At 69.5% G+C, this 55,791-nt stretch carries 54 protein-coding genes, 1 tRNA gene and 1 pseudogene (2 of these 56 cut by a window edge); 27 read left to right on the forward strand and 29 right to left on the reverse strand.

Annotated elements, in window-relative coordinates:
* On the reverse strand, positions 1 to 668 hold the 5' portion of the coding sequence (locus tag QFZ21_RS07465) for a TVP38/TMEM64 family protein (RefSeq protein ID WP_307376159.1). Its footprint begins 52 nt before the window's first position; only the first 668 of its 720 coding nucleotides appear in the window; it begins with the start codon at positions 666 to 668; its stop codon lies off the left edge, out of view.
* A gap of 74 nt (positions 669 to 742) precedes the next feature.
* Here QFZ21_RS07465 and QFZ21_RS07470 point away from each other — a divergent pair, with 74 nt between their 5' ends.
* From QFZ21_RS07470 to QFZ21_RS07485, 4 genes are read left to right on the forward strand one after another with little or no spacing between them, the layout of a single operon-like run.
* Positions 743 to 1,981: an ABC transporter substrate-binding protein gene (locus tag QFZ21_RS07470; protein WP_307376162.1), complete on the forward strand. Its 1,239-nt coding sequence runs from the start codon at positions 743 to 745 to the stop codon at positions 1,979 to 1,981.
* Positions 1,978 to 2,853: an ABC transporter permease gene (locus QFZ21_RS07475; protein ID WP_307376165.1), complete on the forward strand. Its 876-nt coding sequence runs from the start codon at positions 1,978 to 1,980 to the stop codon at positions 2,851 to 2,853. Before QFZ21_RS07470 ends, QFZ21_RS07475 begins: the two co-directional genes overlap by 4 nt.
* A gap of 4 nt (positions 2,854 to 2,857) precedes the next feature.
* Entirely contained in the window at positions 2,858 to 3,736 is an 879-nt protein-coding gene (locus QFZ21_RS07480; RefSeq protein ID WP_307376167.1) for an ABC transporter permease, read from the forward strand.
* Positions 3,733 to 4,782: an ABC transporter ATP-binding protein gene (locus QFZ21_RS07485; protein ID WP_307376170.1), complete on the forward strand. Its 1,050-nt coding sequence runs from the start codon at positions 3,733 to 3,735 to the stop codon at positions 4,780 to 4,782. Before QFZ21_RS07480 ends, QFZ21_RS07485 begins: the two co-directional genes overlap by 4 nt.
* Positions 4,783 to 4,806: 24 nt before the next feature.
* On the opposite strand, the gene QFZ21_RS07490 is transcribed toward QFZ21_RS07485, so the two are convergent.
* Positions 4,807 to 6,291: a hypothetical protein gene (locus QFZ21_RS07490; RefSeq protein WP_307376173.1), complete on the reverse strand. Its 1,485-nt coding sequence runs from the start codon at positions 6,289 to 6,291 to the stop codon at positions 4,807 to 4,809.
* Positions 6,292 to 6,401: 110 nt separating this feature from the next.
* Here QFZ21_RS07490 and QFZ21_RS07495 point away from each other — a divergent pair, with 110 nt between their 5' ends.
* Complete coding sequence (locus QFZ21_RS07495; RefSeq protein WP_307376176.1) at positions 6,402 to 7,187, forward strand: DNA/RNA non-specific endonuclease; 786 nt, start codon at positions 6,402 to 6,404, stop codon at positions 7,185 to 7,187.
* Here QFZ21_RS07495 and QFZ21_RS07500 read toward each other — a convergent pair.
* Positions 7,160 to 8,073: pseudogene (locus QFZ21_RS07500) on the reverse strand (helix-turn-helix transcriptional regulator). The gene QFZ21_RS07495 and the pseudogene QFZ21_RS07500 sit on opposite strands and share 28 nt — an antisense overlap.
* 114 nt (positions 8,074 to 8,187) lie before the next feature.
* On the opposite strand from QFZ21_RS07500, the gene QFZ21_RS07505 reads away from it, so the two are divergent.
* Positions 8,188 to 9,207, forward strand: a complete 1,020-nt coding sequence (locus QFZ21_RS07505) for a zinc-dependent alcohol dehydrogenase family protein (RefSeq protein ID WP_307376179.1) — start codon at positions 8,188 to 8,190, stop codon at positions 9,205 to 9,207.
* 99 nt (positions 9,208 to 9,306) lie between these two features.
* On the opposite strand, the gene QFZ21_RS07510 is transcribed toward QFZ21_RS07505, so the two are convergent.
* Positions 9,307 to 9,795, reverse strand: a complete 489-nt coding sequence (locus QFZ21_RS07510) for an HIT family protein (protein ID WP_307376181.1) — start codon at positions 9,793 to 9,795, stop codon at positions 9,307 to 9,309.
* A complete protein-coding gene (locus QFZ21_RS07515; protein WP_307376184.1) occupies positions 9,792 to 10,937 on the reverse strand; it encodes a Gfo/Idh/MocA family protein in 1,146 nt (381 codons plus the stop codon). Before QFZ21_RS07515 ends, QFZ21_RS07510 begins: the two co-directional genes overlap by 4 nt.
* Before the next feature lie 59 nt (positions 10,938 to 10,996).
* Between QFZ21_RS07515 and arr the strand changes: the two genes are divergently transcribed.
* Positions 10,997 to 11,401 carry an NAD(+)--rifampin ADP-ribosyltransferase gene (gene arr / locus QFZ21_RS07520; RefSeq protein WP_307376187.1) on the forward strand — a complete coding sequence of 135 codons (405 nt, stop codon included), beginning with the start codon at positions 10,997 to 10,999 and terminating at the stop codon, positions 11,399 to 11,401.
* Between the two features lie 37 nt (positions 11,402 to 11,438).
* Here arr and QFZ21_RS07525 read toward each other — a convergent pair whose 3' ends face one another.
* Positions 11,439 to 12,323 (reverse strand): alpha/beta fold hydrolase, encoded by an 885-nt coding sequence (locus QFZ21_RS07525; RefSeq protein ID WP_307376189.1) that lies wholly within the window; start codon positions 12,321 to 12,323, stop codon positions 11,439 to 11,441.
* Positions 12,324 to 12,415: 92 nt separating this feature from the next.
* Here QFZ21_RS07525 and QFZ21_RS07530 point away from each other — a divergent pair, with 92 nt between their 5' ends.
* A complete protein-coding gene (locus QFZ21_RS07530; RefSeq protein ID WP_307376192.1) occupies positions 12,416 to 12,856 on the forward strand; it encodes a MarR family winged helix-turn-helix transcriptional regulator in 441 nt (146 codons plus the stop codon).
* 23 nt (positions 12,857 to 12,879) lie between these two features.
* Here the strand turns inward: QFZ21_RS07530 and QFZ21_RS07535 are convergent, their stop codons facing one another.
* From QFZ21_RS07535 to QFZ21_RS07580, 10 genes are all read right to left on the reverse strand, one after another.
* Entirely contained in the window at positions 12,880 to 13,722 is an 843-nt protein-coding gene (locus tag QFZ21_RS07535) for a CoA ester lyase (RefSeq protein ID WP_307376196.1), read from the reverse strand.
* Entirely contained in the window at positions 13,719 to 14,906 is a 1,188-nt protein-coding gene (locus QFZ21_RS07540) for a CaiB/BaiF CoA-transferase family protein (protein WP_307376199.1), read from the reverse strand. The genes QFZ21_RS07535 and QFZ21_RS07540 overlap by 4 nt, the downstream gene beginning before the upstream one ends.
* Complete coding sequence (locus QFZ21_RS07545; RefSeq protein ID WP_307376201.1) at positions 14,903 to 16,837, reverse strand: SUMF1/EgtB/PvdO family nonheme iron enzyme; 1,935 nt, start codon at positions 16,835 to 16,837, stop codon at positions 14,903 to 14,905. Before QFZ21_RS07545 ends, QFZ21_RS07540 begins: the two co-directional genes overlap by 4 nt.
* The gene (locus QFZ21_RS07550) at positions 16,834 to 17,781 is read right to left on the reverse strand and encodes a ribokinase (protein ID WP_307376204.1); all 948 of its coding nucleotides are present in this window, start codon (positions 17,779 to 17,781) and stop codon (positions 16,834 to 16,836) included. Before QFZ21_RS07550 ends, QFZ21_RS07545 begins: the two co-directional genes overlap by 4 nt.
* Entirely contained in the window at positions 17,778 to 19,142 is a 1,365-nt protein-coding gene (locus QFZ21_RS07555; RefSeq protein WP_307376206.1) for an ADP-ribosylglycohydrolase family protein, read from the reverse strand. Before QFZ21_RS07555 ends, QFZ21_RS07550 begins: the two co-directional genes overlap by 4 nt.
* A complete protein-coding gene (locus QFZ21_RS07560) occupies positions 19,139 to 20,308 on the reverse strand; it encodes an ADP-ribosylglycohydrolase family protein (RefSeq protein WP_307376209.1) in 1,170 nt (389 codons plus the stop codon). The genes QFZ21_RS07555 and QFZ21_RS07560 overlap by 4 nt, the downstream gene beginning before the upstream one ends.
* Before the next feature lie 93 nt (positions 20,309 to 20,401).
* Entirely contained in the window at positions 20,402 to 21,694 is a 1,293-nt protein-coding gene (locus tag QFZ21_RS07565) for an ABC transporter substrate-binding protein (protein ID WP_307376212.1), read from the reverse strand.
* A 70-nt stretch (positions 21,695 to 21,764) separates the two neighbouring features.
* Positions 21,765 to 22,604 carry a carbohydrate ABC transporter permease gene (locus QFZ21_RS07570; RefSeq protein ID WP_307376214.1) on the reverse strand — a complete coding sequence of 280 codons (840 nt, stop codon included), beginning with the start codon at positions 22,602 to 22,604 and terminating at the stop codon, positions 21,765 to 21,767.
* Positions 22,601 to 23,548, reverse strand: a complete 948-nt coding sequence (locus QFZ21_RS07575) for a carbohydrate ABC transporter permease (protein ID WP_307376216.1) — start codon at positions 23,546 to 23,548, stop codon at positions 22,601 to 22,603. Before QFZ21_RS07575 ends, QFZ21_RS07570 begins: the two co-directional genes overlap by 4 nt.
* A complete protein-coding gene (locus QFZ21_RS07580) occupies positions 23,545 to 24,615 on the reverse strand; it encodes a LacI family DNA-binding transcriptional regulator (RefSeq protein ID WP_307376218.1) in 1,071 nt (356 codons plus the stop codon). The genes QFZ21_RS07575 and QFZ21_RS07580 overlap by 4 nt, the downstream gene beginning before the upstream one ends.
* A 226-nt stretch (positions 24,616 to 24,841) precedes the next feature.
* Between QFZ21_RS07580 and QFZ21_RS07585 the strand changes: the two genes are divergently transcribed.
* The gene (locus QFZ21_RS07585) at positions 24,842 to 25,945 is read left to right on the forward strand and encodes a GNAT family N-acetyltransferase (protein WP_307376221.1); all 1,104 of its coding nucleotides are present in this window, start codon (positions 24,842 to 24,844) and stop codon (positions 25,943 to 25,945) included.
* 54 nt (positions 25,946 to 25,999) lie between these two features.
* Complete coding sequence (locus QFZ21_RS07590) at positions 26,000 to 26,395, forward strand: hypothetical protein (protein WP_307376224.1); 396 nt, start codon at positions 26,000 to 26,002, stop codon at positions 26,393 to 26,395.
* Between the two features lie 43 nt (positions 26,396 to 26,438).
* Here the strand turns inward: QFZ21_RS07590 and QFZ21_RS07595 are convergent, their stop codons facing one another.
* Both QFZ21_RS07595 and QFZ21_RS07600 read right to left on the reverse strand, forming a co-directional pair.
* Positions 26,439 to 27,809, reverse strand: a complete 1,371-nt coding sequence (locus QFZ21_RS07595) for an APC family permease (RefSeq protein ID WP_307376227.1) — start codon at positions 27,807 to 27,809, stop codon at positions 26,439 to 26,441.
* 63 nt (positions 27,810 to 27,872) lie between these two features.
* Positions 27,873 to 28,745, reverse strand: coding sequence for a carbon-nitrogen hydrolase family protein (locus tag QFZ21_RS07600; RefSeq protein ID WP_307376229.1), 873 nt, complete (start codon positions 28,743 to 28,745; stop codon positions 27,873 to 27,875).
* Positions 28,746 to 28,838: 93 nt separating this feature from the next.
* Here QFZ21_RS07600 and QFZ21_RS07605 point away from each other — a divergent pair, with 93 nt between their 5' ends.
* The 4 genes from QFZ21_RS07605 to QFZ21_RS07620 all read left to right on the forward strand — a co-directional run bounded on the left by QFZ21_RS07605 (position 28,839) and on the right by QFZ21_RS07620 (position 31,921).
* Positions 28,839 to 29,591, forward strand: a complete 753-nt coding sequence (locus QFZ21_RS07605) for a FadR/GntR family transcriptional regulator (protein WP_307376233.1) — start codon at positions 28,839 to 28,841, stop codon at positions 29,589 to 29,591.
* Positions 29,592 to 29,636: 45 nt separating this feature from the next.
* A complete protein-coding gene (locus QFZ21_RS07610) occupies positions 29,637 to 30,149 on the forward strand; it encodes a CGNR zinc finger domain-containing protein (protein WP_307376235.1) in 513 nt (170 codons plus the stop codon).
* Positions 30,150 to 30,227: 78 nt separating this feature from the next.
* Positions 30,228 to 31,286, forward strand: coding sequence for a transporter (locus tag QFZ21_RS07615; RefSeq protein ID WP_307376238.1), 1,059 nt, complete (start codon positions 30,228 to 30,230; stop codon positions 31,284 to 31,286).
* A complete protein-coding gene (locus QFZ21_RS07620) occupies positions 31,283 to 31,921 on the forward strand; it encodes a pyridoxamine 5'-phosphate oxidase family protein (protein ID WP_307376240.1) in 639 nt (212 codons plus the stop codon). Before QFZ21_RS07615 ends, QFZ21_RS07620 begins: the two co-directional genes overlap by 4 nt.
* Positions 31,922 to 31,995: 74 nt before the next feature.
* On the opposite strand, the gene QFZ21_RS07625 is transcribed toward QFZ21_RS07620, so the two are convergent.
* Positions 31,996 to 32,646 carry an ATP-binding cassette domain-containing protein gene (locus QFZ21_RS07625; RefSeq protein WP_307376244.1) on the reverse strand — a complete coding sequence of 217 codons (651 nt, stop codon included), beginning with the start codon at positions 32,644 to 32,646 and terminating at the stop codon, positions 31,996 to 31,998.
* A 56-nt stretch (positions 32,647 to 32,702) separates the two neighbouring features.
* Here QFZ21_RS07625 and aztB point away from each other — a divergent pair, with 56 nt between their 5' ends.
* From aztB to aztD, 4 genes are read left to right on the forward strand one after another with little or no spacing between them, the layout of a single operon-like run.
* On the forward strand, positions 32,703 to 33,554 hold the full coding sequence (aztB, locus tag QFZ21_RS07630; RefSeq protein ID WP_307376248.1) for a zinc ABC transporter permease AztB: 852 nt from the start codon (positions 32,703 to 32,705) through the stop codon (positions 33,552 to 33,554).
* Positions 33,555 to 33,609: 55 nt separating this feature from the next.
* A complete protein-coding gene (locus tag QFZ21_RS07635; RefSeq protein ID WP_307376250.1) occupies positions 33,610 to 34,833 on the forward strand; it encodes an ABC transporter in 1,224 nt (407 codons plus the stop codon).
* Position 34,834: 1 nt separating this feature from the next.
* Entirely contained in the window at positions 34,835 to 35,752 is a 918-nt protein-coding gene (gene aztC, locus QFZ21_RS07640) for a zinc ABC transporter substrate-binding protein AztC (protein ID WP_307376253.1), read from the forward strand.
* 29 nt (positions 35,753 to 35,781) lie between these two features.
* Positions 35,782 to 36,993: a zinc metallochaperone AztD gene (gene aztD / locus QFZ21_RS07645; RefSeq protein ID WP_307376256.1), complete on the forward strand. Its 1,212-nt coding sequence runs from the start codon at positions 35,782 to 35,784 to the stop codon at positions 36,991 to 36,993.
* Positions 36,994 to 37,084: 91 nt separating this feature from the next.
* Here aztD and QFZ21_RS07650 read toward each other — a convergent pair whose 3' ends face one another.
* The 3 genes from QFZ21_RS07650 to QFZ21_RS07660 are packed head-to-tail and all read right to left on the reverse strand — an operon-like array spanning position 37,085 to position 39,580.
* On the reverse strand, positions 37,085 to 37,765 hold the full coding sequence (locus QFZ21_RS07650; protein ID WP_307381254.1) for a response regulator transcription factor: 681 nt from the start codon (positions 37,763 to 37,765) through the stop codon (positions 37,085 to 37,087).
* On the reverse strand, positions 37,762 to 38,877 hold the full coding sequence (locus tag QFZ21_RS07655) for a sensor histidine kinase (protein WP_307376257.1): 1,116 nt from the start codon (positions 38,875 to 38,877) through the stop codon (positions 37,762 to 37,764). Before QFZ21_RS07655 ends, QFZ21_RS07650 begins: the two co-directional genes overlap by 4 nt.
* Before the next feature lie 4 nt (positions 38,878 to 38,881).
* Positions 38,882 to 39,580 (reverse strand): DUF2306 domain-containing protein, encoded by a 699-nt coding sequence (locus QFZ21_RS07660; protein WP_307376260.1) that lies wholly within the window; start codon positions 39,578 to 39,580, stop codon positions 38,882 to 38,884.
* 132 nt (positions 39,581 to 39,712) lie between these two features.
* Between QFZ21_RS07660 and QFZ21_RS07665 the strand changes: the two genes are divergently transcribed.
* The 6 genes from QFZ21_RS07665 to hrpB all read left to right on the forward strand — a co-directional run bounded on the left by QFZ21_RS07665 (position 39,713) and on the right by hrpB (position 46,760).
* Complete coding sequence (locus tag QFZ21_RS07665; protein ID WP_307376263.1) at positions 39,713 to 40,732, forward strand: NAD(P)-dependent alcohol dehydrogenase; 1,020 nt, start codon at positions 39,713 to 39,715, stop codon at positions 40,730 to 40,732.
* Positions 40,729 to 41,181 (forward strand): DUF6326 family protein, encoded by a 453-nt coding sequence (locus QFZ21_RS07670; protein WP_307376266.1) that lies wholly within the window; start codon positions 40,729 to 40,731, stop codon positions 41,179 to 41,181. Before QFZ21_RS07665 ends, QFZ21_RS07670 begins: the two co-directional genes overlap by 4 nt.
* 181 nt (positions 41,182 to 41,362) lie before the next feature.
* On the forward strand, positions 41,363 to 41,791 hold the full coding sequence (locus QFZ21_RS07675; RefSeq protein WP_307376268.1) for a MarR family winged helix-turn-helix transcriptional regulator: 429 nt from the start codon (positions 41,363 to 41,365) through the stop codon (positions 41,789 to 41,791).
* Between the two features lie 180 nt (positions 41,792 to 41,971).
* Positions 41,972 to 43,564 carry an SPFH domain-containing protein gene (locus QFZ21_RS07680; RefSeq protein ID WP_307376271.1) on the forward strand — a complete coding sequence of 531 codons (1,593 nt, stop codon included), beginning with the start codon at positions 41,972 to 41,974 and terminating at the stop codon, positions 43,562 to 43,564.
* A gap of 79 nt (positions 43,565 to 43,643) precedes the next feature.
* Positions 43,644 to 44,174 (forward strand): hypothetical protein, encoded by a 531-nt coding sequence (locus QFZ21_RS07685; protein ID WP_307376274.1) that lies wholly within the window; start codon positions 43,644 to 43,646, stop codon positions 44,172 to 44,174.
* Between the two features lie 36 nt (positions 44,175 to 44,210).
* Entirely contained in the window at positions 44,211 to 46,760 is a 2,550-nt protein-coding gene (gene hrpB / locus QFZ21_RS07690; protein WP_307376276.1) for an ATP-dependent helicase HrpB, read from the forward strand.
* Positions 46,761 to 46,900: 140 nt separating this feature from the next.
* On the opposite strand, the gene QFZ21_RS07695 is transcribed toward hrpB, so the two are convergent.
* The 4 genes from QFZ21_RS07695 to QFZ21_RS07710 form a co-directional block, all read right to left on the reverse strand.
* A complete protein-coding gene (locus QFZ21_RS07695; protein WP_307376278.1) occupies positions 46,901 to 47,635 on the reverse strand; it encodes an ABC transporter permease in 735 nt (244 codons plus the stop codon).
* Entirely contained in the window at positions 47,632 to 48,426 is a 795-nt protein-coding gene (locus QFZ21_RS07700; protein ID WP_307376282.1) for an ABC transporter ATP-binding protein, read from the reverse strand. Before QFZ21_RS07700 ends, QFZ21_RS07695 begins: the two co-directional genes overlap by 4 nt.
* A 46-nt stretch (positions 48,427 to 48,472) precedes the next feature.
* A complete protein-coding gene (locus tag QFZ21_RS07705; RefSeq protein WP_307376284.1) occupies positions 48,473 to 49,231 on the reverse strand; it encodes an AAA family ATPase in 759 nt (252 codons plus the stop codon).
* Between the two features lie 165 nt (positions 49,232 to 49,396).
* Complete coding sequence (locus tag QFZ21_RS07710; protein ID WP_307376286.1) at positions 49,397 to 50,902, reverse strand: L-serine ammonia-lyase, iron-sulfur-dependent, subunit alpha; 1,506 nt, start codon at positions 50,900 to 50,902, stop codon at positions 49,397 to 49,399.
* A gap of 148 nt (positions 50,903 to 51,050) precedes the next feature.
* Here QFZ21_RS07710 and QFZ21_RS07715 point away from each other — a divergent pair, with 148 nt between their 5' ends.
* Positions 51,051 to 51,467 carry a hypothetical protein gene (locus QFZ21_RS07715; protein WP_307376289.1) on the forward strand — a complete coding sequence of 139 codons (417 nt, stop codon included), beginning with the start codon at positions 51,051 to 51,053 and terminating at the stop codon, positions 51,465 to 51,467.
* A 67-nt stretch (positions 51,468 to 51,534) separates the two neighbouring features.
* Here the strand turns inward: QFZ21_RS07715 and QFZ21_RS07720 are convergent, their stop codons facing one another.
* Positions 51,535 to 53,265 (reverse strand): L-aspartate oxidase, encoded by a 1,731-nt coding sequence (locus QFZ21_RS07720; RefSeq protein ID WP_307376291.1) that lies wholly within the window; start codon positions 53,263 to 53,265, stop codon positions 51,535 to 51,537.
* 77 nt (positions 53,266 to 53,342) lie between these two features.
* Here QFZ21_RS07720 and QFZ21_RS07725 point away from each other — a divergent pair, with 77 nt between their 5' ends.
* The gene (locus QFZ21_RS07725) at positions 53,343 to 54,272 is read left to right on the forward strand and encodes a LysR family transcriptional regulator (protein WP_307376293.1); all 930 of its coding nucleotides are present in this window, start codon (positions 53,343 to 53,345) and stop codon (positions 54,270 to 54,272) included.
* Between the two features lie 96 nt (positions 54,273 to 54,368).
* Here the strand turns inward: QFZ21_RS07725 and QFZ21_RS07730 are convergent.
* Together QFZ21_RS07730 and QFZ21_RS07735 are read right to left on the reverse strand one after the other, a co-directional pair.
* A tRNA-Arg gene (locus QFZ21_RS07730) sits at positions 54,369 to 54,441 on the reverse strand.
* 78 nt (positions 54,442 to 54,519) lie between these two features.
* Positions 54,520 to 55,104: an asparagine synthase gene (locus QFZ21_RS07735; RefSeq protein WP_307376295.1), complete on the reverse strand. Its 585-nt coding sequence runs from the start codon at positions 55,102 to 55,104 to the stop codon at positions 54,520 to 54,522.
* 134 nt (positions 55,105 to 55,238) lie between these two features.
* Here QFZ21_RS07735 and QFZ21_RS07740 point away from each other — a divergent pair, with 134 nt between their 5' ends.
* Positions 55,239 to 55,791, forward strand: the 5' portion of a protein-coding gene (locus tag QFZ21_RS07740) for an SDR family oxidoreductase (protein ID WP_307376298.1). The gene runs 287 nt beyond the window's last position; 553 of the gene's 840 nt are visible here — the first part of the coding sequence; the start codon lies at positions 55,239 to 55,241; its stop codon lies beyond the right edge, outside the window.

Genomic DNA, 55,791 nt, shown 5'->3' on the forward strand with positions numbered 1-55,791 from the left:
CTCCGGCGCCGAAGGACGGTCGCCGCCACGACACCGCCGAGGATGAGGACACCGAGCACCGCGACCGCCACCCAGAACGGCGGCCCCAGCTCCAGACCGAAGGCGCCGAGCGCGACATACGCCGCAGAGCCGGGCAGGATGCCGAGGGCCGTACCGAGCGCGTAGGCGCGCGGCCTGACCGCCGTCAGACCGGATCCGTAGTTGATCAGCGTGAATGGGATGATCGGGACGAGCCGGGCGCCGAGCACCGCGAGGAATCCGCGGTGGGCGAGCGCGGCATCGAGGCGGGCGACCCGCGCCCCCGTAAGACGTTCGACGGCCTCCCGGCCCAGCATCCGTCCGATCACGAACGACGCCGCCGCTCCGAGAAGCGCACCCACGTAGACGAGTGCCAACGCGAGCCAGAAGCCCCAGACGAGCCCGGCCGCGATGGTGAGGAGGTTTTTGGGCACGGGAGTCAGAGTGAGAGCGGCATACCCCAGCACGAAGACGACTGCGCCCGCGGGTCCGAACCCGGCCGCCCACTCTCGCACGGCCTGCAGATCGGTCGGTGCGAGGAAAAATCCAACCGTTCCGACGAGGGCGACGAACAGAAGGAGAAGCAGCAGTCGGACGACGGCCCGCCGCTTCGAGGAGGTGGCGCTGACACGCGAATCGCCTGCATCCACAGCATCCCCTCCGACTTCCAATACCCTAGCCCGGAGCGACGCAGCCCGGTCGACGATTCCGAAACGAGGAACACATGAACAGCACCGGACGCCGCCGCCGGCTCGCCGCTCTTGCACTGACCGTGCCGCTGATCGCCCTCGCCGCGTGTGCAGCGCCCGACGCGGGTGAGGAGACCACCTACGACGACTGGGACAGCGTCCTCGCCGATGCCGAGGGCCAGACCGTGCAGCTCTGGATGTACGGCGGCGACGATCAGGGCAACGCCTACGTCGACGACGTCCTCGCTCCCGCCGTCGCGGAGTACGGCGTGACGCTCGAGCGCGTGCCCGTGACCGACACCGGCGATGCGCTGAACCGCATCTTCACCGAGATCCAGGCCGGCCGGTCCGACGGCACCGTCGACCTGATCTGGGTCAACGGCGACAACTTCCGCACCGGCAAGGAAGCCGATGCATGGCTATGCGGCTGGACCGACCTGCTGCCGTCCATGGACGCCACCGACCCCGACGACCCGCTGCTGCAGTCCGACTTCGGCACGCCCGTCGACGGGTGCGAGGCGCCCTGGCACAAGGCGCAGTTCACGCTCGCCTACAACGCCGAGGCGATCCCCGACCCGCCCACGACACTCGCCGGCGTGCTCGACTGGGCCGAGGCCAACCCCGGCCGCTTCACCTACCCCGCTCCGCCGGACTTCACCGGATCGGTGTTCGTGCGCGAGGTGCTGGCGAGCGTCTCCGGCGGTGCGGACGACGTGCCGGCGCAATACTCGGACGACGCGTTCGACGAACTCAGCCCGGCGCTCTACGACCGGCTGAACGAGCTCGCGCCCAGCCTGTGGCGCGGCGGCGACACCTACCCGGCGAACGAGGCCGAGCTCGGTCAGCTCTTCGCCGACCGGCAGATCGACATCACCATGACCTACGGTCCCGCGACCCTGACGGATCTCGTCGCCGACGGCACCTACCCGCCCGGCACCACCGTGCTCTCCCTCGAGGACGGTACGGTCGGCAACGCGAGCTTCCTCGGCCTGCCGGCCAACTCCGACTCGATCGCCGGGGCCATGGTGGTCGCGAACGTCGCGCTCTCCGTCGAGCAGCAGGTGGCGAAGGCGGAGCCCGACGTGTGGGGCCAGTTCACCGTGCTCGACATCGAGGGACTGTCGGATGCCGATCGCGCACTGTTCGATGCCCTTCCGGAGTCGCCGGTCGTGCCCGGATACGAAGTGCTGTCGGAGAACGCGCACGGAGAGCTCGCAGCCGAGTGGGTTCCCGCCCTCGACGACGGCTGGCGCACGGGCGTGCTCGACCGATGAGCTTCGCGCCGGTCGCGCGCCGTCGAGGGAGCGCTCGCGAGCGCTTCCGCGGCGCGCTGCTGGTGCTGCCGGCCGTGGTGGTGACGCTGTTCGTCGTGGGTGGCGGCATCGGGGCGACTCTGCTGCAGGCGTTCGGCCTCATGCCGATCGCCGGCCCCGCGACCCCCGGCGTCGACGCGTTCCTCGCCCACCCCGACGATCTTGCCGCCGCCACCGGAGTGTCGCTCGGCGTCGCGGCGGTGTCGACCCTGATCGCGGTGGTGGTCGGGACGGCAGCTGCGGTGGTCATTGTCTCCGGGCGGGCAGGCAGCCGCCTGATCGCGGCCCTCGGCGCGACGACCGTGACCGTGCCGCACCTTGTGGGCGCGGCGACCATCGGACTGCTGCTGTCCGACGCCGGTGTGCTCCCCCGGCTGCTCGGCATCCCGCCCGAGTCATGGGCGCCGTGGGTGGGCGGTCCGCTGTGGGGTGCGGCGATCGCGGAGTTCGCCTGGAAGGAGTCGGCGTTCGTCGCGCTGGTCGTGACCGGCACGCTCGCCACCCGGATCGCCACCTACGACGAGACGGCCGCGCTGCTCGGCGCCGGCCGGTGGAGCCGGTTCCGTCACGTGCTGCTGCCGCTGACCGCGCCGACCATCGTCGTCTGCGCCGCGATCAGCTTCGTCTACGCCCTCGGTTCCTACGAGGTCTCCTGGCTGCTCGGTCGTACCTACCCCGAGCCGCTGCCGGTGCTCGCCGTGCGGCTGTTCCAGGGCGTCTCGCTCGCCTCGCGTCCCGAAGCGGCCGCGGTCGCCCTCGTCACCTGCGCGATCGCTCTCGCTGTCGTGGCCGGCGCGTTCGCGGCGCTGCGGCGCACCGCGGTGTGGAGGTGACGCGGTGAGCCCGAGTACCCTGACGACGCCGCGCGGCCCCGGTCGCGTCATCCGCCTCGCCCTCACCGCCCTCCTGGTGGTGTGGTTCGCCCTCCCGTTCCTGCCTCTGGTGCTGTGGTCTTTCGCGGACGGATGGTCGTACCCGTCGCCCCTGCCCACCGACTGGGGATTCGAGGGCGTCGAGGATGCCGTGGGCTTCGGACTCCTTCCCGGGTTCGGTCGATCCGTGCTGCTGGGACTCGTCGTCGCCGCCATCGCCACGCCGCTCGGAGCGCTCGCCGCTCGCGCGCTGACGTTCGGCGCCGTCCCCTTCCCCCGCACGGTCTCGGCGCTGCTGCTCGCCCCCATAGCCCTGCCCCCGTTCGCCGCGGTGCTCGGCGTCAACGTGCTCCTGCTGCGCGCGTACATCCCTCCTGTCGTCGGAGTCGTCGTCGTGCTGGTGGTGATGGCGCTCCCGTACACGGCCTTCGTGATGCGCGCGGCGTATGGCGCCTATGACCTGTCGTACGAGGAGGAGGCGCGACTGCTCGGTGCAGGCTCGGCGCAGGTGCTTCGTCGAGTGCACCTGCCGATGATCGCGCCTGCACTCGCGCGAGCGGCGTTCCTGGCCTTCCTCGTCGCCTGGAGCGACTACATCGTGACCGTGATCGTCGGCGGCGGCGAACTCGTCACTCTTCCCCTCATCGTCGCGGGAGCCGCCGCCGGACTCGGCAACGACGCTGCGGTCGCCGTCATGTCGCTCGGCGCGGTCATCCCGCCGGTGCTGCTGCTCGTCGCGGTGCTGGCGCTGCGCGGGCCCGGCCGCTCCCCCTCTGGACGGCTTAGCCCTGCTGCGCCTCCATCGCCCGCCAGCCTCTCCCCGACCTCAGGAGCATCCGCGTGAGCGCCGACCTCGTCCTCGACGGACTCGACAAGAGATTCCCCGGCTCGCCGACGCCGGCGCTGCACAGGTTCTCGCTCACGGTGGCCGCCGGCACCTGCACCGCAGTGCTCGGTCCCAGCGGTTCGGGCAAGAGCACCCTGCTGCGGATCATCGCCGGCTTGGAAAAGCCGGATGCCGGCGCAGTGCGCATCGGCGGGACCGATGTCGCGGGCGTCGCAGCGGAACGCCGCGGGGTGGGGATGGTCTTCCAGCGCTCCCTGCTGTTCCCCCATCTCTCGGTGCTCGACAACGTCGCATTCTCCGACCGCGTCTCGGGCATGAGTCGTGGAGCAGCCCGGACCAGGGCGGGTGAGTACCTCGACATGGTGCAGCTGCAGGGGTTCGGTGATCGTCGCGTCGGAGAGCTGTCCGGCGGGCAGGAGCAGCGGGTGGCGATCGCCCGTGCCCTCGCCGCGGAACCGGCGGTGCTGCTGCTCGACGAGCCGTTCAGCGCCCTCGACCCCGCGCTCCGCAGCGACATGCACGATCTGCTCGAAGCGGTGCGTGCGACGGTCTCCCCCACGATCGTGCTGGTCACGCACGACCGCGACGAAGCGGCACGGGCGTCCGATCGCATCGCACTCCTCGAGCACGGTGTGCTGCTGCACGAGGGCACCGTGCTCGACGCGTACCGCCGTCCGCAGAATCTCCGCGCCGCGCAGCTGATGGGTGGCCGCAACGAGATTCCGGGCGAGGTGCGCGGCGGCAGCCATCACAGTGCGCTCGGCGCCGTGGCCGTACCGTCCGAGACGCCTGAGGGGCGCGGCATCCTGGTCATCCGTCAGGAGGACGTCGCCGTGCTCGACGACGGCAACGGCGCGGCGCCGGCATCCGCGATCTCAGGTGTCGTGGAATCGGTGAAGGTGGCCGGCGCCCGCTCTGAGATCGTCGTCCGCTGCGGAGATGCCCTCGTGCACGCCGAGGCTCCTCCGACGCAGCGACGCCGGGTCGGTGACCGCGTGGAGCTCGTCCTGCCGGTGCAGGCCGTGCAGGTCGTCACGCGCTGAGCGGCCCGCGACGACCGACGCGGATCAGCGGGTCCCGGTGCGGGCCGACCCGGTCTCGCGCACGGCGGTGAGGCCGGACGGACGAGAGACCACCTGCGGCTGAGCCCCGTCGCGGACGGACGGGAGCGGGAGCAGCCGGCGCAGCTCGATGTTCTCGATCGGATCGAGCACCGAGTGCTGCACGCACGCGGGCACCAGACGGTCGTCGTCCGGGTGCGCCATCGCATACATGCAGGATCCGAGCCTCTCCTGCGTCTCCTTGAGGAGCGGATCGTCGGCGACGATGCCCTGCTCCATCAGCTTCCAGGCCGGATCGACCTGCGCGGCATCCATGAAGTTGTGCACGACGAAGGTCTTGAACGACAGCTTGCCGCGCCGTGCCTCCCGCACGACGCGGCGCAGGCCGCCCGCTCGCCGCAGCACGCGACGAGCCAGTCCGATCAGCGGCGCGATGTCGCCGGGGTGGGCGGCGATCGCTCGCACGACCTTCACCACCAGGGTCCGCTTCGGGATGCCGCCGAAGATCATGCCGCCGAAGTGGTCGAGGAAGCGGTCGCGGGCGGCGATGTCCTTCGGATCGTCGGGGTCGAGCAGAGCCGCGAAGCCTGCTCCGACGCGCACGCCGACCGTGGAGCGGTTGCAGCGAGGATCGCCGAACTGCGTGGCCTGCCAGGGGAGCTTGTGCCCCGCGCCCTTCTCGATGCGCTCCCACACCGCGTCGATCGTGACCTCCCCGAAGTCCTCGCGCCAGCGGCGGTCATCTCCGATGAACGCGGCAGGCTGGAACGACATCATGTCGAAGGGCATCTCGAGCACGTCTCGCGCGACCTGTTCGACCTCGTCGACGTTCGACGGTGTGACCGTCATGTTGTGTGCGAGGTAGCTACTCACACCGTGGTCGCGCTTGAGGTCGACGAACATCTGCGTGAACTTCTCGCGGAAGGGATTGAGCTCGGCTTCGCTGTGTGGGCGCACGGCACCGCGGCGGCCCCGCATGAGCGAGTCGAAGTGCGCGGCGAACGAGACCTTGTCGAACCGGGGCTTGCCGTTCTCGTCGAGCACCAGATCGAGGAGATAGTCATAGCCGAAGTCGCCATGGGTCATCGACATCGGTTCCCGGCCGACAGCCCGCATGGCGAGCAGGGATTGGGCGTGATCCTCCGCTGACAGCAGGCTCACCTCACCGCCGATCAGCTGCGCGTGGGCCCGCGGACCACGAACCTTCTGCAGGAACGACATCTGACGCGCGACGTTCTCGACGGTGTGATCACCGTCGATTCGCACCTTGTTCGCGTCCGCCGAGTGATAGCAGGGCGAGCACGTGAGATCGCACTTGGGGAACACGCCGTGCGTGCCCTCGCATCCCACGGCGCAGCGGCCGAGCAGCTGGTTCGGCGTCTTCGCGTGCTCGGGCAGCTCCGCCCAGCGCAGGTCGAGCGCGCGCCGCGTCTCAGGGTGGATCGGGCGCGTCTCGAGTTCGATCCGCTTGAGCGTCGTTGCGAGTCCCATGACTTCCTTCCGCCGCGTGGCGTCCGCCGTCCAGCGACGCAGAAGTTGTTCGGCGCGGAGAGCGACTCGGATTGCCTCCGATTGTCGCACCTCTCGGGCACGATGGGGGCATGACCGATGGCTACGATTCCGAGTTCCTCAGCACGGCGGTGGCGATGCCCGAGCCGGTGTTCGATGCCGTGCGGCTCGACTATCCGCGGTTCTCCGTGCTGCTCGACCGGGAGCGGCGGCTGGCGCGGGTCACGGCGGTCAACATCGACGGTGCACTGGTCCGCGACCTCGCGCGAGAGGGCGAATGGCGCCTCGACCCGCGGATCGACGCCGACGAGCAGACCGGCCCAGCGGTCTACGCGCGAAACGACCTCGATCGCGGGCACCTGGTGCGCCGGCGCGACCCGGGCTGGGGCGATGCCGACGACGCGCGCGCGGCCATGGAGGCGACGTTCTTCTACCCGAACGCCGCCCCTCAGGCCGCCGGCTTCAATCAGTCCAAGGAGCTCTGGCTCGGGCTCGAAGACCATGTGCTGGCCTACGCCGAGACCACCGACCAGCGCCTGAGCGTCTTCACCGCGCCGGTACTGGACGACGACGATCCGCCGTACCGCGGCATCCGCATCCCCTTGCGATTCTGGAAGGTCGCGGCCTGGCAGGGGCCGAACGGACTCGCGTCCGCTGGCTTCCTGCTGGACCAGACCGAGCTCGTGCACACCCGCGACGGACTGCTCGCGAGCCCGCCGCTCGGCGCCTTCCGCACGTTCCAGGTGCCGATCGCCGACATCGCCGCGATCACCGGCGTCGGTCTCGGTCCGTTGACGGGAGCCGATGTGCTGCGCGACGAGAAGGTGCGGGCCGAGGGCTGGCGCGCGCTTCAGTTGCCGTCCGACGTGGTGCTCTGAGCGGAGCGTTCCCGGGCTTCGGCTGACGTCGGCTTCACGGAGTCCTCCGTCGCGACCCAGCTGGCGAGCATCTTCAGCTTGTCCTCGGAGGGCGTGCCGGGCTCGGCCGTGTACGTCGACATCTGCAGCCCGGCATCGGCCGGCAGCTCGAACGACTCGTACACCAGTTCGATCTCTCCGACGATCGGATGCCGCAGCCTCTTCACTCCGCTGCGGTGATACCGCACATCGTGCGCGGCCCACAGCGTGCGGAACCGATCGCTGCGTGTCGAGAGCTCGCCGACCAGATCGCTGAAGCGGCGGTCGAACGGATTGCGGCCCGCCTCGCCGCGCATCGCCGCGACGAGTTCGCGGGTGACCCGATCCCAGTCGGGGTAGAACTCGTGCGCCGCAGGATTCAGAAACGCGAAACGGGCGCTGTTCGGCGAGGGATCGGCGAAGTGCGGCGAATACAGCGCCTTGCCGAGAGGGCGTTCGCGCCGAGATAGTCGAAGGAGCTGTTCCGCACCAGCGCCGGAGCCCCGGTCATCGCGTCGAGCAGGCGTTGGATGCTGGGGCGGATCGCCTCCGCCTTCTTCCGGGGCTTCCGTGCGACGGGCGAGGCGTTCGCCGTGCGGGCGAGATCGAACAGGTGCGCGGTCTCGGCGTCGTCGAGCTGAAGGGCCCGGGCGAGGGAGTCGAGAACGCTGTCGGAGACGCCGGAGAGGTCGCCGCGCTCGAGGCGGGTGTAGTAGTCGACGCTGACGCCGGCGAGCAGCGACACCTCTTCTCGGCGGAGCCCCGGCACACGGCGGTTGCCGCCGAACGCGGGGAGTCCTGCCTGGTCGGGAGTGAGCCGTGCGCGCCTCGTGGAGAGGAACTCGCGCGCCTCGCTGCGGGTGTCCATGCTCCGACGCTACGCCCCCGTAGCGACGAAAGGGAGGTACCACCAGCCCCTCCCACCGCCGCGCGTTCATCTTCAGACTGGAGATGAACCGCTCATCAGAAGGAGAACACCCACATGCGTGGAGTCATCATGCACGGCCCCGGCGACGTTCGCGTCGAAGAGCGCGACAAGCCGACCATCACCCGCTCGACGGATGCCGTCATCAAGGTCGCTGCGACCTGCATCTGCGGGTCGGACCTGTGGCCGTACCGCGGCGCGGACAGCGTCGACGCGACGCCCATGGGCCACGAGTACGTCGGCGTCGTCGAGGAGATCGGTTCGGACGTGAAGAACGTGAAGGTCGGCGATTTCGTCGTCGGCTCGTTCATGGCGTCGGACAACACCTGTGAGATCTGCCAGGCCGGCTACCAGTCGCGCTGCGTGCACGTCGTCTCGATGGGAGGCATCGGCACCCAGGCCGAGTACGCGCTCATTCCCCACGCCGACGGCACGCTCGTCGCGACACCCGGTCAGCCCGACGCTGACCTCATCCCGTCGCTGCTCGCCGCCTCCGATGTTCTCGGCACAGGCTGGTTCGCCGCCGTCGCTGCCGAGGTCGGCCCCGGCAAGACCGTCGCCGTCGTGGGTGACGGAGCCGTCGGGCTCCTCGGCATCCTCGCCGCGTCGCAGCTGGGTGCCGACCGCATCATCGCGATGAGCCGGCACGCCGACCGCCAGGAGCTGGCGCGGAAGTTCGGCGCCACCGACATCGTCGAGGAGCGCGGCGACGCCGGAGTCGAGAAGATCAAGGAGCTGACGAACGGACTCGGCGCGCACTCGGTGATCGAGGCGGTCGGAACTCAGGAGTCGATGATGCAGGCGATCCGCTCCACCCGTCCCGGCGGCCACATCGGTTATGTCGGCGTTTCACACGACGTGGAGCTGCCCGGTAACGAGCTGTTCTTCTCGGGCGTGCACCTGCACGGCGGACCGGCCCCGGTTCGCCGTTTCCTCCCCGAGCTCATCCAGCTCATCTGGGACCGGGAGATCGACCCGGGCGTGGTCTTCGACCTCACCCTGCCTTTGGAGGATGCCGCCGAAGGTTACAAGGCCATGGATGAGCGCCGCGCCACCAAGGTGCTGCTCACCGTCTGAACGATGATCGACACCGGCGATTCTTCGCCTGAGGACCAGCTTCGCGCTGACGCCGCCGTCGGCGCGCGAGCCTTTCTCGCAGAGCTCGGCGAGCTCTAGTCAGCCCCTTCCCCACGCCTTCCACAGCGCCTGCGCATCCCTCGCGAGCGCTTCAGCCGACGGGAAGATCGGACCGTCGGAGATGTCCCCGTTCCGCAGGGGATCGTCGTCCGGATGCTGTGGCAGCAGGTGGCAGTGCAGGTGCGGCATCCGATGCCCCATCACCAGGTAGTCGATCTTGCGTGGCGCGAACACGGCCGTGATCGCGCGTCCGGCGCGCTGCACGTCGCTCCAGAACGCCTCCAGCGTCGCCGGCTCCAGCTCGACCAGGTCGGTGACGTGTTCCCGCAGGATCACCAGGCTGTAGCCGGGGTGCGCCTGATTGCGCGCGAGACGCGTGTGCGTCGTGGCCGTCGAACCGACGAGGATGCTGTGCGGGTTCTCGTCCAGGTGAGCGTCGGCGCACATGCCGCAGTCGCTCTCGTTCGTGAGCGTCGCCCATTCCTCATCCGACCACCAGGCTCTCGCATCCTGGCCTGCACCGGTCAACCCTCAACTCCCTCGAATGACGGGATCGGCAGCGGCACCCCGCCCTGCAGCGCGGACTCGTGCGCGATCACTCCGGGAGCCGTCCAGTTCGCTGCCGTCACGGCATCGATCGCGGGCAGCCGCTCCTCGACGATGCTGCGCACGAACTCGTGCACCAGGTGGGGGTGCGAACCGCCGTGCCCGCCGCCCTGCACGAAGGAGGCGTGGCTGCCGTCGGCGAAGACGCTGGATCCGGTGTAGCCGGCGATCTCCGCGGGGAGCAGGTCGCCTCGATCGGGGGCCTCGATACGGCGCGCCTCGATGCCGTCGCCACGCGCGTCATCTCCGGCATCCGTCGCGCGGAGGAAGTGCACCGGCGGCTCGCCCTCGATCTGCGGCCATTCGAACCCGTAGCGCTCCCCGTAGACGGCGAAGGCCTCGGAGTAGGAGCGGGTCGCCTGGAACAGGGTGCGCGAGACCTCGACCGCGGCATCCGATCCCTCGAGCTCGAAGATCGCCGTCTCGGCGGGGAACGGGTTGCCGTAGGCCGTCGCGCGATCGTCGGGCAGACGCCCGGACCCGAGGCAGCGCACGGAGGTCGCCCGCGTGCCGAGCAGACTCAGCACCGGGGCGATCGCGTGCGTCATGTAGAAGTGCGGCGGGAGTCCGCGCCAGTACGCCGGCCAGCCCTCCATGTCCTGATAGTGCGAGCCCTTCGCGAAGGTGACCGTGCCGAAGCTCCCCTGGTCGAACAGCGCGCGGCAGTGCAGGAACTCGCGCGTGTAGACCGCGGTCTCCATCATCATGTAGTTCTTGCCGGTCGCGGTCTGAAGCCGCACGATCTCGCGCATCTCGTCGATCGTCAGAGCCATCGGCACCGTGCTGGCGCAGTGCTTGCCGGCGCTCAGCACGGCGATGCTCTCGCGTCCGTGATGCGGAAGCGCGGTGACCAGGTGCACCGCATCGATGTGCTCCTGCGCGAGCACCTCGTCGAGGCTCGTATACCTGTCGGCGATCCCGAACTCGTCGCCGACCGCCGCCAGCACCTCAGGGTCGGCGTCGCAGATGGCGAGCGCCGCGACATCCGGATGGTCTCGGTAGATCGGGACGAACTCGGCACCGAAACCGAGACCGACGAGGGCGACGGTGATCTTCGCAGTCATACGTCCAGTTCTATCGCCTGCGCCTGCCGCGCGACACGGCCGCCACCTACTATGACGGGATGAGCGAGACGCTGGATGACGGGCCGTTCTACCACGGCACCAAGGCCGACCTGCAGAACGGCGATCTCCTGACCGCGGGATTCCGGTCGAACTACCGCCCCGAGATCGTGATGAACCACATCTACTTCACGGCCCTGCGCGACGGCGCGGGTCTCGCGGCCGAGCTCGCCGCCGGTGCCGGCGAGCCCCGGGTCTACCTTGTCGAGCCGACCGGCGCGTTCGAGAACGACCCGAATGTGACCGACAAGAAGTTCCCCGGCAACCCGACTCGGTCCTTCCGCAGCACCGAGCCGGTGCGGATCGTCGACGAGGTCCTCGATTGGACACGGCTGTCGCCCGAGGCGCTGCAGATCTGGCGCGAGCGACTGGCCACGATCCGCCACGAGGGCGAGATCATCAACTGATACGGGACGGCGGCAACGCGCTCCCGCCGTCCCCGGATCATCCGTCGACGCCGTCGAGGAAGACCAGGATCGCCTGCGCGAGTTCTGCAGGCGCCTCCAGCGCGACGTAGTGCCCGACACCGTCGAGCACGATCGACTCGACCTTCCCATCGACGATGTTGCCGAGTGTCATCTCGGTGAACCCTCCCCCGAAACCTCCGACGGCGAGCGCGGGAATCGAGAGCGGATGCCGGCTCGCGCGGGCACGGAAGTCGTCGCCCTCGCTGAGGATGGATCGGTAGATGCCGCTCGCGCCCCTCCAGCCGCCGACGCGGGCGTAGCCGCGGGCGAACTCCGCGACATCGTCCTCTGTGATCGATCCCGGCACCGCCGTCATCGCGGGGAATGCCCAGTCGCCGAGGAGTTCCGACTCGCGCCCGGTGAAGAGCATCTCGGCGATACCCGGTGCGGCCAGCGCTCCGATGTGCCAGGAGCCCCCGTTCGTGACGTCGGCGAAGCCCTCCAGACCGAATCCGGCCAGGCCCATCTCGATGGCGACGAGGCTGGCGAGATCCTCGGGGTGTTCCGTCGCCAACCGGTAGAGCATGCCACCCGCGATGTCCTGACCGGCGAGGTGGATCGGACCGACGTCGAGGTGCCGGATGAGGTGGTGCAGATCATCCGCGGCGATGGTGCTGTCGTGGTCGTCGTCGGCGATCGCGGAGTCGCCGAAGCCCCGGAGGTCGACGGCGTACACGCGATGGTTCGGCGCGAGCAGCGGGATCAGCTGGTGGAAGGCCCACCAGGATTCCGGGAACCCATGGACGAGCAGAATCGGCGAACCTGTGTCTCCAGCGGAGACGTAGTGCAGCCGGGTGCCGTCGATGTCGGCGAAGTGGTGCTGGACTTCGGGGATCGTCGCCCCAGGGTGGATGGCGTTCATGTGGACTCCTCAACTAGACAACCTTATTGTCTTATTCTACACGATAGACAACAAGGTTGTCTGCCTGATTCCCACTCCGTAGAATCGTGAGCGTGGAGACATCGCCCGGCGCACGACTCGCATCTCTGTTGACGCGTTCCTTCGACGCGATGGTGGCGGAGGTCGTCGAGGATCTGGCGACCCGCGGCCACCCGGGAGTGACAGCCACCCTGGAGTTCGCGCTCGTCGCCGTCAACGGCGGTGCCATCGACGCCTCTTCACTCGGACGGGCACTCGGCGTCTCGAAACAGGCGGCCGCCAAGACGATCGTGACCCTCGAGCAACTCGGCTACGTCCGACGCGAGAGCGACTCCTCCGATGCGCGCCGGAAGCGCCTGGTCGTCACGGAGCGCGGCGACGAGATGACGTCTCTCGGCGCCGCAGCCTTCGACCGGCTCCGCGACCGATGGGCAGACACCATCGGAGTCGCGGAGGTCGAGCGAGCGGAGTCCGCGCTGGGGCGGCTGCTGCCCTCGAATGACGAACGGCCCTGAACCCGCCCGCGAGCGGAATCGGGTCAGCCTGCTGAGGCGAGGATCCGTTCCGCTGCCCGCACCATCGCCACGTCGATGAACGTGCCGTCGTCGAGCAGAAAGGCACCGGAGCCATCAGCGGCGGCCGAGCGCACGCGGTCGACGATGCTCTGCGCCCGGGCGATCTCCGCGGCATCCGGCGTGAAGGCCCGACGGATCACGGCGATCTGACGCGGATGCACGGCGGTACGACCCCCGAATCCGAGCGCGCGACCGGCGCGGCAGCTCGCCTCGAGTCCGTCCAGGTCGGCGACGTCGGCATGCACGGCCATCAGCGGCGCCGGCAGTCCGGCGGCGGCCGCGGCGTTGACGATGCGGCTGCGCGACCACGTCAGACCCGCCTCCCCGGCGGAGCCTGCCGGCACGCCCAGCTCGGCACGCAGATCAGCCTCGCCCGTGGAGATCGCGGCGACACCGGACGACGCGATCTCGAAGGCGCGCTCGATCGACAGGGCCGACTCGAGGAGCGCGTGCACCTCCCGACCGGGAACGACCGCGCAAACGGCGGCGACATCGTCGGCCGACTGCGTCTTCGGCAGCCGCACGCCGAACGCGGCAGGCAGGGCGGCGACGGCAGCCAGATCAGCGTCGTGCCAGGACGAACCAGGGGCGTTGACCCGCACCTGCACGGCCGGTGCGCTGTCGCTGCGCTCCGACCACAGAGCGGCGAACTCCCCCAGCGCCTCCCGCGCAGCATCCTTCCGCGACGCCGTCACGGCGTCTTCGAGGTCGACGATGACGGCATCCGCTCCGGCATCCAGCGCCTTCTCGAAGCGCTCGGGCCGGTCGGCGGGTGCGTAGAGGGCGACGATGATCGGCCGGCTCATGCGATGCTCCCGTCTTCGCGCAGCGCGGCGACCTCGTCGGCGGTGTAACCGAGGTCGGCGAGCACCGCATCGGTGTCCGCGCCATGCGCGCGGCCCGTGAAGGCGATCGTCGCATCATCCCGCGACAGGCGGAAGAGCGGACCCTGCATCGCCATGTCGCCGAGGTCGGCATCGTGGATGCGGTGGATGGTGCCGAGCGCGTTGAACTGCGGATCGGCCACGATGTCGGACGGGTCGTAGATCGGCGCGACGGCGGCCTGGGCCTCCTCGAACGCAGCGACGACCTCGTCGCGCGAGTGCCGGCCGATCCATCCGCCGACCGCGTCGTCCAGGAGGTCGGCGTGCTCGGCGCGGCCCGCACCGGTGGCGAACCACGGTTCATCGGCGAGTTCTGGACGACCGACCAGGGCGACGACCCGCTCGGCGATCGACTGGGCGCTCGTCGAGACCGCGACCCAGGATCCGTCCGCCGTGCGATACGCGTTCCGCGGCGCGTTGTTGACCGACCGGTTGCCTGTTCGCGGCTGCACGGTGCCGAGCTGGTCCCAGCGGGTGATCTGCGGACCGAGCATGGCGAGGATCGGCTCGATGATCGCGACATCGACCTCCTGGCCCGCGCCGTCGCGGTCGCGCGCGTGGAGGGCGACCATGATCGCATAGGCCGTCGCCAGCGAGGCGATCCCGTCGGCGAGACCGAACGGCGGGAGGGTGGGCGGCCCGTCGGGCTCCCCCGTCGACGACGCGAAGCCGCTCATCGCCTCGGCGAGGGTGCCGAAGCCCGGACGGCGCTTGTACGGCCCGATCTGTCCGAATCCGGTCAGCCGAGCGAGGATCAGCCCGGGGTTCTCCGCCGACAGCGCGGCGTAGTCGAGCCCCCAGCGCTCGAGCGTGCCCGGCCGGAAGTTCTCGATCACGACATCGGCCGTGCGCGCGAGACGCAGGAACGCCTCGCGCCCGCCGTCGGTGTGCAGATCGATCGCCACAGTGCGCTTGTTGCGCCCGAGCGTCTTCCACCAGAGGTTCTGACCGTCCTTGCTCGGACCGTGTCCGCGGGCCGGGTCGGGACGGATCGGATGCTCGACCTTGACGACCTCGGCACCCATGTCACCCAGGTGCATCGCGGCCATCGGTCCCGCGAACAGCGTCGAGGCGTCGACGACCTTCAGCCCGTCCAGTGCGCTCATGCGGTGCCCTCCCGGCACATGCGGAACCCGATCGACGGCGAGGCATCCTGGCCGAGGCCGGGCAGCAGCAGCTTGGCGCTGAACTCCGCGGGCTTCACTCCCCCGTCGAAGTACCAGTCGGACCCCTCGCTGCGGTGTGCGCTGCCGCCCTTGAGCATGACGAACCGGGTGCGGCCGTCGGAGTGCTCCGACTCCGTCCAGTTCCAGACCTCGGGGGTGCGGCGGGTGAAGCCGGGCTGCGTGGCGGCGAGCTGCCACTCGTCCTCCGACGGCAGGCGGCCTCCCGCCCACGCCGCATACTCGCGAGCCCGGGCGAACGTCACGTTCGTCGCCGGGCGCTCCGGGTCGCGCGCCGTGACCTCCTCGCCGATGGCCTCGAGGAAGCGGGCGTACTCCGCCTCGCTCACCTCGGCTGCGTCCACCTGCACCGGTGCGGCGAGCGTCACGGAGCGTTCGAGCGTGCGCTGATCGTGCAGACGCGGCGGCAGCGGCTTCCACTCGTCGACGTACGGGGCGCCGTCGTACATCCCGGTCTCGCGCATGCGGAACCGCACGGTGACCGTGTGGTCCCCCGCGGGGACGGTGACGGAGTCGGATGCCGGTGCGGCCGGATCCACCGGCCCGGCCCAGGCGCGCGGCGCAAGGCGCGGGGCCCGGCGATGCGGGAAGGATGCGTCGCGTACGACGGCCTCATCGATCAGCGCCGCCTGTGCCTCGGCGATCTCGGGGGGAGTCTCGGCACCATCCGCGACGCGGACGGCGGCGATGATTCCGCCGGCCGGCACGGAGATCTCGTCACCTGCTCCCCCGGCATGCAACGTCTCCCACCCGTCGCCCTCGGGACGGAACGAGATGTCGTCGTCCGAGGTGTTGGCCAGCAGGAGCAGCGTGACGCCGTCGAGGTCGAACGTCGATCCGACGAGGGCACCGTCGTGCACGGCGAGCGGCGTCCACTCCCCGTCGACGAGCCAGCGGTGGAAGGCCCGCTGCACGGGTAGCATCCGCCGCAGGGTCGCGGCATCCCGCTCATTCCAGCCGACCCAGGCCCCGAAGACGACCTCCCACACCATCACACCCACGCCGTTGAGCCAGGCGGAGCGCAGCTCGGCCGCGTGATCGCGATGCCAGCGCCGGATGTGGTGCTGCATGTGCCGGCGTTCGAACCAGCGCGCGCGCAGCACGCCGGGCGTCTCGGAGTCGGCGAACCATTGCGCCCACGACAGGGTGTGGTCAGCGATCCGCTCAGTGGCGAGCTTCGACTCGCCCTCGAGGCCGATGCCGGGTCGCGCCTCGTCGAGGGCCGCGACCAGTTCGGGGTCGGCCTTCTTGAGCGTGTCGAGGAACACCCCGTCGGCACCGAGACGGCGCACGGTCGTGGCGAGCTCGTCTTTGTCGTCGCCCGCACGGCGGGTTCCGGTGTCCCAGGGGTTGTAGTCGAGGAAGACGGCGACCCCTGCGGCACGCAGCTCGGCCGCGACCTCGGCGAGGCCGGGCACGTCGTAGAAGTCCCACTGGTTCCGGTCGTCGATGCCGATCACGGGGTAGGCGTGCCAGAGCACCACGCCGTCGAGCCCGCCGAAGCGCTCGCGGGCGTCGGCCAGGAGGCGCTCCGGGGTGAAACGCTGCGCGTCGAAGTCGAAGAAGAGCTCATCCCACAACCACACCTGCGCGACGGTGAAGCACCGGCTGGCCCAGGCCGACGCGGGCTCGTCATAACGGGTGGGTGCGCCGTGGCGCGTCAGGGCACCCTCTCGCCACGCGGTGAGCTGCGCACGCCACTGCTCGACGTCGGTCGGGTCGGTCGGCGCGGCGAAGATCTTGGCGTCGTCGAGGAGGAGCGCCGCGTCGCCGTCCGAGACGTCGGCGTCGAGCGGAACCACCGTCGGGAGGTCGAGTTCGCGCGGGTGGAGGGGGTCGAAACCGCCGCTCATTCCGGTGTCCTTCCGATCAATGCCGTGACCTCGGCCTGGGAGGGCACGGCGGCCTGGGCGCCCGGCCGGGTGACGGCGAGCGCGGCGGCGGCGGCTCCGGCGCGCGCCGCCTCGGCGAGGAGCTCGACGTCGACCCTGTCCGGGGTGCGTCCGGATGCCGCGAGCGAGGCGGCGAACATGCCGCAGAACGTGTCGCCGGCTCCGGTCGTGTCGACGGCGTCGGCCGCGAACGATGCGACCGTCGCGCGGTCGCCGCCGCACACGACGAGCGACCCGCGTCGGCCGAGCGTGACGACGAGTGCCTTCACCCGGGCCGCGAGTGCATCGACGGCCGCATCCAGGTCGGCGACTCCGGCGATATCGAGCGCCTCGTGCTCGTTGACGATCAGCACGTCGATCGCGGGGAGGAGCGCTTCTCCCTCGGCGACGAAGGGCGCCGACGGCGCCGCATTCAGCAGGTGCCATGCCGCGGCGGGGCGGGCGGCCGCGGCATCCTGCACCAGCGAGACCGGGATCTCGAGCTGCGTGAGGAGCACTCGCGCGCCGGCGACCGCGGTGCGCTGCGCGTCGGTGAGCGCGGTGAGCGCCGCGTTCGCGCCCGGCACGACCACGATGGCGTTCTCGGCAGCCGCGTCCACGGAGATCAGCGCCGTGCCGGTCGGTCCGTCCAGTTGCGAGAGCCCGGAGACGTCGATGCCGTCGGCGACGAGAGCGCTGCGGAGTGCGTCGCCGTCGGCATCCGTTCCGACCGCCCCGACGAACGCCACCGACGCTCCCCCGGCGCGGCGCGCGGCGACGGCCTGGTTCGCACCCTTGCCACCGCCGGTCCGCAGCAGCGTCGACGCGAGCACCGTCTCGCCCGGAGCGGGGATGCGCTCGACCTGCGCGACGATGTCCTGGTTGATGCTGCCGACGATGACGACGTCGCTCGTGACGCCACTCATGACGTCACCTCCGACAGTCGCAGCGTGCGCTCGGCCAGTTCGCGAATCGACCGCTCCGAGCCGCCGGGCATCGACGTGGCGATGCGGTCCTGCAGCGGCGCGGTCCATGCCTCGCCGATGCCGTCGGACCCGAGCAGTCCGCCCACTACGGATCCGACGGTCGCCCCGACCGAGTCGGTGTCCCAGCCGCCGGCCACCGCGAGCGCGACGGCGGATGCGAAGTCGTCGCCGTAGGCCTGCAGCGCGCAGGCGGTGAGGGCGGCGTTGTTGAGCGTGTGCACCCAGTGCATTCCGGGGAACGCGGCATGTAGCCGGTCAAGTGCGGTGTCGACGGTCAGCGAATCCGCCGCGAGCGCGCGTCCGACCTCGCGACCGAGCGCGACGGCCGCGGCGAGACGGGATGCCGGGGGCACGACCGTGTCGGCGGCATCGAGCACCTCGTCGATCGAGGTCGCCACGATCGACGAGGAGCAGAGGGCGGCCGCCCACATCTCGCCGTATATGCCGTTGCGGGTATGGCTCAGGCGCGCGTCTGTCCAGGCGGAGGCCGCGGCGGCTCGCACGTCGCCCGGGTGGGCCCAGCCGTGCACGTCGGCGCGGATCAGAGCACCGATCCATTCCCGGAACGGATTGAGGTGCGTGGCGGTCTCGGGCACCGGCCGCGCGTCGAGGATGTTCCGGTACGCCGCGCGCTCCGCGGTGAAGACTCGACCCGCCGGGAGCGCCCCCAGCCAGGCCTGAGCGACATCATCGGTGGTCAGGTCCGCGCCGTGCGTCTCGAGGAGGTCGAGCGCGAGGATCGGGAAGTTCAGGTCGTCGTCTTCCGGCATCCCGTCGATGTTCTCAAGCAGGGAGGTCGGCGCCGACCGGCGGTTCCAGGGCCAGCGCTCGTTCACTTCGGCGGGCAGGCCGACGGCGGTGAAGTATCGCTGGATCGGCCAGTTGCCGGTCGCGCGGGCGATCTCCTCGATGCCCTCGCGCGGGATCTTCTCGACCGGCTTGCCCAGCAGGCATCCGGCGGCCCGGCCGAGCCAGGCGCCGTGGATCCGATCGAGCCCCGCGGCCTGCCAAGCGTGTGCCTCCGGCGGAAGGAGAGCGACGATGTCGTCCCACTCGTCGGGTTCCTCGGCGCTCGGCACCTGCAGGACCGCGAGCTCGTCGAGCACGATCCTCGCCAGCGCACGCAGCTCCGGCGAGGCCGCGTCGGCGCTCGCACCGGAGGGGGCGAGCTGCGTCGAGCCCCCGGCATCCGCCCATCGCTGCTCGATCGGGGCGAGCGCGTCTTCCGCGACGCCCTGCTCGCGCAGGGCCGCGAACTCGGCGGGGACGAGGTCCTCCGGCTGTGCCCAGGTCAGTCTCACGCGGCGTCGTCCTGACCGAGCAGCCCGGCGAGGGCAGTTGCCCGCTGCGACGCGCGATCGGCGTCGACCCGGGCGATGTCCTGCACCACCTCGGTCATCGCGGTCACGACGCCGTCGAGGTCGAGCCTGCTGGCGGTCGTGACACCCGACACCCACTCGCTGGGCACAGCATCCGCACCGTGCAGACCCCCGCAGATCGCGCCGGCCATCGTCGCGATCGAGTCGGAGTCGCGGCCGTAGTTCACGGCGTCCAACACCGCGGCGCGCAGGTCGCCGTCTCGCCCGACGACGAAGCCGAGCGCGGCGGGAAGCTCTTCGATCGACTTGGTGCGCGAGGGCAGCCGGGCGTCCATCGCGGGAGCGCGGTACTGCTCGCCCACGGTGTCGAACGGCGCGACCGCGGCGCGCACCACGCGGGCCAGGTCGCGAGGGTCGTCCGATCCACCGGCGGCGGTGAACGCGTCGACCGCGTCGAACACCGCGCGGATGGCGGCGGCAGTCCCGTCGTGTGCCACGTCGAGCACAGCGTCGCGCACGTCGGCGACGGTCGCTCCGGGGGCAGCGGATGCCGCCACAGCCGCGGCGAACACGCCCGCCGCCTCGCGACCGTAGGACGACTGGTGCGCACCGGCGATGTCGATCGCCTCGGCGTAGGCGCCGCGCGGGTCGCCGATGTGCACAAGCCCGACAGGAGCCATGTACATGGTCGCGCCGCAGTTGACGATGTTGCCGACACCGGCCTCGCGGGGGTCGGCGTGGCCGTAGTGCAGCTTCGCCACGATCCACTTCTCGGCGAGGAACACGCGCTGCAGGATGAGGGCGTCGTCTTCCAGCTCGGGGATCCAGCGACGTTCGCCGATCATGAGCGGGACGAGGTCCGTGGCCACGTCGTACGCGTCGAGGTGCCGACGCCGCTTGGCGTACACCTCGATCAGCGCGTGCGTCATGAGGGTGTCGTCCGTGACGTGTCCGTCGCCCTTGTGGTACGGCGCGATCGGGCGCGCGGTCTTCCAGTCGGCGAGGAAGGGACCGACGATGCCCTCGACGCGACCGCCGTGGCGTTCTTCGATCTGCTCGGGCGTCCACCCCTCGGTCGCGCCTCCCAGCGCGTCTCCCACGGCGGCGCCGGCGAGCACCCCGGCCACTCGGTCCTGCAACACGAACATTCCCACTCCTTCTTGCCTTCTTGCCTTTGTCGGCCGCAGCCGGTTCGACGCGGAGAAGCGGGGGCGGATGGTCATCCGCCCCCGCTCACGTGATCAGCCGGCGATGTCCGCCCAGCCGTCGGTCAGCTGCTTCGCGAGCTGCTCGCTGGTGATCTGGTCGGCCAGGTACTGCTGGAAGGCCGGCGTCGCGATGGTGTCCTTCCACTCGGTGTACTTCTCCACCTTGAGGAAGGGCGGTCCGACGAGCCCTTCGCCGGAGGCCAGCACCTGGGTCCAGGCCGGGTTGTCGGCCGCGAGCTTCTCGACCTCGGTGCGAGCCGACTCGGACGACGGGATCAGGGCGTCGGCGTAGGCGACAGCCGCGAGGTTGTCGGCGCTCATGAAGAAGTTGAGGAAGTCGGCCGACTCCTCGACGTACTCGGAGTCGATGTTGACCGAGTAGGTCTGCGGGTTGGCGGCCTGGACGGCACCCTCCGAGCCCTCGAGCGGCGGCAGGGCCACCCAGTTGAACCCGTCGGGGGCGTCGTTCGCGATGTTCGTCGCCTGGAACGAGCCCTGCACGGTCATCGCGACCTTGCCGCCGTAGAACGACGCGAGCACATCCGACCCCGACTGGGTGAGGGAGGTGGGCTCGATCGACTTGTCGGTGTAGGCCATCTCGTGGATGCGCTCAGGAACCGCGAGCTCGTTCTCGCCGACCTCGATGGTCGCGTCGGCGCCCGACCCGTCGAAGTACCCGCCGTCGAAGCCCAGCCCGAGGCTCATCATCGTCGCGGTCGGCGAGGCAAGGCCCCAGCCGAGTCCGTATGTGCCGCCCGTGGTGGTCGCCTTGGCGATCTCCTGCAGCTCGTCCCAGGTCATGGTGTCGCCGGTCGGAACCTCGACCCCGGCGGCCTCGAGCAGGTCGGCGTTGGCGAACGCCATGTACGACTGCAGCGTCGACGGGTAGGCGATGATCTGGTCATCCTGCGTGACCGACTCCCAGATGCCCTCCGAGATGTCCGACTTGAGCTCGTCGTCGATGAGGTCGGTCAGATCGGCGAGGTAGCCGTCGGTCCCGAACGAGACGATCGAGCTGGCCTCGAAGTGGATGATGTCGGGTGCCGTGCCGCCCGTGAACTGCGTGATCAGCTTGTCGAATGCGCCATCCCATCCGGCCTGGACGATCTCGACCTGGACGTCGGGGTTGTCGGTGTTCCACTCGTCGACGATGGCCTTCACGGCCTCCTGCGTCGCCGGCTGGTCGGAGAGCGACTGGAACTGGAGCGTGACCGCGCCGTCTTCGCTCTCGCCTCCGTTGTTCGCGCTCCCCTGCGTGCAGCCCGCCAGGGAGAGGATGGCGACGCTCGCGAGTGCGATGGCGCCGATGCCTCGATTGCTCTTCATGGTGCTCGCCTTTCTGATTCTGTGATTACTCGTGGTGAGGTTGTGATGATGTCTGCCGGCTGTGCCTGGTTCAGCCCTTGACGGCACCGGCGAGCATGCCGCCGGTGAGCTTCTTCTGCAGGATGCTGAAGATGATGAGCGACGGGATGGTCGCGAGGATCGCGCCGGCGGCCAGCGGCCCGAGCTGGGTCTGGCCCTCAGCGCCCAGGAACGAGCGCAGCGCGATCGGGAGCGTGTAGAGCTCGGGGCTCTGCAGCAGCACCAGAGCGAGGAAGAACTCGTTCCACGCCGAGACGAAGGTGAACATCGCGGTCGCCACGAGTCCCGGTGCGAGCAGCGGGAGGATGATCGTCCGCAGGATCGTGATCCGCGTGGCGCCGTCCATCTCGCCGGCCTCCTCCAGCTCGGCCGGAATCGCCGCGACGTAGCCCTGCAGCATCCACAGCGTGAACGGCAGCGTGAAGGTGACGTAGACGAGGATCAGGCCGAACAGGGTGTCGTTCAGATTGATCGAACGCAGCACCAGGAACAGCGGGATGATGATCAGGATCGAGGGGAAGACCTGGCTCGTGAGGATCCAGATGGTGCCCGTCGCCCGGAGCTTGCCCTTGAGTCGTGCGAGCGCGTAGGCCATCGGCATCGACAGCAGCACTGTGATCACCATCGTCGCGATGGACACGAGGAGCGAGTTGCCCGCGGCCGTGATGAGGTTCTGTCGTTCGAGCGCCGAGGTGTAGTTGCTGAAGTCCCACTCGGCGGGAATCAGGTTCACGGCGAGGGAGTTCAGCTCGCTCGTCGACTTGAACGACGCGGACAGGAGCCAGAGCAGCGGGAAGCCGAGGAAGAGCAGGAACGCGGCGAGTGCCACGTACATCAGGACGGTTCCCCACCAGGGGCGCTTCGAGGTCATGCGCGTGCCCCCTTGTTCTGGCGGAACTGGTTGATCAGGTAGAGCGACAGGATCAGCATGATCGCGACCACCAGCACGTCGCCCATCGCCGACGCGTAGCCGATCTCGCGGTTGCGGAAGGCTTCGAGGTAGGTGAACAGCGGCGGGATCATCGTCTTTCCGCCGGGGCCACCCTCGGTGAGCACGTAGATGAGCCCGAACGAGTTGAATTGCCAGATGAAGTCGAGGGCCGTGACGGCGAAGATCACGGGACGGAGCGCCGGGAGCGTGATGTGCCAGAACCGTCGGAATGCACCCGCACCGTCGACGGCCGCGGCCTCGTGCTGCTCGGCCGAGATGGACTGCATGCCGGCGAGCAGCAGCACGGTGGTCTGCGGGATGCCGGCCCAGACGCCGACGACGATCACGGCGGGAAGCGCGGTCGAGAAGTCGCCGAGCCAGTTGACGCCGGGGATTCCCACCGCCTCGAGCGTGCCGTTCAGGGGCCCGGAGTTGGGGTTGTAGATCATCCGCCAGACGATGGCGATGACCACCGGCGGCATCGCCCACGGGATCAGCGCGAGCACGCGGGTGAGGCCCTTCAGCCGCAGATCGCTGTTCAGCAGCAGGGCGAGCCCCATGGCGCATACCAGCGTCAGCAGGGCGACGCTTCCTGCCCAGACGATGCCGATGCCGAACGAGCCCCAGAACCGCTGGTCGCCGAACAGTTCGATGAAGTTGCCGAAGCCGATGAAGTCGATCTCGGCGTTGCGCTTGAGCGTGGCGTTCGTGAAGCCGAGTGCCACACCGCTGAGGAGCGGGATGAGGGAGAAGACGATGATCGGCAGCAGCGCCGGCACGACGAGGACGATGGCCTCTTTGCGTTGCGCGCGCGCGCGATGGCCGAGCTTCTTCGTCTTCGGAGCGGTCGTGCCCGCGTCGGGCCTGGTGGCGGTCGTGCTCATCCGGCTGCCCTCTCTTCATCGAGGTCGGGGTCTCCGGCGCCGCCGTCGAGGGTGGCGATCCGGCCATGGTCGTGTGCCCGCGACGACGAACCGCGGACGACCAGCGACGGCGCCACCGTGACGGTATGCGCCGGGCGGGAGGGTTCGCTGATCCGGGCGAGCAGGAGGTCGGCGGCCACGCGGCCGCGCTCCTCGGCACCGAGGTCGACGCTCGTCAGCCCGGGGCGGAGGACGCCGGCGAGCTCGGTGTTGTCGACGCCGGTGATCGCGATGTCGTCCGGGACGGTCAGCCCCAGGTCTTCGGCGGCTCGGAGTGCACCGATGCCGATCAGGTCGTTGGCGGCGACGATGGCGTCGGGGCGACGGTCGTGCTGGAGGGCTTCGAGTGCCGCGGCGTATCCCGCCGCGATGGTGAAGTCCGCGGCATCCACGCTGCGAGTGGCGACGGACGGATGGGCGGCGACTGCGGCGGCGAAGCCGTCCCGACGGTACATACCGGGAGTGGTGTCGGCCGGACCGTTCACGAAGGCGATGTCGCGACGGCCCTCGGCGACGAGGTGGTCGACGATGAGCCGCATGGCGGTGAGCGAGTCGGCGCGCACGTTGTCGAGGGCTGCGCCGTCGGGAAGTCGGCCGAGCACGACGACCGGTACCGGGCTGGCGGCGAGCGCGGCGAGCAGTTCGTCCGTCACACGGAGCGGAGAGAGGATCATTCCGTCGACGTAGCCGCGCCCCAGATCGCGAACCACGTCGACGGAGGAGGACGAGGTGCCCGTCGACGAGAGCACCAGGCGGTAGCCCGACGACGAGACGACGCGCTCGATGACGCTCATCATCTCGACGTACACCGGGTTGCCGATGTCGGCGACCGCGTAGGCGAGCTGGTCGGTGCGTCCGCGCTTGAGCGACTGGGCCGTGGCATCCGCGATGTACCCGAGTGCGGCGGCCGCGTCGCGCACCTTCGCGATCGTCTCGGCGCTCGCGATCTGCCCGTTCAGGGCGCGGGAGGCGGAGGCGATGGAGACGCCCGCATGGGCGGCGACCTGCGTGATGGTGACTCGTGCCACGCGTCTCTCCCTCGAGTACTGTAAACGTTTCCAACGATCTACAGAACCATCCCACCGAGACGCTTTCCTGTCAAGTCTCCGGAGCGAGATCGAGGTGCGAAATACCGGCGGTCTTGCCGCCGACGCCTCGCCGTGAAAGGCTTCCGCTCGTGACCATCTGACTGCGATCCCCCTCCTCCCCACGTCGTGGGTGAGTCGAACGATCCTGCGAACAGAAGGTTTCACCATGTCATCTCCCGAATACTCCGGCACGCAGCCGGCTTTCACCCTCTCCGCGCTCACCGTGCCGGAGAGCATCCATTCCCCCGACGCCGCGGACTTCATCGGCATGGCGGTGGTCCGCAACACGGTCGAGGCCGAGCAGCGCGGAGCCTCGACCGAGGTGTTCACGGCCGAGGAGCTGCTACCGACCTGGAAGGACGAGAACACGCCCCTGGTGGGCTTCGTCGCAAAGGTCGGCGGCCGCGTCGTCGCGCGCGGCAATGTCGCGCTGCCGGTCGGTGCCGGCGAGTGCTGGGCCGCCGTCTCGGTTCTACCCGAGTACCGGAACCGCGGCATCGGCTCCGCCCTCTACGAGCGACTCGAGCAGGTGGCGCGCTCAGAGGGCAGGATGACGGTGCAGAACCAGACGAGCTTCGCCGCGGACGCGCTGTCGGGGGCGACTCACGCCGCTCCTACCGGCTTCGGCGCGGTCCCGGCCGAACTGACGTCGACGCGCTTCCTCCACGGACACGGCTTCTCGCTCGAGCAGGTCGGTCGGCTGAGCGGTCTGTCGCTGCCCGTCGATCCGCAGGCTTTCTCCGCGCTTCTTGCCGACGCAGAGGCGGCGGCGGACGGCTACCGCACGGTCAGCTGGCAGGGACGGACGCCGGAGGACTGGCTTCAGGGCATCGCGCTCGTGCGCACCCGCATGAGCACGGATGCCCCGAATGCCGGCATCGAGCAGACCGAAGACGTCTGGACGGCCGATCGTGTGCGCGCGATGGATGACCGATGGGAGTCGAGTCCGCGCACCCGCCTCACCACGATCGCCGTCGATGACGGCACCGGGCAGATCGCCGGGTTCACCGAGCTCGATGTGCCACCGGAGCCGCACCGCCCGGTCGAGCAGATCGACACCCTGGTGCTGCGGGATCACCGCGGCCACCGCCTCGGAATGCTGATGAAGCTCACCAACATCCGGGAACTCGGCGACAGGTTCCCCGACCACGTGCTCATCGAGACGATGAACGCCGAGGAGAACCGGCACATGCTCGACGTGAACGAGGCCGTCGGGTTCGTGCCCCTGTCGTACGCCGCGCGGTGGAAGAAGGTGATCGGGCGGGAGTGAGACCGAGAGCCCGATCCGACGAGAAACACGGCGACGACCGGTACCGTCATAACCATGGACGCGATCGATGTCATCGGCAACATCGCCGAGATCATCTCGTGGATCGGGCTCGGTCTCGGCATCCCTCTGCTGCTCGTGGTGCTCATCGGCCGAGCTCACGACGGCCGGTGGATGCCGATGGATGTGGTCTTCGTGGTCGACGACACCGGTACACGCGCGCGCTGGTTCACCGCCGGCGACTTCTGGGAGCGGCCTCTCCGCGCACACGAGGCAGCGGACTGGAGCGGGCATGAGGAGGCGCCGGCATTCGTCAGCGAGCGACACCCGCAATCGATGCACTTCGAGCCGCGACGCCCCGGACTCCATGCGGTGCAGGTCCTCGGCATCACGCTCGGGAGCGTGGGAGCCGCGGGGCTGCTGCTGTCGATCGTGCTGCTGTTCGTTCGCTGATCCTTGGCGTGAGGCGGGTCGAGACCTCGGGCGGCGTGATCGATCAGCTGATCGAGTCCTCCGCGGCATCGTTCGCGGCATCGACGCCGAGCTCGGGCGGCTGACGACGGAACCCTCGAGTGATGATCGCCAGGACCACCACTCCGATCACGAGCCAGCTGCTGCCGAGAAGGATCGCGTGGATGTCGAGACGGGTCAGGAGATAGGCGATCACGAGCGCGCCGATGATCGGCGCCACCACGTACAGGAAGACGTTGTGCGCCCCGCCCGACCGGCGTTCCCTCGCCCAGTAGACGACGACCGCGACGTTGACCATGATGAACGCGACGAACGCCCCGAAGTTGATGAACGACGTCGACGTTGCGACGTCCATGAAGATCGCGATCAGGCCGACTACGGCGATCGCTCCAATGCTGAGCACCGGCGTGCGGAAGCGTGGATTCAGGACGCCGAAGATGCGACGGGGAAGCACGCCGTCCCGTCCCATCGCGTAGAGCAGGCGGCTGCCCGCCGCCTGCGCCGCGAGGCCGGAGGTAAACTGTGCGATCACGAGAGCCGCGAGGAAGACCGCGCCGAAGAAGTTGCCGCCGATCGTCACGGCGATGTCGAACGCCGCGGTGTCGGGCGAATCGAACGTCCCTCCGGGGTGCACGAGCTGGGTGACATAGGCCACGAGCACGAAGATCCCGCCGCCGATCAATGCCACCAGCATGATCGCCTTCGGCACGGTGCGACGAGGGTCGACCGTCTCCTCGGTCAAGGTCGTCACCGCGTCGAATCCGAGGAAGGAGTATGCAGCGATGGCCGCGCCGCCGGCGATCCCCGCGAATCCCGCGTCGATTCCGACGAACGGCGTGGCCGAGACCAGGCCCGCTCCCCCGTCTTCTCCGGCGACGTGCGCCAGCGACAGGGCGACGAAGAACCCGATCACGAGGATCTGGAATGACATCAGCACGAGGTTCGTGCGATCCGCGACCTTGATGCCGATCACGTTGAGGACGCTGGTGATGACGATGAATCCGATGATCCAGATCGGCATCGGGACGGCGGGGAACTGCGCCTGAAGATAGGCGCCGCCGATGAGCCAGATCACCATCGGCAGGAAGAGGTAGTCGAGCATGATCGCCCAGCCGACCAGGAAGCCGACGCGGCCGTCGATCGTGCGGCGGACGTAGGTGTAGGCCGATCCTGCGACCGGATACGCCTTCGCCATACGGCCGTAGCTGTTGGCGGTGAAGAGCATCGCGATGAGCGCCACGAGGTAGGCGCTGGCACTGGCGCCGCCGGTCTCCGAAGCGATGACGCCGAAGATGCCGAGCACGATCAACGGAGTCAGATAGGCGAGGCCGAAGAGAACGAGCGACGGTAGCCGCAACGTGCGAGTCAGTGCGGTGGGATTGGCGGTTGTGGACACGGGCGACTCCTCTGTCTTGGTCGTGTCTGCGGGATGGGTTCGAGCACCTGCGGTGCTCGGGGGTCAGGGATGCGGGGCCGCCCAGGTCCGCGGATCGATGCGGCCGTCATACATCGGTAACGGGATCTCGTCGTCGTCGTCACGGAACTGCGCCCACATGCGGTTGCTGCCCATCGTGCCGTGCGCGCGCACGCGCGCGATGCCCTCCGGATCGAAGGCGAACGTCAGAGTCTGCTCGCCCACGCCCGCCTCGGCGATGACGAAGCCCTCGGGACCGACCACGATGCTGCGGCCTCGGCCGACCGGAGCCGCGCAGTTGACGCTCGCGACGAGGTTCTGATTCACGATGGCGTTGGCACGCGCCAGCACGAGTTCCTGCTCGCGGTCGGGAGTCGTGGTCTTCACGATGTTCAGGACGAGGTCCGCGCCGAGCCATGCCAGTTGTCTGGAGTGTTCGGGGAACCACGCGTCGTAGCAGATCGAGAACCCGGCGGTGCCTGCGCCATCCAGGTCGGCGATCACGAACTCGGTTCCGGGCCGATGCGGCTCGAAGGGCCGCCACGGGAACATCTTGCGGTAGCTCGCACGCAGCGTGCCCGAGGGATCGAAGAGCAGCTGAGTGTTGAAGAACTCGCCGTCGGGTCCGCGCTCACCGATGCTGCCGGGGCACAACCAGATGCCGTGTGCACGGGCGATCACCCCCAGTTCGGCGACGAACGGCGAGTCCAGCCGATGCGCATGACTCTCGAGCGCATCCGCCCTGGCGGCCGTAGGCAGGTGCTCCGTTCCGCATAGGTGCAACTCGGGGTAGACGAGCAGCGTGATCTGCGGATGTTCCGCGAGGGTGCGCTCGACGTCGGTGGCGAAATCCGCGACCGGGGCCTCGATCGGCAGGGGAACTCGCTGGGCGAGACCCACCTCGAGCGTTCCGGCCATCCGTCCGACCCCTTCGTCGCATTCGCCAAACTAGATCATTCTGAACATGATCAGCTTGATCACTATATGAGTACTCCTCGTTAGAATCAAGCCATGGAGGCACGCGGCGGAACGGCAGGGGTCGACGTCGACCTCGCCCTGTTCTCGGCACCAGGATCCGCAGCCCTCACGCGCCTGTCCGCAGTCGAGACGGTGAGAGCGCGCATCCTGCTGTCGGTCGAGCATGCTCTTCTCGCACCCGGTAGCCGTCTTCCGGGAGTCGAGCACATCGCCGCGGGGCTCGAGGTCAGTGCCATCACGGCACGTCGGGCACTGGAGAGCCTCGTGCTCGACGGCGTGCTCGTGCGGCGACCGGGACGGGCGGGAGGTACATTCGTCGCCGATGCGCCCCCACACCTCAGCGACTCCTCCGTTTCGGCGTACAGGGCGGATGCCGAGAGCATCCGACGTCTCATCGATCAGCGGAGCCTGATGGAGAGCGCGATCGTGCACGAGATGGCGCTCGTCGCCACCGAAGAGCAGTGCGAGGAGCTTGACCGACTCGTCCTCGCGTCACAACAGGCGGCGAACTGGCTGGAGCACCACGGCCCCGACAGCAGGTTCCACCGACTGTGCGCGACGTGGAGCGGTCTACCCGAGGCGCCCGCCTACCTCGCGGTGTACGAAGCTCTGGTCAAGTACTTCGTCCCCTACCCGATGGATCAGCTGGAGGTCGGGCGCGATGAACATCGCGCGCTCGTTGCCGCGTTCCGCGCACATGACCCGATCGCCGCAGTCGCCGTCACCCGTGCACACGTCGACGCCCTCAGGCGGGAGATGTTCCTCGCGCTCCCCCGCGCCACCTAACCTGCCAAGCGCCCTAAGATGGTTACAAAGAGGGAGTGTTTCGTCATGGAACAGAACACGATTTCGGAATCAGCACTGCTGGCGCTCATGAACAGCACACCGGTGGTCGACGGCGAGCGAATCGATCAGCTCGATGATCCGGTCAGCGCGGCCGAGCTCGCGAAGCCCTATTCGCGAGACACCCCCTCGCCCTTGCAGATCGCGCATCTTCGCGACGCGCGAGACACCATCCAGGCCGTGACGAGGTCGGAGGCCGCGGCATCCGATCTGTACCGGTTTCTCGACAAGGTGGAGAGTCATCCCACCATCGCGGACGGCATGATCCACTGGGAGATCGAGGCTCCGGCATCCGCTCTTCCCGCTGCGCGCCTCGTCCTGGCCTGGAACGAGGTCGTCGAGAAGATGCCCGGGCGCCTGCGTCCCTGCGCCAACCCCGAGTGCACCAAGTTCCTCATCGACCACAGCAAGCCGAACACGGCCCGGTGGTGCTCGATGGCCACGTGCGGCAATCGGATGAAGGCACGCCGCTACCAGGCGCGTCGTTCGCCCAACTCTTGACGCAACCCGCAATCAACCCGCGGGCATAAAATCGGCGCCACTCCGGTTAACCAGTAAAACTGGTTATAGGAGTTAGACATGTCGCAGGCATCGAACGGATCAGCGGCGGCCGCGCCGACGCGCATCCCGCTGAACACACTGGCGATCGCGCTGGGAATCGCAGGTGTCGCCGAGGTGTGGTCGGCGACGTCGACGGTGATCGACCTTCCCCCGGTCGTGCCGCAGATCTTCTGGAGCCTCGCCGCCGCCGCCATGATCTGGCTGATTACCGCCCATTCGGTCCGCGGCATCCGGATCAAGAGCCCACTCAAGGAGCAGCTGCGGCACCCGGCCCAGGGCCCGCTCGCCGCGATGGTGCCGCTCATCGGCATGCTTCTCGGCAGTGACCTCGTCGCCTGGTTCCCGGTGGCGGGTACGGTCCTCGTCGTCGTGTCAATGACGGTCGCGACCATCTTCGCCGGCTGGCTGATCAGCACCTGGACATCGGGGCAGATCGAGCTCGGCGCCCTGCACGGCGGCTACCTCCTGCCCACGGTCGCGGGAGGATTCGTCGCGGCCAGCGCGGCGGACACCGTCGGACTGCGCGATGTCGGCTGGGCCGCCTTCGGGGTCGCGAGCCTGTTCTGGGTCGTCATGACCACGTTGCTGATCGCACGCCTGATCAGCAGGCCGCCGCTGCCCGAAGCTCTCGTCCCGACGCTCACCGTGGTGATGGCTCCGCCCGCCGTCGGCGGCCTGGCACTCTTCGCGCTGACCGATCACGTCTCGACCCCGCTGTCGCTCGCGTTCGCCGGCCTCACCGCGATCCTCGTGATCGCGCAGCTCGCGCTCATCCCGCGGTATCGCCGCCTGCCCTTCACGCTGGGATTCTGGTCGTTCACCTTCCCGGTCGCGGCGGTCGTCTCCTACGCCATCACCTGGCTCGGCGTCGACGTCGTTCCGGGGGCAGGTGTCATCGCGATGGTGCTCGCGATCGCGACGACGCTGTTCGTCGCCACGATCGGGGTGCGCTCTCTCGCCGGCATCCTCGGTGCCTCCGCCCGTCGTCGCGAAGAGGAGGTCCTCACCGATGCCGATGACGCGGATGCTGCGATGACCCGCACCGCACCCAAACACCGAGAGATGAGTCGATCATGAGCAGGCAGTACGGAAGCATCGCCTTCACGGCCGATGTCGACGCCGGGCAGGAGTTCTACGGAAGCGCCGACTTCTACCGCAGAGCGGCCCTGCGCGGAGACGGCGGGAAGAACGGCGATCCTCTCGGTGCCAGGGAGATCGAGTACCTGCAGACCCGCGACTCGTTCTACCTGTCGACCGTGGGCGAGACCGGATGGCCGTACGTGCAGTTCCGCGGCGGCCCCGTCGGATTCGTCACGGTCACCGATCCGCACACCATCAGCTGGGCCGACTACCGCGGCAACCTCCAGCACGTCAGCACCGGAAACCTGCGCGGCGACGACCGCGTCTCGATCATCGCGATGGACTACCCGTCCCGCAGCCGGCTGAAGCTGTTCGGCCACGCGAAGGTCGTGCGCCTCGACGAGGACCCCGAGCTGGTCGACAGCCTGCGCCATCCGGACGACCCCGATGCCATCGTCGAGCGCGCCATCACGGTCACCGTCAGTGCCTACGACTGGAACTGCCCGCAGCACATCACGCCGCGGTACACCCACGAGCAGATCGCGACCCTGGTCACCCCGATGCGGGATCGTATCGCGGCGCTCGAACTCGAGAACGCACGACTTCGCGAGGTCCGCACGACTCCTCGATGAGCACGACACCGCCGGGCCCGTAGACGTCGATGACCTGCGGCGAGCGCGCACGGCCGTTCACCGAGCCGGGGCTGTCAACCGTCGGAGCGGATGCGCCCCTCCTCGAGATGAACGCGGTGCTCGGCATCCCCGATCACCGCCGGATCGTGCGAGACGCAGACCACGGCGACGCCACGCGCGGCCTCGTCGCGCAACACGGTCCTGATGCGCAGGCTGCTGGCGGAGTCGAGGCCGGTCGTCGGCTCATCGAGCAGCAACAGGTCGGCGTCCCGCGCCAACCCCTGAGCCAGCAGCGCTCGCTGCTGCTGGCCGCCGGAAAGGGAGGCGAACGGATGCCGCGCGAGCCCCCGGATGTCGAGTCGGTCCATCGAATGCTCGACGAGCGCGCGGGCCGCAGCGTCCATCCGGCGCCACATTCCGAGCCGCCCCCACGCTCCGACGCTCACGACATCCTGTACCGATACCGGAAGACCCGCAGGGATGGCGGCGCGCTGCGGGACGAAGGCGGTGGTGCCGCTGACGCGCCGCTCGCCGCCGTGCTCTCGCGTGCCCGCAAGGACCTCCAGGAGCGTCGATTTGCCCGCGCCGTTCGGCCCAGTGATGACGGCCAGAGTCCCGGGAGCGAACTCGACTCCCACTCCGGAGAGCGCCGCTCCACCGTCGTAGGCGACATGGATGCCGGTCAATCGTGCCTCCGTGCCGCTCGTCGATCGGGGAGAGGTCATAAGTCCCACTATACGAGTTTGATAATCATTATCAACAAGCCCTAGGCTCGCAGACTGTGAGTTCTCATCCCCTTGGCGTCCTCGACCCGTTCGCCCTCGACTTCCTGCAGCGTGGGATGCTCGGCGGCGCACTGGTGGCGATCCTGTGCGCCATCGTCGGCACGTGGGTCGTCATCCGCGGGATGGCGTTCCTCGGAGAGGCGCTGGCTCACGGCATGCTTCCGGGAGTCGCCCTCGCGACCGTTCTCTCGCTGCCGGTCCTGGTCGGCGGCGCCATCAGCGCCGTCGCCATGAGCGTGGGCATCGGAGCACTGCAACGACGCGCGCGCCTGTCGTATGACACCAGCATCGGCCTGCTGTTCGTGTCGATGCTGGCGCTCGGCGTCATCGTCATCTCCCACTCGGGCAGCTTCGCCACCGACGCGACCGCCATCCTGTTCGGCGACATCCTCGCGATCAGTCAGGGCGACCTCGTGCTGCTCGCCGCCGCCGCTACCACCGGACTGATCGTCGCGGCTCTCTTCCACCGCTCGTTCGTCGCTCTCTCCCTCGACGCACGCATCGCCGCCGTCCTCGGTCTGCGCCCGCGGATCGCGCGGGCCGCGCTCGTCGGACTCGTCACCCTCGCCGTCGTCGCCTCGTATCAGGCGGTCGGATCCATGCTCGTCGTCGGTCTGCTGCTCGCACCGGCGGTCGCCGCCGGGCACTGGACCACGCGCATCCCCACACGGATGGCACTCGCCGCCGTCTTCGGCGTGGTCGCGGTGTTCCTCGGCCTCCTCGCCTCCTGGTACGCCGCGACGGCCGCCGGCGCCTCCGTGGCAGCATCCGCCATCCTGCTCGCCTGCCTCTCCTGGGCAGCGCGCGCGGCCCTCCCCCCTCTCGGGACGCGGACGCGCCCCGCCTGAACCCGCCGTCGCGACGACGCGACCACCCGCACGACACATGACAAGGAAGGATCCCGTGCGCTCTCGCATCGCCCTCTTCGCCCTCACCGGCACACTCGCCGTCTCCCTGGCCGCCTGCAGCACCACGTCTACCGCACCGGCCGCACCGAGCGGCTCCGCCGACGACGGACACGGTGCCATCACCGGCGCGGAGGAGGTCGCCGAGCCGCAGCTCGGACTCACCGCGATCGACCCGCAGGGGCTCGTCACCCACCTGGACCTGCTCAACGAGAGCGTCGCCGACATCGGCGAGATCTCGGCGCCGACGGCCATGACGACCGACGGACGTTACCTCTTCGCCCAGACCGACGAAGGCATCGAGATCGTCGACAGCGGCGTGTGGACCTGGGATCACGTCGATCACTTCCATTACTACCGGGCAGCGCCGGCACTTCTCGGCTCCGTCGCGGGAGAAGGCGACGCCATGATCGCGACGACCAATCTGTCGACCACCGGCGGCACCGGCATCTCGTTCGCCGGTTCGGGCGATGCCGTGCTGCTCGACACCCAGGCCCTGTCGAAGGGCGAGATCACCGAGCTGTTCCGCATCGAACGCGAACCGCACGCGGGGCTCGTGGTCCCGGTCGGCTCCTTCGCCCTCGTCTCCGAGGGATCCGACGGTATCGGCTCCACGGTCGTCGGATACACGGCCGATGGGAAGGCGACGGGCACCGAGGAGCCATGCGCCGCGCCGGCCGGCACCATCACGACCCGGGTCGGCGCCGTGATCGGCTGCGCAGACGGCGCCCTGCTCGCGCACGTCGACGGCGACGAATTGCACCTCGAACGAATCCCGTACCCCGCCAGCACGACCGCCCCTCCCGCGCAGTCGTTCGACAACCGCGAGGGGCGCCCCACGGTCGCAGGTCTCGCGGGCTCGGAGGGAATCTGGCTTCTGAACACGCGCGAGCGGTCGTGGACGCTACTCCCCTCCCCCACGCCGCTCGTGCACGTGACCGCGGTGGACGACGAAGACGGTCATCTGCTCGCGCTCGCTCAGGATGGCCGGGTGCTGGTGCTCGACGAGACGGGTGCCGTGATCGCCGAGACCGCACCGCTCGTGGCGGACTCCCTTGCCGCGGGCAACACCCCGACGCTGATCGCCGACCAGCACCGCGCGTACCTCAGCGCGCCCGCCGAGCGACGGCTCTACGAGATCGACTATGCGGATGCCGCGCGCATCGCCCGCACCTTCGTCACCACCACCGAACCGGCGTTCGTCGCCGAGACAGGACGCTGACATGCGCCCCACACGCCTCTTCGCTGCCCTCGCCCTGACCGGGATCGCTGCGTCCGGGCTCACCGCCTGCGCGGCCGCTGCAGAGTCCGGCCCGACGGTCGTGGTCTCGACGAACATCCTCGGTGACGTCGTCGAAGAGCTGGTCGGCGAGCAGGCGAGGGTCGTGACTCTCATGAAGCCCCACGCCGACCCCCACTCCTTCGAGATCTCGGCGCAGGAGGCCGCGACCCTGCGCGGGGCGGACCTCCTCGTCTCGAACGGCCTCGGCCTCGAGGAGGGGCTGCAGCAGCACCTCGACGCTGCTGCCGCCGACGACGTCCCGATGTTCGTGGCCGGCGACGCCATCGACGTGCTCGACTACAGCGAGGGCGATGCGGAGGGGATGCCGGACTCCCATTTCTGGACGGACCCGGAGCGGATGATCGATGTCGTCGACGCGATCGCGCCGGTGCTGGCCGACATCGACGGGATCGACGCCGACGCGCTGGATGCGACCGTCGACGCGTATCGCGACGAGCTGCAGGCGATGGATGCCGAGATGAGCGAGGCATTCGCCGGGATCCCGGAGGACCGCCGCGCACTGGTCACCAACCACCACGTCTTCGGCTACCTCGCTCAGCGCTTCGACTTCGACATCATCGGCGCGGTGATCCCGGGCGGGACGACCCTGGCCGCGCCGTCGGCATCCGATCTCGCCGATCTGGTCGACGCGATCGAGCAGACCGGGGTGCCCGCGATCTTCGCGGAGTCGTCGTCGCCGGACCGCCTCGTCCAGGCCCTCGCGAGCGAGGCGAACGTGCAGGTCGAGGTCATCGAGCTGTACACCGAGTCGCTCACCGGCCCCGGTGAGGGCGCCCCCGACTACCTGACCATGATGCGCGTCAACACCGAGCGCATCACCACCGGTCTCACGCCGTGAGACCTCACCACAGAGAAAGAGGCATGCACATGCGAACCTCCCCCCTGCGTCGCGCGTTGATCAGCGCGGCCGCGATCGGCGCGGTCGTCACCCTGGCGTCCTGCGCTGCCGGCGGCGACTCGACCGGCCCGGCATCGACCCCCGACAGCATCGCGTCCGACACGGCGGGCGCCCGCGTCGCGATCTCCTACGAGGGCGGCATCCTGGTCCTCGACGGCGAGACGCTCGACACGGTCGCCGACTTCGACTCCGAGCCGTTCACGCGCCTCAACCCCGCGGGAGACGACCGCCACGTGATGGTCACGATGAGCGAGGGCTTCCAGGTGCTCGACACGGCCGCCGGAACCTCCGACGAGCCTGAGCTCACCGACACGGTCTTCGAGGCCGACACCCCGGGTCACGTCGTGCGGCACGCCGACAAGACCGTGCTCTACGCCGACGGCACCAGCGACACCACGATCTTCGACACCGCCGACCTGGCGAGCGCAGGCGGCCTGCCCGAGGTCGAGACCATCCGCGGTGTCGAGGCGCACCACGGCGTCTCGGTCGTGCTCGAGGACGGCACCTTCCTGACCACGGTCGGCAACGCCGACGGCCGCAACGGCATCGTGGCGAAGGATGCCGAAGGCGTCGAGATCGTATCGTCGGACCAGTGCCCCGGCGTGCACGGTGAAGGCACCGCGAAGGACGAGGCCGTCGTCTTCGGCTGCGAGAACGGCGCACTGATCTACCACGACGGCGAGATCACCAAGCTCGACGCTCCCGACCAGCCCTACGGCCGCATGGGCAACGCCTACGTCAGCGAGACCAGCCCCCTCATCGTCGGCGACTACAAGAACGACGTCGACGCCGAGGGCTACCTGCTCAGCGCCGTCACGCTCATCGACACCGAGGCCCAGACGCTCGAGGTCGTCGACCTGCCCGATGGCGTCGAGTACACCTTCCGTGATGTCGTGCGCGGCCCGGACGACCTCGCCTACATCCTCAGCACCGACGGCTCGATCCATGTGCTCGACCCCGAGACCGGTGAGATCACCGACAGCTTCCCGGTCGTCGAGGCGTGGGAGGGCCCGGCCGAATGGCAGGATGCCCACCCCGCCATCGTCGTCGCCGGGAACGTCGCCTACGTCACCGAGCCCGCCGCGAACAGCGTGCACGCGGTCGACCTGGCCACGGGGAAGGTGCTCGCGAGCACCGAGCTCGACGTGACGCCGAACGAGATCGCCCCCGCAGCGGGCTGATCGGTCACGAGAGACAGGAAGGGCGGGTCGCCACCTCGGTGCGGTCCGCCCTTCCTGCCCTGCGCATCCCGGTGCGCGGGGTCGCGCGTCGTCAGCGCGTGTCGCCCTCGCCGGCTCGTGCGCGCATCCGCCCCGTCTGGTGCGCCCAGATGGCGATCTCGACACGGTTGCGGGCGCCGAGCTTGGTCATCAGGCTCCCGATGTGCGTCTTGACCGTGCTGAGGGTGATGTACAGCTCGCTCGCGATCTCGCCGTTGCTCAGGCCGCCCGCGACCTTCGCGAGCACCTGCTCCTCGCGGTCGGTGAGCGGTTCGACCGGCTGCGGCGGTGGTGCGACGGGACTCGCTCCGGCGAACGCCGCGAGCAGCCGCACCGTGACATTGGGGGCGATCAAAGCATCCCCGCTAGCCGCAGCGCGGATCGCCCGGGCGAGCAGCTCGGGTCCGGCATCCTTGAGCAGGAAGCCCTTGGCTCCCGCCCGAAGCGCGGCGAAGACATACTCGTCGAGGTCGAAGGTCGTGATGACGACCACCGCCATCGGGTCATCCACGCCCGGGCCGGCGAGCGCACGGGTCGCCTCGATGCCGTCGAGATCGGGCATGCGGATGTCGAACAGGCAGACGTCCGGGCGCAGCGTGCGGGCGAGGGTGACCGCCTGATTGCCGTCGGCGGCCTCGCCCACGACCTCGATGTCGGGCTGCGCACCGAGGATCATGCTCAGGCCCGTGCGCACGAGCTCCTGATCGTCGGCGATGAGCACGCGGATCGTCACGATGCCCATCCCGCGCGAGGCAGCACCGCGATGACAGCCCATCCGCCGCCGGGTGCGGGCCCCGCCTGGCAGGTGCCGCCGAGCAGAGCAGCGCGCTCCCTCATGCCGATGATGCCGAACCCTGGCGTCGGCGACGCCGCGACATCGCCGTCGTTCGTCACGGTCACCCGCAGCCCGCCGGCATCCGCCTCCACGCGCACGTCGACGCGGCTGACCTGCCGCGCGTGACGGAGGGCGTTGGTCACCGATTCCTGCGCGAGACGGAAGACCGCGGCTGCCACCGGAGGAGGGATGCTGCCGTCATCGCCCACGACCGTCACGGCGACCTCCGCGCCGCCCGGCCGCATCCCGGCGAGCTGCTCGATGTCCGCCAGACGCGGACTCGGCGCGAGCTCCGCTGTGTCGCCCTGCCGCAGCACCCGCACCATCGACCTCAATTCGCTCAGAGTCTTGGCCGCCTCCGCCTCGATCACCGTCAGCGCGTCCTGCGCCGCGCGCGGATCCCGCTCCGCGACCGCGAGGCCCGCCTGGGCTCGGATCGCGATGGCCGTGACGTGATGGGCGACCGTGTCGTGCAGGTCGCGCGCCAGGTGCTCGCGCTCCCGGATCCGGATGCCGGCGAGGTTGCGCTGCCGGGATCCCGCCCGGTAGCGGAACGCGATGCCGAGCAGCACCACGGTGAGCAGCAGCGCGAACCCGCCGATGAGGTCATCGAGCCCTCCCCCACGGACGAACGTGAGGCTGAGGCTCACGATGAGGACGGCCGAACCGATCACGAGGTCGCGCCCTGCGCCCCAGCGGAAAAGAGCGTAGACGTTCACCAGGACGAAGAGGCTCGAGTAGAGCGTCGAGCCGGGCAGCAGGAGCTCGAGCGGCACCATCACGATCAGGAGCATCGCGAGCGGCTTCGTGCGGCGCCACAGCACGGTCGGCAGCAGGACGAACAGCGCGATCACCGCGAACAGCGGATGCTGCAGGTCGGTGCGGAAGAGGGCCTCGATCACTGCCAGCACCGCGACGAGGGCCACGAGCGCCCAGTCCCGCCAGACCCGGCGCGGCGGAGCGGGCACGGCGCGCGGCGCACTCCACGCGGAACGCCAGAGCCCGGTCACCCCGTCAGGATACAAGCGCACCACGTCCCGACACAGTGCGCCTCTGCCGACCGGCCCGTCGCCGGATCAGCAGTTCGGCCACGGCACTGTTGATCACGAAGGCCGCGGCGACGAGCCAGGCCTCACCGAACGCGTCGACCTCGCCGAGCGGGATCGTCCAGAGCGCGAAGACGAGTGCCTGCGTGCCGCCGGAGACGGCGATCGCGTAGGCCCGGGTCATCCAGGCTCCGTGCGCGGCGAAGTCGCGACGCCTGATCGCGATCACGCTGCGCAGGAGGAACACCGTCATCGCCACGGCGAAGACGAGACGGATCATCGCGAGGGCGAGCTCATCCGGGTGGCCGCCGAAGAAGACCGCGAGCCAGAGGGCGGACGATGCGGCGAGGAATCCCGCGGGGATCAGCACGCGGCCGGCGGCGCGGTGCCAGCGATGCCGCGTCCGCAGTGCCGGGGAGAACTGGAAGGCCCCGATCAGGCAGAACACGGTCATCGACACGATGTGCGCGATCAGAGCGACGGTCGAAGTCAGCGGCGATGCCCCTTCGGCGCCGGCGCTCACTTCCGTCAGGCGGAGCACACCGCCGAGCACCGGGAGCGCACTGAGCAGCAGGAGGCCCGTGATCGCCGGCCACCCGCTCTTCGGTCGCCGCCGTTGTCGTTCTTGACCCGGGGTCGGACGGGTGGCCTTCATCTGTGGCGACATGTCTCGATGCTGGCGCGAGCGGGCACCAGCGGACATCGGTCTTCGGCATGGACTCGGAGTCGTACTTTCGGCGGCAGGATGCGGACCACACGGCCGATGACGCGCACCCCCTGGCGCGGCGAGCATCGAGTCATGACAACCGACACGACCATGACCGCGGCCGTCTACCGCCGCTTCGGCGCACCCGAGGAGGTGCGTCTCGAGCAACGTGCCATCCCCTCGCCGAAGCCCGGCGAGGTGCTCATCCGCGTGCATGCGAGCACGGTGAGTATCGCCGACCACCGGGCTCGCGCCCGGGACGTGCCGGCCGGTCTCGGGCTGATCGCCGCCGTCGGGATCGGCCTCTTCCGGCCGAAGCATCCGATTCTGGGCATGGATGCCGCGGGCGTCGTCGAGGCCGTCGGCTCGGGCGTCACCACCTTCGCGCCGGGCGATCGGGTCATCGCAGCGATGGGCGGAGCCTTCGGCGGTCACGCCGAGTTCGTGTGCGTGCCCGCCGACGGTGCGATCACCCGGGCTCCCGCGAGCATGTCGCTCGAGGAAGCGGTGACCCTCGTGTTCGGCGGCATCACCGTGCAGGGCTTCTTCGCACAGGTCGCGATCGGGCCGGGCACCTCGGTGCTGGTCAACGGAGCCTCCGGCGCGGTCGGCACCGCCGCGATCCAACTGGCGAAGCACCGCGGCGCGGTCGTCACCGCCGTCACGAGCGGTCGCAACGCCGCCCTGGTCGCGTCGCTCGGCGCCGACCGGGTCATCGACTACACCCGTCAGGACTTCGCCGCGGGCGATGAGACGTACGACGTGATCGTCGACGGCGTCGGCAACGCCTCCTTCGACCGGGTCGAGGGATCGATCAGCCCTGGCGGCGCGCTCCTGCTGGTCGTCGGAGACCTGCGGTCCATGCTGCGCAGCCGTGGCCAGAGCCGCCGCTCGGGAAAGCTCGTCACCTGGAACGTCGGGAAACCGGGCGCCGACGCCCTCGCGCATCTCGTCCGCCTTGCGGACTCCGGCCACTACCAAGCCGTGATCGACCGCACCTTCGACCTGGCCGACATCGTCGACGCGCACCGCTACGTCGACACCGGGCGCAAGCGCGGCAACGTCGTGCTGCGCATGCCTTCCGCACTCACCGAAACAAGGAGAACATCATGAGCACACGTCATCCCACCCGCACAGCATTGGACGAGCAGCGGATGCCGGTCAGAGCCAAGCTCGCCGCCTCGTGGACGAGCTTCATGCTGCTGTACATCTACGTCGACATCCTCGCCTTCTACAAGCCGGGCGTCGTCGACGACATCCTGGTCGGCGTCGTCTGGCAGTTCGACATCACCCAGACCTGGGCGATCACCGCCCTGAGCCTCCTGGCGCTACCGATCCTGATGGTCGTGCTGTCGGCGGCGCTGCCCGCGCGAGTCAGCCGCGTCCTGAACATCATCGTGGCGGCGATACAGGTCCCTTTCGCGGCCTTCAACGCGGTCGGCGAGTGGGGCGGGTCGTGGATGGTGTTCTACGTGCTCGGTGTTGCGCTGGAGCTGGTCGTGCTCGCACTGATCCTCCGATGGGCGTGGATGTGGCCACGGACCGAGGCACCGCGACCGTGATCGAGAAACTTTCCGTGACCAAAACGTTGCATTCGTTACCTCGCCGTTATACAGTGATCACACGGTGAATGTTTGCTGTGGCATCCACCGCATGTGATTGCAGGACACTCTTGGTGCAAGGGACAAGGGCCGGTCGGAGCCTCTCCGACCGGCCCTTTACTGTTGCCAGTATTCTGTGAGCATGACCGATCGCAAGCTCGCCCTGGAGGCCTGGGAGAGCCTGTTCCGCGCGCAGCACGAACTGTTCCACGAGATGGACGCCGACTTCGAACACGGCGACCTCGCGCAGGCCGAGTACGACGTGCTGCTCACGGTCACCCGTGCGCCCGGCATGACCGCGCGCCTGCGCGATGTCACCGCCAACATGCTCATCAGCCAGCCGAGCGTGTCGCGTCTCGTCGACCGCATGGTGACCCGCGGCCTCGTCGCCAAGTGCCCCGATCCGGATGACGGCCGCGGCGCGCTGATCCGAGCGACGGATGCCGGGGCTCGCACGTTCCGCGCGCTCGCCACGGTGCACGGGCGTTCGATCGCCGAGCGCATGTCCCGCCTCGACGACCACGAGCTCCGCACGCTGCGCGACCTGGCCGAGAAGCTCCGCCGCGGCTGACTCCCCCCGCTCCCCCGGCTGACGCCCCCGCTCCCGTGGCAGTTGCTGCGGGTTGAGCCGCGTTGAAGCCGCAGCAACTGCCACGGGAACGAACGCGGGGACCCGCCGATCTGGCAGGGTGGAGCGTGAGTCGTGCATCATCGCGCGTCTCACCCCTCGGGGGGAACCAGGGAGGTATCCATGGAGATCGCCGGAATCGTCGGCATCCTCGTCATCGTCGGCATCGCCGCCGCCATTCTCGTCGTCGTCCTGCTGATCCTGCTGCTGTTCGCACGCAGCTGGATCAAGGTCGCCCGTGCCGACGAGGCTCTCGTCATCTCGGGTCGCAAGCAGAAGGTGCAGCGCACGGTCATCGCTGCCGACGGCACGCCCAGCTCCGAATCGGAGGACTCGCCCGTCACGGTCATCGTGAACGGCAAGTCGCTGGTCAACCCGATCACGCAGCGGCACGAGATCATCTCCCTGCGCTCGCGCCAGGTCTCACTGAACGCCGAGGCCCAGTCGCTGGACAGCGTCACGCTGAACGTCGACGGCGTCGCGATCGTGAAGATCGGCTCCGACCCCCTCCTGGTCCGTCGTGCGGCCGAGCGTTTCGCCTCGCAGGACAAGGCCATCGAGCAGTTCACCACCGAGCAGCTCGAGGGTGCCCTCCGCGGTATCGTGGCCACGCTCTCGGTCGTCGAGCTGATGCGCGAGCGGAAGAAGTTCTCCGATCAGATCGCCGCCGACGTCTCGCAGGAGCTCGCCGAGCAGGGCCTCATCCTCGACTCGTTCCAGATCAAGGGCATCACCGACAAGGTCGGCTACATCCAGTCCCTCGGCGCCCCCGAGATCCAGGCGAAGCGTCAGTCCGCGGAGATCTCGCAGACCAACGCCGACCGCGCGATCAACCAGAAGAACATCGCCAACCAGGAAGCCAACCTGATCGAGCAGACCGCGCTCGACACGAACACGGCGAACTCGAACGCCGGCATCGGCCGCGCGCGCGCCGAGGCGGAGCAGGCCGAGAACCTGGCCCGCGAACAGGCGCAGCAGGCCGTTCTGCAGCAGCAGGCCGAGAACCGGCAGGCCCAGCTCGACGCCGACGTCAAGCGCGTCGCCGACGCGCAGCGGTACGAGGCGGAGACCCGCGCCCAGGCCGAGCTCTACACGCGTGAGCGTGCGGCCGAAGCTGCGGCGATCGAGCAGGTCAAGCAGGCCGAGGCCCGCACCCGCATCGCGGAGCAGCAGGCCGAAGCAGACAAGGCCCGCGCCGCCGGTGAAGCTGCGGCCGCGGTGGCGAGCGCCACCGGTGAAGCCGACGCACTGCGGTCGAAGGCCGAAGCCGAATCCGAGGCTCGTCGCCTGCAGGCATCCGCCGAAGCCGACGCGATCCGCGCCGTGGGTGACGCCCGCGCCGCCGCGCTCGAGGCCGAGGCCAAGGCCATCGCCTCGAACCAGGACGCCTTCCTCTCGCAGCGTGTGCTCGAGGTGCTGCCGTCGATCATGGCGGAGTTCTCGAAGGGCTACGCGGCGATCGGCAACGTCTCGATCGTCGGCAGCTCCGGCGAGGACGGCGCCTCGAGCGTCGTCGGCGCCGACAGTGCGATGGCGATGCGATCGGTGTTCGACAGCGTGCACTCGGCGACCGGGCTCGACCTCGCCGGCATCATCCAGGGCCAGGCCGTCGGCCGCGGCTTCGGTGCCGGTGTCGCCGAGACCACCCCTCCGGCTGCGAAGCGCACTTCCGCGCCCACGACCCCGCCGCCGCCGGCTCCGCCCACCGCAGAGTGACTCCGGGGCCGTTCCGCATCCGCGCGGGGCGGCCCCTTCTTTGCCCTCGATCAGCCCGCGAGTTTCGTAGACTCGACCCATGACCATGCCGAACCAGCCGCCGTACGCCGTGTTCTCGGGGGCTCTGGGTGACCAGGCGAGCGGAGGCTGGTACCCCGCGCGAGCGGAGGTCAGCAACGGTTTCGTCACCCTCTCGGTCGGTGCGCCGACCGGATGGGTGCAGTACTTCAGCGTTCCGGCCGCTGAGGTCTCCGTGAAGTCAGCCGCCCAGCGCATCACCCTGACGGTTCGGGGGCAGAGCTATCCGATCCTCGCCGATCCACGAGCTGTCAACCGTGCACTCGGCTACAACGCGGTCGGCATCGCTGCCGAAGTCCTGAACAAGCCGGTCTTGGAGGCGGGCGTCGACGTCGGGCGGGGACTGAACCAGGTGTCCGCCGCCCGCTCATGGAACGCCGGGGGCGGCCCCGAGTTCCTCGCCGCCGCACGGTTCGCGGGCGCGCGGGTCTCTCGTCTCGGCTACGGCGCGATCGCCGCGATCGGATGCGGCGGGGGCCTGGCCGTCGTCATCCTGACGCTCGTCATCACGGTCATCGTGCTGAATCTCTAGGGTGCCCGATCAGCGTGCTCGGGACGTGACGGATCGATGATCGCGGCCTTCGACATGACGAGGATCGGCGACGGTCTCAGCTTCGCCGCCGCTGTCGACGAGCTCTCGGCCACGCTCGACGCGAGCACCTCCGCCGTGGTGAGCGCGCCACCCGGCACCGGCAAGACCACGCTCGTGCCGCCGCTGTTGGCATCGCGCCTTCCCGGGCGCGTGATCGTCACCCAGCCGCGCCGTGTCGCCGCCCGGGCGGCCGCCCGCCGGCTCGCGCAGCTCGACGGTTCGCCGCTCGGCACCCGCGTCGGGTTCACCGTCCGCGGCGAGCGCGTGGTCACCCGGGACACGCGGGTCGAGTTCGTCACGGCCGGCGTGCTGCTCCGGCGTCTGCTGGATGACCCGGGTCTTGCCGGAGTGGATGCCGTGATCATCGACGAAGTGCACGAGCGCGCTCTCGAGACCGACCTGCTGATCGGCCTCCTCTCAGAGGTGCGCGAGCTGCGAGACGACCTCGTGCTCATCGCGATGTCGGCGACGCTCGATGCCGCGCGGATCGCTGCCGTCCTCGGTACGGATGACCGGGCAGCTCCGATCGTCGACCATCAGGTCCCCGCCTTTCCGCTCACGGAGCGCTGGGCTCCGAGCCCCGCGCCGCGCCTCGACGAACGCGGCGTCACCTGGGCCTTCCTGGATCATGTCGCGCGGACCACGGCATCCGCCGCCCTGGAGTTGCACCGCGACGACCCGGCGGCAGACGTGCTGGTCTTCGCGCCGGGCGCGCGCGAGGTGTCGGAGATCGCCCGCCGCATCCGCGACGCGACCGATGCGTTCGACGTGCGGGAGCTGCACGGTCGGATGCCGTCAGCCGAGCAGGATGCCGTGATCCGCGGGCGCCGCGCCGATGAGCAGGCCCGCATCATCGTCACGACCTCGCTGGCGGAGTCGTCGCTCACCGTACCCGGCGTGCGGCTGGTCGTGGACACCTGCCTGGCCCGCGCCCCGCAGCGCGACGCCGCACGCGGCATGACGGGGCTCGTGACCACGGCCGCCTCGCGCTCCTCGTGCGTGCAGCGCGCCGGACGCGCGACCCGTCAGGGGCCGGGGATCGTCGTCCGCTGCGTCGACGAGCGCACCTACGCCACCGCCCCCGCTCGCCCGACCCCCGAGATCGCCTCGAGCGACCTCGCGGATGCCGCCCTGCTGCTCGCCTGCTGGGGTGCGCCGGGTGGTGCCGGTCTGCGCCTGATCGATCCGCTGCCGGCCGACAGCCTGGCGGAGGCCGTCACGGTACTGCATGACCTCGGCGCGATCGACGAGGAGGGCCGCGCCACCGATGAGGGCCGCGCCCTGGCCCGCATCCCGACGGATCCGCGGCTCGCCCGGGCGCTGCGGGACGGCAGCCCCGTGGTGGGCGGTCGACTCGCGGCCGAGGTCGTCGCACTGCTGGGCGGTGACGTGCGCACCACGGACTCCGATGTCTCGCAGACGCTCATCGCGCTCCGAGGCGGACGGACGCCGGATGCGCGGCGGTGGCGCAGCGACGCGGATCGCCTCGAACGCCTGACCCAGTCGACACCGGGGGTACGCTCCGATCTCGACGGTGTCGGACTCGTGATCGCGCTGGCGTTCCCCGAACGAGTCGCCCGACGCGTGGAGCGCACGGCTATCGGCGCGACGTTCCTGTTGGCGTCGGGGACGCGCGCAGGGGTGGTCGGCCCGCTCGCGGCGGTCGAATGGATCGCCATCGCCGACGTCGCACGCGCGTCGGGGCGAGTGGCGGCCGGTTCGGGTGCGATCGTCCGGGCCGCTGCCGTGCTCACCGAGGCGCAGATGCAGCACGCGGCGACGCATCTGATCACCGACCGCGTCGAGGCCGAGTTCGTCGGAGGTCGCATCCAGGCGCGTCGCGAGCGCCGAGTCGGCGCGATCCTGCGTTCCTCGGCGCCGGTGCGTGCGTCGGCTGACGAGGGACGCGATGCCGTGCGTCGGGCGCTGCAGCGCGAGGGACTGAGCATGTTCACGTGGTCCGCGGCGGCTGTCGAGCTGAGATCCCGGCTCACGTTGGTGCACCGCGAGCTGGGTGCGCCGTGGCCGGATGTCTCGGATGCCGGACTCCTCGCCGCCCTCGACACGTGGCTGGCGCCCGAGCTCGACGCGCTGGCCGGTGGCACCCCTGCCGCACGAGTGGATCTCACCTCCGCACTGCGCCGCCTGCTGCCCTGGCCCGAGGCCGCGCGGCTCGGTGAGCTGGCACCCGAGCGACTCGAGGTTCCCAGTGGATCCCGCGTCCGCATCGCGTACCCGGCCCCCGACGACCCGGACGCCCGGCCGGTCGTCGCCGTGAAGCTGCAGGAGTGCTTCGGCTGGGCAGAGACTCCTCGGCTGGTCGACGGCCGCGTCCCGGTGCTCTTCCACCTCCTCTCCCCCGCCGGGCGTCCCCTCGCGGTCACCGATGACCTCACGTCGTTCTGGTCGGGGCCGTACGCCCAGGTGCGTGCCGAGATGCGCGGCCGCTACCCGAAGCATCCGTGGCCGGAGGATCCCTGGGCCGCCCTGCCGACCCGGCACACGAAGCGCCGCGCCGCGCCCTGATCCGTCGCGGGGCGTGCACAACTCAGCCAGTTCTGCGGAATCCGGCCCGAAACCGGGTGCCCAGCCGAGTTCGCCCACGTTCTGGCTGAGTTGTGCACGCCAAACCGGGCATACCCGCCAGACCAGGCACACCCGCCGGGCTACGGCGTGCGCCGCCGCAGCGTCAGCGCCGCCAGGACGAGCGCTGCAACCGCGAAGGCCACCACGATGAGCAGCGGCCCGAACACGTCCCAGCCCTCCTCGCCTGCCGCGACCGCATTGATCGCGTCGATCGCATGGCTCAGGGGCAGCCAGTCCGAGACCGCGTTCAGCACGTCGGGCATCTGGTCACGCGGCATGAAGAGGCCCCCGAGGATGATCTGCGGGAACACCAGCAGCGGCATGAACTGCACGGCCTGGAACTCGGTCTGCGCGAAGGCACTCGCGAGCAGCCCGAGAGCGGTACCGAGCAGGGCATCGACGATCGCGACCAGTCCGAGCTGCCACAACGGACCATCGACATCGAGCCCGCACACGCCCACCGCGAACGACACCGTGACCACGGCCTGCAACAGCGCCATCGCCCCGAACGCGAGCGCGTACCCGAGGATGAAGTCGGCCTTTCCGAGCGGGGTCGTCATCAGGCGTTCGAGAGTGCCGGACTTCCGTTCTCGGAGCGTCGTGATCGAGGTGACGAGGAACATCACCACGAACGGGAACAGCGCCAGGATCGCGCCGCCGAACCGGTCGAAGACGCCCTCCTGGTCGCTGAACAGCCACGCGAACAGCCCGACGAGCAGGCTCGGCGCGACGACCATCAGGGCGATCGACCGGGGATCGTGCCGCAACTGGGCGAGGACGCGTCCGGCGGTGGCGAGCATCCGACGGCCGTTCACCCTCCCACCTCCGGCTCGCGACGGCGGGCTGCCCTGCGTGAGCGCCGCGTATCGCCACGGGTGCCGGCGTGGGCATGCCGGTCGCGTTCGATCAGCGCGAGGAACGCGGCCTCCGGGTCGGCAGACCCCGTGTCGTGCAGGAGGCCGACGGGTGTCGTGTCGGCGATGATCCGCCCCTCGCGCAGAAGGAGCAGCCGATCGCACCGGAGCGCCTCATCCATCACGTGGCTCGAAACGATCAGAGTGACTCCGCGATCGGCCAGGGCGCGGAACAGCTCCCAGAGTTCCGCCCGGAGCACCGGATCCAGTCCGACCGTCGGCTCATCCAGCACCACCAGTTCGGGCGATCCGATGAGCGCCGTCGCGAGCGAGACCCGGCTGGCCTGGCCTCCACTCAGCGAATCGACGAGTTGAGCGCTCTGCGCCCGCAGACCGACCTCCTCGATCACCCGGTCGACATCGTCTCTCGGGGCCTTCAGCAGCGAGGCGAAGTAAGCGAGGTTCTGCCGCACGGTCAGGTCACCGTACACCGAGGCGCCCTGCGTCCCGTAGGCCACGCGATGCCGCAGCTGCGCGGATCCGCCCGGTTCGCCGAGCACCGTCACGCTCCCGGAGACGATCTTCTGCACCCCGACGATCGAGCGCATCAGCGTGGTCTTGCCACACCCCGAAGGACCGAGCAGGCCCGTGATCTGCCCCCGCGGGATCGCCAGGTCGATTCCGTCGAACACGTGCGTGCGCCCGCGCGCCACACACAGTTGCGTGATCTCGACCGCGGCGTCATTCACCATGCGATGAATTATGCGCCTCGAACGGCGCACGGTCACGACCCCTCCGCTAATCGAGCAGGTGTCGCAGGTAACGCTCCGGGCCGCCGAGGAACGAGCGCCAGTGGTTCACGATCTCGAGATCGTCCCACTCGGCGGGTCGGACTCCCCAGTCGCCGACCTCGAGGATGCGGGCACCGGGGAGCGCGGCGAGCACCGGCGAGTGCGTCGCGCAGAGCACCTGCCCGCCCTCGTCGGCGATCCGGCGGAGCACGGCGATGAGCGCGAGCGTCGAGTTGAACGAGAGCGCGGCCTCGGGTTCGTCGAGGCAATAGAAGCCGGGATCGTCGAACCGGCTCTCCAGCAGCGCGAGGAAGGATTCGCCGTGGCTCATCTCGTGGAACGGCACATCGGGCCCGCTGGTCGACGGGTTCTCCTCGAGGTACGTGTAGAACGAGTGCATCGTCTCGGCACGCAGGAAGAAGCCCCAGCGGTTCGCACCGACACCGCGCTGGAGGCGGAGCCACTCGGACAGCGGCGACTCCGTGGGCCGGGTGCGATGCTGCGCCTGGCGGGAACCGCCCTCCGGCGAGAGTCCGTACGCAATCGCGATGCCTTCGACGAGGGTGGACTTGCCGCTGCCGTTCTCGCCCACCAGGAAGGTCACGCCCGGGTCGAGCTCGAGCCCCTCCCGCAGCACCTGAGCGACGGCGGGGATGTTCGTCGGCCAGTCGCCGTCGGCCGGCGGGGCATCGTCGGAGGGCCGCACCGACACCACCGGCTGCTGCTTGCGCCGACGCGACGACGGCAGCCAGAAATCACCCGACATGCTCTTCCACCGGCATCCGATCCTCCAGCCATCCCGTCATCCAGGGAGACTAACGGCCACTCCCGACAAAGGCGAGCCGCCCTCTTGTGTGCGAGCCGCCCCCTCGAGGACGGACACAAAGGGACGGCTCGTGCACAAAGGGGCGGGCCGACGAGAGGGGACCGTTCAGCACTCGATGACGTTGACCGCGAGGCCGCCCTCGCTGGTCTCCTTATACTTCGTCGACATGTCGGCGCCGGTCTGGCGCATCGTCTCGACGACGGCATCCAGGCTCACGTAGTGGCTGCCGTCACCGCGCAGTGCAAGGCGCGCAGCGGTGACAGCGGTGGAGGCGGCGATGGCGTTGCGCTCGATGCACGGAATCTGCACGAGCCCGCCGATCGGGTCGCAGGTGAGCCCGAGGTGATGCTCCATCGCGATCTCGGCGGCGTTCTCGATCTGCCGGTTCGTGCCGCCCATCACCGCGGTGAGACCCCCGGCGGCCATCGCGCACGCGGATCCGACCTCGGCCTGGCATCCGCCCTCCGCCCCCGAGATCGAGGCGTTCGCCTTGAACAGAGACCCGAGTGCGGTCGCGGTCAGCAGGAAACGACGGATGCCGCGGCGACGGTTCGCCTCCGCGACGAGGTGGTCGTCGCGCTTCTGTTCCTCGGTCGGGACGTCGATCGCGGCCCGGCCGGACTCGAAGCCGAGCAGTGCGCTGCCGACCAGTTCCCCGTAGGGCGTGACGGCGTTGCCCGCGCCGAGGCCGGAGTCGGCCATGAACCGCCACCAGTACATGCCCACCGCCGGAAGGATGCCGGCGGCTCCGTTCGTGGGCGCGGTGACGACCCGTCCGCCCGCGGCGTTCTCCTCGTTGACCGCCAGCGCGAACGCACCCAGCCACTCCCCCGGGAGCTCCCGATGCCCGCCCGCCTCGGAATCCTCCAGCTGGGCGCGGATCGTCCCGGCGCGACGCTTCACCTTGAGCATGCCCGGGAGCACACCGTCGGAGTGCAGACCGGCATCGACGCACGCCGACATCGCGTCCCAGATCGCGTCGAGACCGACCGCGACGTCTTCCTCGCTCCGCAGCGCGGACTCGTTGAGGCGCGCGATCTCGGCGATTGACAGCCCGGTCTCGTCGCAGAGCGCGAGCAGCGACGCGGCATCCGCATAGGGGTAGGGGAAACCGCCGGTGGCGATGCGCGCTTCCTCTCCATCGCGGCGGATGAAGCCGCCACCGATCGAGTAGTACGTCTCCTCCGCGACGATGGCGCCCTCGGCATCCGAGGCGGTGATGGTCATGGCGTTGGGGTGGCCGGGCAGGCGGGTGCGCGGTGCGAAGACGATGTCCTCCTTCGCGAAGGCCACGTCGTGCCGCCCGGCGATCCGGAGAGGTTCGCCCGGAGGGTAGGTCGTCCACGCCGAGCGGACGTCGGCGGGATCGCAGGTCTCGGGCGAGAGGCCGCGGAGCCCGGCGACGACGGCATCCGGTGTGCCGTGGCCGATACCCGTCGCACCGAGGGAACCGTAGAGCGTGCTGCCGACCCGGGCGACTCTGTCGAGCACCCCGGAAGCGCTGAGCCGCTGCGCGAAATCGAGTGCCGCCCGCATCGGCCCGACCGTGTGGGAGCTCGAAGGCCCCACTCCGATGGAGAAGAGGTCGAAGGCCGAGACGTACGCTGTCACGCCTCCAGGCTACGCGCCATCCGCTCGATTCGGTTCATCGTCGTTAACCTGATCGGCGCTTACGCCGACCGGGTCGCGCGTCAACCCCCTTCGTCGGAGCCGGAGGCGGCGGCATCCTGATCGGGATGACATCACGAAAGGGGCGATCATGACCGACAGCACGCCGAACCAGGAATCCGCGCCGGCCGACGACTCGGGCGAGGTCAACGCGCTGACGCCGGAGCAGGTGCACACCACGGGCGATGCCGACGCATCCGCGGGCGACTCGTCTGCGGCCGCGCAGAACCCCGACGAGGTTCCCGCTCAGGGCCAGGTGCAGAACCCCGACCAGGCGTCGGCCCCGGACCAGGAGTCGACATCGGAGCAGGCGGAGACGCCCGCCGAGGCCGAGTCGCCGGAGGATGCCGATCCTGCCGAGGTCCCCAGCACGGAGGAGCTCGAGGAGCCCAGCACCGAGAAGGACCCGGGTGAGGAGCCCAAGGCCCCGAAGCGCGACGAGCCGGAGCCCGACCACGAGGCGGTCGGGATCGGGGTCATCGACACGGAGGAGCCGCAGGCCGGCTGATCAGTGGCCCTTGGACGGGCTCAGGGACCCAGGCCATGGATCCCTGAGCCCGTAGAAGCGTGCAGGCCTACTCGACGAGCTTGCCCTCGGTGTCGACCTCTCGCATGAGCTCGGCGATTTCGGCCGGAATCTCCGGGATCGACTCGCGCGTCACACCGTCGCGGGGGCTCCACACCAGGTTCACCTGCAGCGTCGGATCCGTGTCGGGGAAGTCGCTGCGGTTGTGGCATCCGCGGGTTTCCCGACGCTCCAACGCCGCCTCGAGTGTCGCTCGCGCTGCGACGGCTGATCCCTTGAGGTCGAACGCGTGCGCGAGGTCCTGGAACCCGGCGATGTCGGGGTGGATGCCGATATCTTCCATGCGTCCCTCGATCATGTCGAGGTCGGCGAGACCCGCACGCAGACCTTCCTCGCTGCGCACGACGCCGCCGAACTCCGTCATCAGGTTGCGGATCGCGCGCTGCAGGGCGCGGACGTTCTCCCGTCCGTCAGCCGCCAGCAGGTCGGCGATCTCGGCCCGGGCAGCATCCACGGCTTCCGCCGAACGACGCTGCGCATCCAATCCCGCCGCGTGAGCGATGGCCGCCTGTCCGACGATGCGTCCGTAGACGAGCAGCTCGATCAGCGAGTTGCCACCGAGACGATTCGCTCCGTGCAGTCCGCTCGATGCCTCGCCGATCGCGTACAACCCGTCGACATCGGTCTGGTGGTCTTCCGGACGCACCCAGACGCCGCCCATCGAGTAGTGCGCGGTGGGCGCGATCTCGATCGGATCGGTGGTGATGTCGAGCATCTGCAACTCCATCATCGTCTGATAGACGCGCGGCAGACGGGTCATGATCGTCTCGCGCGGCAGGTGCGAGACATCCAGCCACACCCCGCCGTTCGGAGTGCCCCGCCCCTCGGCGATCTCGGTGTACGCAGCGAGCGCGACGCGGTCGCGGGTCGACAACTCCATGCGCTCCGGGTCGTACTTCGCCATGAACCGCTCGCCGAGCGCGTTGCGCAGGATGCCGCCCTCGCCGCGCGCCGCTTCGGAGATGAGCGTGCCGGCCGCGTTCTCGGGCTCGATGATGCCGGACGGATGGAACTGCACGAGCTCCGGGTCGCGCAGACGCGCGCCCGCCTCGACAGCGAGGCGCCACGAATCGCCGGTGTTCTCGTCGCGACGCGACGAGGTGCGGCGCCAGATGCGGTTGTGTCCACCGGCGGCGAGGATGACGGAGTCCGCATGGATGAGGTACCGCGTGCCGTCGGACTGATCGAAGCCGTAGGCGCCGAACACGACGTTATCACGCACGAGCAGACGGGTGATGTAGACGTGGTCGAGGATCGGCACCTCGAGCTGCTCGGCTTTGCGCACGAGCGTGCGCTGGATCTCGAGCCCGGTGTAGTCGCCGGCGAAAGCCGTGCGACGGAACGTGTGCGCGCCGAAGAACCGCTGCGAGATGCGGCCGTCGTCCTCGCGGGCGAAGTCCATGCCCCAGCGCTCGAGATCGCGGATGCCGCGCTCGGCGCCCTGCGTCACGATCTCGACCGTGTGCGGGTTGGCGAGCAGGTAGCTCTCCTTGATCGTGTCGGCGGCATGCTGCTGCCAGGTGTCGTCGGCATCCATCGTGCCGAGCGCGGCGTTGATGCCGCCGGCCGCGAGAGAGGTGTGGGCATCCTGTCGGGGGCGCTTGCCGACGGCGAGCACGTCGATGCCCTGCTCGGCGACCTCGATCGCCGCCCGCAGTCCGGATCCGCCGGTGCCGATGACGAGGACCGTGGTGGAGATCTGACGTTCGCGTGTACTCATACGTTCCACGCTAGGTAGGCACTCCTAATAACTCCAATGCATAGTTCGACTTCGAACGATGCAGGTAGCCTATGACCATGAACCTCGAGCAACTCCGCGGGTTCGTCGAGGTCGCCCGGCTCGGCCACTTCACCCGCGCGTCCGAGCACCTGCACCTGGCGCAGCCCTCCCTGAGCCGGCAGATCTCGACGCTCGAGCGCGAACTGGGCGCGGAGCTGTTCCATCGCGCGCGCGGCCACATCGCCCTCACCGCCGCCGGTGAGACACTTCTTCCCCGCGCCCAGCGGATGCTCGCTGACGCCGAGGCCATACGCGAGGAGATGGACGAGCTGCGGGGCCTGCGACGCGGGCGCGTGCGCCTGGGCGCCCCTCCGACGCTGTGCATCAGTCTCGTGGCCGAAGCGATCAGCGTCTTCCACTCCGCGCACCCCGACGTCGACCTGCACCTGATCGAAAGCGGCTCGCGTCTGCTCGTCGATCAGCTCGCCGTCGGCGCCGTCGACATCGCGCTGATCACCGAGTCGGACGGGCCCCCGCCGTCAGGGTTCAGTCTCACTCGCACACCGTTGCTCACCGAGGAGCTCGTCGTCGTCTCTGCGGCGTCCCGGCCACCGGTGGCGGTGACGCCCGCGATCGGACTCGATCATCTCGCCACACTTCCGCTGATCGCCCTCGACGAGACCTACGAGCTCCGCGCCACGACCGATGCCGCTTTCCGCTCCGTGGGGCTCACGCCGACGCTCGTGTTGGAGGGCGCCGAGATGGATGCCGTGCTGCGCTTCGTGGAGCGCGGGCTCGGGGTCGCCGTGGTGCCGGCGATGGTGCTGCTCGACCAACCCGCGTTGCGATCCGTGCGGCTGACACATCCGATGATGACCCGCACCGTCAGCCTCGCGCACCGATCCGACGTCACCCCCGCCGTCGCGGTCGCCGCGATGCGCAGGGTTCTCGTGTCGACGGCCGCCGAGGTCGCGCGGCGCGATCCGGCGATCACGAGCCTGCTTTAGGCAGCTCTCAGGCTTCCGGTCGCGACACAACCCCCGGACAAAGCGAAACGCCCTCCGCCGAAGCGGAGGGCGTTTCGTCACTGTCTCAACACAGTGTGCGCCCGAAGGGACTCGAACCCCTAACCTTCTGATCCGTAGTCAGATGCTCTATCCATTGAGCTACGGGCGCATGGCCCCCATGCGGAAAACCGCTCCTCGGGCCGACGATAAGCCTACAACAGTCCCGACGCGATTGCGAAACGAGGCCTCAGTCGTCGAGGGCCTCGGCCTTCGCCTGCTTCTTCTGCCGTTTGGACCGTGCGCGCTGCTCCGACGACAGGGCCTGGAGGTCGACCAGTCGCAGCGCTTGCATGCGCGCATCCCGCATGCGGCCGTAGTCCGGATCCTGGTCGGGACGCATCCCCTCGACACGCAGGCGGCGATCGAGATTGTGGCGCACATCGGACCACGCCGCCTCGCGCGCCTCCTCGACGATGACGCTGAGACGCTCCCGGTCCTGCATGATCTCGCGCAGCCGCACACCGACCCCGGTGGACTGCTTGGCACGACGTCGCAGGTTGCGCACATCGCGGTCACGGTAGTCGTGCGTGCCGGCCGGATCGGAGTGCCGGCCCCGCGCGCGCTTGCGGAGCGCGGTGACGTTCGCCGCGGCTTCTTCCGCCTCTTCCGCCATGGCACCGAGGGCCTCGCGGGCATCGGCGATGTACTTCTCGATGTCGAAAACGCCGCCTTCGGCGATGGTCCCCACGAGGATGTGGTTCTTCACGGCGAGGCGCGCGGCAGCTGTCGCGATCGCCACGCCTTCGGCGATGGCATCCGCTGTTCGTCCCACCGCGACCTCCTCTCTTCGAGCGTACCGGTATCACTCCGACGCGGTGTCGGTCAGAATGGGTTCCGCATCAGGTTCCCGCACCCATCCGACATTCGTCCGGCGCTCGTCCCGACCGCGCCCCGCAGGAGGCCGCAGTGAAGCATCTCGATCTCGTCGGCAGCACCACCGTGATCACGGGCGCAGCGAACGGGATGGGCGCGGAGATCGCCCGACTGCTGGCCGCGCGCGGCGTGCACCTGGCACTCATCGATCACGACGCCTCCGCGTTGGCGGCCATCGCCGAGACCCTGAGCGGCGCGACCGTGACGACGCACGTGATCGACCTCCGCGACGACGATGCGGTCTTCGCCGGCGTCGCCGAGATCACGGCTGCGCACCCGCGGATCAACGCCCTGATCACCTGCGCGGGATCGTCGATGCTGGGCAACCTCGACCAGCTCACGATGGAGGAGATGCGCTGGCTCACCGACGTCAACCTCTGGGGCACGGTCTCGGTCACCAAGGCACTCCTGCCGGCGCTGCGCTCCGCACCCGCGGCGCACATCACGCACCTCGCCAGCGTCTATGCGATGGCAGCGCCCGCCGGGCGGATCCCCTACGCGATGAGCAAGTTCGCCGTGCGCGCGTTCTCCGAAGCGCTGCGGCACGAGCTCGAGGGCAGCACCGTGACGGTCGGCGCCGTGTATC

It is taken from the genome of Microbacterium sp. W4I20, from assembly GCF_030816505.1.
GTDB lineage: Bacteria > Actinomycetota > Actinomycetes > Actinomycetales > Microbacteriaceae > Microbacterium.

Coding starts and splice junctions, on each gene's coding strand:
- QFZ21_RS07470 (WP_307376162.1), top strand. CDS start 743: ATGAACAGCACCGGACGCCGCCGCCGGCTCGCCGCTCTTGCACTGACC.
- QFZ21_RS07475 (WP_307376165.1), top strand. CDS start 1,978: ATGAGCTTCGCGCCGGTCGCGCGCCGTCGAGGGAGCGCTCGCGAGCGC.
- QFZ21_RS07490 (WP_307376173.1), bottom strand. CDS start 6,291: ATGGGACTCGCAACGACGCTCAAGCGGATCGAACTCGAGACGCGCCCG.
- QFZ21_RS07495 (WP_307376176.1), top strand. CDS start 6,402: ATGACCGATGGCTACGATTCCGAGTTCCTCAGCACGGCGGTGGCGATG.
- QFZ21_RS07505 (WP_307376179.1), top strand. CDS start 8,188: ATGCGTGGAGTCATCATGCACGGCCCCGGCGACGTTCGCGTCGAAGAG.
- QFZ21_RS07515 (WP_307376184.1), bottom strand. CDS start 10,937: ATGACTGCGAAGATCACCGTCGCCCTCGTCGGTCTCGGTTTCGGTGCC.
- arr (WP_307376187.1), top strand. CDS start 10,997: ATGAGCGAGACGCTGGATGACGGGCCGTTCTACCACGGCACCAAGGCC.
- QFZ21_RS07525 (WP_307376189.1), bottom strand. CDS start 12,323: ATGAACGCCATCCACCCTGGGGCGACGATCCCCGAAGTCCAGCACCAC.
- QFZ21_RS07535 (WP_307376196.1), bottom strand. CDS start 13,722: ATGAGCCGGCCGATCATCGTCGCCCTCTACGCACCCGCCGACCGGCCC.
- QFZ21_RS07540 (WP_307376199.1), bottom strand. CDS start 14,906: ATGAGCGCACTGGACGGGCTGAAGGTCGTCGACGCCTCGACGCTGTTC.
- QFZ21_RS07545 (WP_307376201.1), bottom strand. CDS start 16,837: ATGAGCGGCGGTTTCGACCCCCTCCACCCGCGCGAACTCGACCTCCCG.
- QFZ21_RS07550 (WP_307376204.1), bottom strand. CDS start 17,781: ATGAGTGGCGTCACGAGCGACGTCGTCATCGTCGGCAGCATCAACCAG.
- QFZ21_RS07560 (WP_307376209.1), bottom strand. CDS start 20,308: ATGTTCGTGTTGCAGGACCGAGTGGCCGGGGTGCTCGCCGGCGCCGCC.
- QFZ21_RS07565 (WP_307376212.1), bottom strand. CDS start 21,694: ATGAAGAGCAATCGAGGCATCGGCGCCATCGCACTCGCGAGCGTCGCC.
- QFZ21_RS07570 (WP_307376214.1), bottom strand. CDS start 22,604: ATGACCTCGAAGCGCCCCTGGTGGGGAACCGTCCTGATGTACGTGGCA.
- QFZ21_RS07575 (WP_307376216.1), bottom strand. CDS start 23,548: ATGAGCACGACCGCCACCAGGCCCGACGCGGGCACGACCGCTCCGAAG.
- QFZ21_RS07585 (WP_307376221.1), top strand. CDS start 24,842: ATGTCATCTCCCGAATACTCCGGCACGCAGCCGGCTTTCACCCTCTCC.
- QFZ21_RS07590 (WP_307376224.1), top strand. CDS start 26,000: ATGGACGCGATCGATGTCATCGGCAACATCGCCGAGATCATCTCGTGG.
- QFZ21_RS07600 (WP_307376229.1), bottom strand. CDS start 28,745: ATGGCCGGAACGCTCGAGGTGGGTCTCGCCCAGCGAGTTCCCCTGCCG.
- QFZ21_RS07605 (WP_307376233.1), top strand. CDS start 28,839: ATGGAGGCACGCGGCGGAACGGCAGGGGTCGACGTCGACCTCGCCCTG.
- QFZ21_RS07610 (WP_307376235.1), top strand. CDS start 29,637: ATGGAACAGAACACGATTTCGGAATCAGCACTGCTGGCGCTCATGAAC.
- QFZ21_RS07615 (WP_307376238.1), top strand. CDS start 30,228: ATGTCGCAGGCATCGAACGGATCAGCGGCGGCCGCGCCGACGCGCATC.
- QFZ21_RS07620 (WP_307376240.1), top strand. CDS start 31,283: ATGAGCAGGCAGTACGGAAGCATCGCCTTCACGGCCGATGTCGACGCC.
- QFZ21_RS07625 (WP_307376244.1), bottom strand. CDS start 32,646: ATGACCTCTCCCCGATCGACGAGCGGCACGGAGGCACGATTGACCGGC.
- aztC (WP_307376253.1), top strand. CDS start 34,835: ATGCGCCCCACACGCCTCTTCGCTGCCCTCGCCCTGACCGGGATCGCT.
- aztD (WP_307376256.1), top strand. CDS start 35,782: ATGCGAACCTCCCCCCTGCGTCGCGCGTTGATCAGCGCGGCCGCGATC.
- QFZ21_RS07660 (WP_307376260.1), bottom strand. CDS start 39,580: ATGTCGCCACAGATGAAGGCCACCCGTCCGACCCCGGGTCAAGAACGA.
- QFZ21_RS07665 (WP_307376263.1), top strand. CDS start 39,713: ATGACAACCGACACGACCATGACCGCGGCCGTCTACCGCCGCTTCGGC.
- QFZ21_RS07670 (WP_307376266.1), top strand. CDS start 40,729: ATGAGCACACGTCATCCCACCCGCACAGCATTGGACGAGCAGCGGATG.
- QFZ21_RS07675 (WP_307376268.1), top strand. CDS start 41,363: ATGACCGATCGCAAGCTCGCCCTGGAGGCCTGGGAGAGCCTGTTCCGC.
- QFZ21_RS07680 (WP_307376271.1), top strand. CDS start 41,972: ATGGAGATCGCCGGAATCGTCGGCATCCTCGTCATCGTCGGCATCGCC.
- QFZ21_RS07685 (WP_307376274.1), top strand. CDS start 43,644: ATGACCATGCCGAACCAGCCGCCGTACGCCGTGTTCTCGGGGGCTCTG.
- hrpB (WP_307376276.1), top strand. CDS start 44,211: ATGATCGCGGCCTTCGACATGACGAGGATCGGCGACGGTCTCAGCTTC.
- QFZ21_RS07700 (WP_307376282.1), bottom strand. CDS start 48,426: ATGGTGAATGACGCCGCGGTCGAGATCACGCAACTGTGTGTGGCGCGC.
- QFZ21_RS07705 (WP_307376284.1), bottom strand. CDS start 49,231: ATGTCGGGTGATTTCTGGCTGCCGTCGTCGCGTCGGCGCAAGCAGCAG.
- QFZ21_RS07715 (WP_307376289.1), top strand. CDS start 51,051: ATGACCGACAGCACGCCGAACCAGGAATCCGCGCCGGCCGACGACTCG.
- QFZ21_RS07720 (WP_307376291.1), bottom strand. CDS start 53,265: ATGAGTACACGCGAACGTCAGATCTCCACCACGGTCCTCGTCATCGGC.
- QFZ21_RS07725 (WP_307376293.1), top strand. CDS start 53,343: ATGAACCTCGAGCAACTCCGCGGGTTCGTCGAGGTCGCCCGGCTCGGC.